General features: G+C 43.4%; 54 protein-coding genes and 1 tRNA gene (1 of these 55 cut by a window edge). 24 read left to right on the top strand and 31 right to left on the bottom strand.

Annotated elements, in window-relative coordinates:
- Positions 1-187: 187 nt before the first annotated feature.
- Positions 188-628, top strand: coding sequence for a hypothetical protein (locus ACHUET_RS07775; protein WP_201597993.1), 441 nt, complete (start codon positions 188-190; stop codon positions 626-628).
- Positions 629-735: 107 nt separating this feature from the next.
- Positions 736-1,182 carry a cell division protein ZapA gene (locus ACHUET_RS07770; protein ID WP_394211922.1) on the top strand — a complete coding sequence of 149 codons (447 nt, stop codon included), beginning with the start codon at positions 736-738 and terminating at the stop codon, positions 1,180-1,182.
- Between the two features lie 147 nt (positions 1,183-1,329).
- On the opposite strand, the gene ACHUET_RS07765 is transcribed toward ACHUET_RS07770, so the two are convergent.
- The 4 genes from ACHUET_RS07765 to ACHUET_RS07750 form a co-directional block, all read right to left on the bottom strand.
- The gene (locus tag ACHUET_RS07765; protein WP_394211920.1) at positions 1,330-1,626 is read right to left on the bottom strand and encodes a hypothetical protein; all 297 of its coding nucleotides are present in this window, start codon (positions 1,624-1,626) and stop codon (positions 1,330-1,332) included.
- A gap of 249 nt (positions 1,627-1,875) precedes the next feature.
- A complete protein-coding gene (gene glyS, locus ACHUET_RS07760) occupies positions 1,876-3,969 on the bottom strand; it encodes a glycine--tRNA ligase subunit beta (RefSeq protein ID WP_394211918.1) in 2,094 nt (697 codons plus the stop codon).
- A gap of 9 nt (positions 3,970-3,978) precedes the next feature.
- The gene (glyQ, locus tag ACHUET_RS07755) at positions 3,979-4,968 is read right to left on the bottom strand and encodes a glycine--tRNA ligase subunit alpha (RefSeq protein WP_394211949.1); all 990 of its coding nucleotides are present in this window, start codon (positions 4,966-4,968) and stop codon (positions 3,979-3,981) included.
- 451 nt (positions 4,969-5,419) lie between these two features.
- Positions 5,420-5,632, bottom strand: coding sequence for a PspC domain-containing protein (locus tag ACHUET_RS07750; protein ID WP_201597988.1), 213 nt, complete (start codon positions 5,630-5,632; stop codon positions 5,420-5,422).
- Between the two features lie 582 nt (positions 5,633-6,214).
- On the opposite strand from ACHUET_RS07750, the gene nadR reads away from it, so the two are divergent.
- From nadR to ACHUET_RS07735, 3 genes are all read left to right on the top strand, one after another.
- The gene (gene nadR / locus ACHUET_RS07745; protein WP_394211915.1) at positions 6,215-7,273 is read left to right on the top strand and encodes a multifunctional transcriptional regulator/nicotinamide-nucleotide adenylyltransferase/ribosylnicotinamide kinase NadR; all 1,059 of its coding nucleotides are present in this window, start codon (positions 6,215-6,217) and stop codon (positions 7,271-7,273) included.
- Positions 7,274-7,374: 101 nt separating this feature from the next.
- Positions 7,375-8,106, top strand: a complete 732-nt coding sequence (pnuC, locus tag ACHUET_RS07740) for a nicotinamide riboside transporter PnuC (RefSeq protein WP_394211914.1) — start codon at positions 7,375-7,377, stop codon at positions 8,104-8,106.
- Positions 8,107-8,318: 212 nt separating this feature from the next.
- Entirely contained in the window at positions 8,319-8,753 is a 435-nt protein-coding gene (locus tag ACHUET_RS07735; RefSeq protein WP_071003023.1) for an Mpo1 family 2-hydroxy fatty acid dioxygenase, read from the top strand.
- A gap of 162 nt (positions 8,754-8,915) precedes the next feature.
- On the opposite strand, the gene ACHUET_RS07730 is transcribed toward ACHUET_RS07735, so the two are convergent.
- The 3 genes from ACHUET_RS07730 to ACHUET_RS07720 all read right to left on the bottom strand — a co-directional run bounded on the left by ACHUET_RS07730 (position 8,916) and on the right by ACHUET_RS07720 (position 11,433).
- Positions 8,916-9,527: a nitroreductase family protein gene (locus tag ACHUET_RS07730; RefSeq protein ID WP_394211911.1), complete on the bottom strand. Its 612-nt coding sequence runs from the start codon at positions 9,525-9,527 to the stop codon at positions 8,916-8,918.
- A 208-nt stretch (positions 9,528-9,735) separates the two neighbouring features.
- Positions 9,736-10,689, bottom strand: a complete 954-nt coding sequence (locus tag ACHUET_RS07725; RefSeq protein ID WP_394211909.1) for a pirin family protein — start codon at positions 10,687-10,689, stop codon at positions 9,736-9,738.
- A 30-nt stretch (positions 10,690-10,719) separates the two neighbouring features.
- Positions 10,720-11,433: a pirin family protein gene (locus ACHUET_RS07720; RefSeq protein WP_394211947.1), complete on the bottom strand. Its 714-nt coding sequence runs from the start codon at positions 11,431-11,433 to the stop codon at positions 10,720-10,722.
- Positions 11,434-11,592: 159 nt separating this feature from the next.
- On the opposite strand from ACHUET_RS07720, the gene ACHUET_RS07715 reads away from it, so the two are divergent.
- Positions 11,593-12,498, top strand: a complete 906-nt coding sequence (locus ACHUET_RS07715) for a LysR family transcriptional regulator (RefSeq protein ID WP_238037848.1) — start codon at positions 11,593-11,595, stop codon at positions 12,496-12,498.
- Between the two features lie 86 nt (positions 12,499-12,584).
- On the opposite strand, the gene ACHUET_RS07710 is transcribed toward ACHUET_RS07715, so the two are convergent.
- From ACHUET_RS07710 to ACHUET_RS07695, 4 genes are all read right to left on the bottom strand, one after another.
- Positions 12,585-12,989, bottom strand: a complete 405-nt coding sequence (locus ACHUET_RS07710) for a roadblock/LC7 domain-containing protein (RefSeq protein ID WP_394211907.1) — start codon at positions 12,987-12,989, stop codon at positions 12,585-12,587.
- An 8-nt stretch (positions 12,990-12,997) separates the two neighbouring features.
- Complete coding sequence (locus ACHUET_RS07705) at positions 12,998-13,531, bottom strand: GTP-binding protein (RefSeq protein WP_201597974.1); 534 nt, start codon at positions 13,529-13,531, stop codon at positions 12,998-13,000.
- 4 nt (positions 13,532-13,535) lie between these two features.
- Positions 13,536-14,264 carry a BLUF domain-containing protein gene (locus tag ACHUET_RS07700; RefSeq protein WP_394211904.1) on the bottom strand — a complete coding sequence of 243 codons (729 nt, stop codon included), beginning with the start codon at positions 14,262-14,264 and terminating at the stop codon, positions 13,536-13,538.
- A 184-nt stretch (positions 14,265-14,448) separates the two neighbouring features.
- On the bottom strand, positions 14,449-14,808 hold the full coding sequence (locus tag ACHUET_RS07695; RefSeq protein ID WP_201597971.1) for a hypothetical protein: 360 nt from the start codon (positions 14,806-14,808) through the stop codon (positions 14,449-14,451).
- A gap of 426 nt (positions 14,809-15,234) precedes the next feature.
- Between ACHUET_RS07695 and ACHUET_RS07690 the strand changes: the two genes are divergently transcribed.
- Complete coding sequence (locus tag ACHUET_RS07690; protein WP_394211902.1) at positions 15,235-16,476, top strand: amidohydrolase family protein; 1,242 nt, start codon at positions 15,235-15,237, stop codon at positions 16,474-16,476.
- Between the two features lie 335 nt (positions 16,477-16,811).
- Here ACHUET_RS07690 and nhaC read toward each other — a convergent pair whose 3' ends face one another.
- Positions 16,812-18,200 (bottom strand): Na+/H+ antiporter NhaC, encoded by a 1,389-nt coding sequence (nhaC, locus tag ACHUET_RS07685; RefSeq protein ID WP_394211900.1) that lies wholly within the window; start codon positions 18,198-18,200, stop codon positions 16,812-16,814.
- A gap of 228 nt (positions 18,201-18,428) precedes the next feature.
- Positions 18,429-18,503, bottom strand: a tRNA-Gly gene (locus tag ACHUET_RS07680).
- Between the two features lie 584 nt (positions 18,504-19,087).
- On the opposite strand from ACHUET_RS07680, the gene ACHUET_RS07675 reads away from it, so the two are divergent.
- The 4 genes from ACHUET_RS07675 (at position 19,088) to ACHUET_RS07660 (ending at position 21,447) form a co-directional block, all read left to right on the top strand.
- Complete coding sequence (locus tag ACHUET_RS07675; RefSeq protein WP_201597965.1) at positions 19,088-19,900, top strand: M48 family metallopeptidase; 813 nt, start codon at positions 19,088-19,090, stop codon at positions 19,898-19,900.
- Between the two features lie 219 nt (positions 19,901-20,119).
- Positions 20,120-20,440: a BolA family protein gene (locus ACHUET_RS07670; protein WP_238038898.1), complete on the top strand. Its 321-nt coding sequence runs from the start codon at positions 20,120-20,122 to the stop codon at positions 20,438-20,440.
- A gap of 60 nt (positions 20,441-20,500) precedes the next feature.
- Complete coding sequence (locus ACHUET_RS07665; RefSeq protein ID WP_394211898.1) at positions 20,501-20,860, top strand: SirB2 family protein; 360 nt, start codon at positions 20,501-20,503, stop codon at positions 20,858-20,860.
- Between the two features lie 185 nt (positions 20,861-21,045).
- Positions 21,046-21,447, top strand: coding sequence for a hypothetical protein (locus ACHUET_RS07660; RefSeq protein ID WP_394211896.1), 402 nt, complete (start codon positions 21,046-21,048; stop codon positions 21,445-21,447).
- A 156-nt stretch (positions 21,448-21,603) separates the two neighbouring features.
- Here ACHUET_RS07660 and trxC read toward each other — a convergent pair whose 3' ends face one another.
- From trxC to ACHUET_RS07640, 4 genes are all read right to left on the bottom strand, one after another.
- Positions 21,604-22,041: a thioredoxin TrxC gene (trxC, locus tag ACHUET_RS07655; protein ID WP_394211945.1), complete on the bottom strand. Its 438-nt coding sequence runs from the start codon at positions 22,039-22,041 to the stop codon at positions 21,604-21,606.
- A gap of 131 nt (positions 22,042-22,172) precedes the next feature.
- The gene (locus ACHUET_RS07650; RefSeq protein WP_394211894.1) at positions 22,173-22,793 is read right to left on the bottom strand and encodes a class I SAM-dependent methyltransferase; all 621 of its coding nucleotides are present in this window, start codon (positions 22,791-22,793) and stop codon (positions 22,173-22,175) included.
- Between the two features lie 24 nt (positions 22,794-22,817).
- Positions 22,818-23,000 (bottom strand): YgaP family membrane protein, encoded by a 183-nt coding sequence (locus ACHUET_RS07645; protein WP_201597955.1) that lies wholly within the window; start codon positions 22,998-23,000, stop codon positions 22,818-22,820.
- Positions 23,001-23,060: 60 nt separating this feature from the next.
- On the bottom strand, positions 23,061-23,933 hold the full coding sequence (locus tag ACHUET_RS07640; protein ID WP_394211892.1) for an MBL fold metallo-hydrolase: 873 nt from the start codon (positions 23,931-23,933) through the stop codon (positions 23,061-23,063).
- Between the two features lie 295 nt (positions 23,934-24,228).
- Between ACHUET_RS07640 and ACHUET_RS07635 the strand changes: the two genes are divergently transcribed.
- The 5 genes from ACHUET_RS07635 to ACHUET_RS07615 all read left to right on the top strand — a co-directional run bounded on the left by ACHUET_RS07635 (position 24,229) and on the right by ACHUET_RS07615 (position 28,239).
- Positions 24,229-24,591 carry an ArsR/SmtB family transcription factor gene (locus ACHUET_RS07635; RefSeq protein WP_394211890.1) on the top strand — a complete coding sequence of 121 codons (363 nt, stop codon included), beginning with the start codon at positions 24,229-24,231 and terminating at the stop codon, positions 24,589-24,591.
- A gap of 54 nt (positions 24,592-24,645) precedes the next feature.
- Positions 24,646-26,355, top strand: a complete 1,710-nt coding sequence (locus ACHUET_RS07630) for a SulP family inorganic anion transporter (protein WP_394211888.1) — start codon at positions 24,646-24,648, stop codon at positions 26,353-26,355.
- 218 nt (positions 26,356-26,573) lie between these two features.
- Positions 26,574-26,900 (top strand): protein tyrosine phosphatase family protein, encoded by a 327-nt coding sequence (locus ACHUET_RS07625; RefSeq protein WP_394211886.1) that lies wholly within the window; start codon positions 26,574-26,576, stop codon positions 26,898-26,900.
- 73 nt (positions 26,901-26,973) lie between these two features.
- Positions 26,974-27,306 carry a protein tyrosine phosphatase family protein gene (locus ACHUET_RS07620; protein ID WP_071003008.1) on the top strand — a complete coding sequence of 111 codons (333 nt, stop codon included), beginning with the start codon at positions 26,974-26,976 and terminating at the stop codon, positions 27,304-27,306.
- Positions 27,307-27,486: 180 nt separating this feature from the next.
- The gene (locus ACHUET_RS07615; RefSeq protein ID WP_394211883.1) at positions 27,487-28,239 is read left to right on the top strand and encodes a glutathione S-transferase family protein; all 753 of its coding nucleotides are present in this window, start codon (positions 27,487-27,489) and stop codon (positions 28,237-28,239) included.
- A 66-nt stretch (positions 28,240-28,305) separates the two neighbouring features.
- Here ACHUET_RS07615 and ACHUET_RS07610 read toward each other — a convergent pair whose 3' ends face one another.
- Positions 28,306-29,754 carry an alanine/glycine:cation symporter family protein gene (locus ACHUET_RS07610; RefSeq protein ID WP_277077480.1) on the bottom strand — a complete coding sequence of 483 codons (1,449 nt, stop codon included), beginning with the start codon at positions 29,752-29,754 and terminating at the stop codon, positions 28,306-28,308.
- A gap of 264 nt (positions 29,755-30,018) precedes the next feature.
- Positions 30,019-31,596 carry an alkyl hydroperoxide reductase subunit F gene (gene ahpF / locus ACHUET_RS07605; RefSeq protein WP_394211881.1) on the bottom strand — a complete coding sequence of 526 codons (1,578 nt, stop codon included), beginning with the start codon at positions 31,594-31,596 and terminating at the stop codon, positions 30,019-30,021.
- Between the two features lie 362 nt (positions 31,597-31,958).
- On the opposite strand from ahpF, the gene ACHUET_RS07600 reads away from it, so the two are divergent.
- On the top strand, positions 31,959-32,207 hold the full coding sequence (locus ACHUET_RS07600) for a YdcH family protein (RefSeq protein ID WP_394211879.1): 249 nt from the start codon (positions 31,959-31,961) through the stop codon (positions 32,205-32,207).
- Positions 32,208-32,373: 166 nt separating this feature from the next.
- Here ACHUET_RS07600 and ahpC read toward each other — a convergent pair whose 3' ends face one another.
- Positions 32,374-32,940, bottom strand: a complete 567-nt coding sequence (ahpC, locus tag ACHUET_RS07595; protein WP_394211877.1) for an alkyl hydroperoxide reductase subunit C — start codon at positions 32,938-32,940, stop codon at positions 32,374-32,376.
- 266 nt (positions 32,941-33,206) lie between these two features.
- Between ahpC and ACHUET_RS07590 the strand changes: the two genes are divergently transcribed.
- Both ACHUET_RS07590 and ACHUET_RS07585 read left to right on the top strand, forming a co-directional pair.
- The gene (locus ACHUET_RS07590; RefSeq protein WP_394211875.1) at positions 33,207-34,115 is read left to right on the top strand and encodes a hydrogen peroxide-inducible genes activator; all 909 of its coding nucleotides are present in this window, start codon (positions 33,207-33,209) and stop codon (positions 34,113-34,115) included.
- Positions 34,116-34,138: 23 nt separating this feature from the next.
- On the top strand, positions 34,139-34,810 hold the full coding sequence (locus ACHUET_RS07585; protein WP_394211873.1) for an HD domain-containing protein: 672 nt from the start codon (positions 34,139-34,141) through the stop codon (positions 34,808-34,810).
- Here the strand turns inward: ACHUET_RS07585 and ACHUET_RS07580 are convergent.
- From ACHUET_RS07580 to ACHUET_RS07550, 7 genes are all read right to left on the bottom strand, one after another.
- Positions 34,788-35,390: a methyltransferase domain-containing protein gene (locus tag ACHUET_RS07580; RefSeq protein ID WP_394211872.1), complete on the bottom strand. Its 603-nt coding sequence runs from the start codon at positions 35,388-35,390 to the stop codon at positions 34,788-34,790. The two genes, ACHUET_RS07585 and ACHUET_RS07580, sit on opposite strands and share 23 nt — an antisense overlap.
- 106 nt (positions 35,391-35,496) lie before the next feature.
- Entirely contained in the window at positions 35,497-36,030 is a 534-nt protein-coding gene (locus ACHUET_RS07575) for a M48 family metallopeptidase (RefSeq protein WP_394211870.1), read from the bottom strand.
- 163 nt (positions 36,031-36,193) lie between these two features.
- On the bottom strand, positions 36,194-37,738 hold the full coding sequence (locus ACHUET_RS07570; protein WP_394211868.1) for a DUF1513 domain-containing protein: 1,545 nt from the start codon (positions 37,736-37,738) through the stop codon (positions 36,194-36,196).
- A 9-nt stretch (positions 37,739-37,747) separates the two neighbouring features.
- Positions 37,748-38,899 carry an imelysin family protein gene (locus tag ACHUET_RS07565; RefSeq protein WP_394211866.1) on the bottom strand — a complete coding sequence of 384 codons (1,152 nt, stop codon included), beginning with the start codon at positions 38,897-38,899 and terminating at the stop codon, positions 37,748-37,750.
- A gap of 69 nt (positions 38,900-38,968) precedes the next feature.
- The gene (locus tag ACHUET_RS07560) at positions 38,969-40,618 is read right to left on the bottom strand and encodes a di-heme oxidoreductase family protein (protein ID WP_394211864.1); all 1,650 of its coding nucleotides are present in this window, start codon (positions 40,616-40,618) and stop codon (positions 38,969-38,971) included.
- 255 nt (positions 40,619-40,873) lie between these two features.
- Complete coding sequence (locus ACHUET_RS07555; protein ID WP_394211862.1) at positions 40,874-42,331, bottom strand: imelysin family protein; 1,458 nt, start codon at positions 42,329-42,331, stop codon at positions 40,874-40,876.
- A 407-nt stretch (positions 42,332-42,738) separates the two neighbouring features.
- Positions 42,739-43,395 (bottom strand): YiaD family glycine zipper/OmpA-like lipoprotein, encoded by a 657-nt coding sequence (locus ACHUET_RS07550; RefSeq protein ID WP_201597918.1) that lies wholly within the window; start codon positions 43,393-43,395, stop codon positions 42,739-42,741.
- 450 nt (positions 43,396-43,845) lie between these two features.
- Between ACHUET_RS07550 and ACHUET_RS07545 the strand changes: the two genes are divergently transcribed.
- The 5 genes from ACHUET_RS07545 (at position 43,846) to minE (ending at position 48,667) form a co-directional block, all read left to right on the top strand.
- Complete coding sequence (locus tag ACHUET_RS07545; protein ID WP_394211860.1) at positions 43,846-44,820, top strand: acyltransferase; 975 nt, start codon at positions 43,846-43,848, stop codon at positions 44,818-44,820.
- A 332-nt stretch (positions 44,821-45,152) separates the two neighbouring features.
- Entirely contained in the window at positions 45,153-46,244 is a 1,092-nt protein-coding gene (locus ACHUET_RS07540; RefSeq protein WP_394211858.1) for a hypothetical protein, read from the top strand.
- A gap of 75 nt (positions 46,245-46,319) precedes the next feature.
- Positions 46,320-47,147 carry a septum site-determining protein MinC gene (gene minC / locus ACHUET_RS07535; RefSeq protein ID WP_201597910.1) on the top strand — a complete coding sequence of 276 codons (828 nt, stop codon included), beginning with the start codon at positions 46,320-46,322 and terminating at the stop codon, positions 47,145-47,147.
- Positions 47,148-47,561: 414 nt separating this feature from the next.
- Positions 47,562-48,374 (top strand): septum site-determining protein MinD, encoded by an 813-nt coding sequence (gene minD / locus ACHUET_RS07530; protein ID WP_058025481.1) that lies wholly within the window; start codon positions 47,562-47,564, stop codon positions 48,372-48,374.
- Between the two features lie 2 nt (positions 48,375-48,376).
- Positions 48,377-48,667: a cell division topological specificity factor MinE gene (gene minE / locus ACHUET_RS07525; protein ID WP_201597908.1), complete on the top strand. Its 291-nt coding sequence runs from the start codon at positions 48,377-48,379 to the stop codon at positions 48,665-48,667.
- Positions 48,668-48,810: 143 nt separating this feature from the next.
- On the opposite strand, the gene ACHUET_RS07520 is transcribed toward minE, so the two are convergent.
- From ACHUET_RS07520 to ACHUET_RS07505, 4 genes are all read right to left on the bottom strand, one after another.
- Positions 48,811-49,332 (bottom strand): cytochrome b, encoded by a 522-nt coding sequence (locus tag ACHUET_RS07520; protein WP_394211855.1) that lies wholly within the window; start codon positions 49,330-49,332, stop codon positions 48,811-48,813.
- Between the two features lie 141 nt (positions 49,333-49,473).
- Positions 49,474-49,971 (bottom strand): hypothetical protein, encoded by a 498-nt coding sequence (locus ACHUET_RS07515; protein ID WP_394211853.1) that lies wholly within the window; start codon positions 49,969-49,971, stop codon positions 49,474-49,476.
- A 17-nt stretch (positions 49,972-49,988) separates the two neighbouring features.
- The gene (locus ACHUET_RS07510; RefSeq protein WP_394211851.1) at positions 49,989-50,990 is read right to left on the bottom strand and encodes a chemotaxis protein CheB; all 1,002 of its coding nucleotides are present in this window, start codon (positions 50,988-50,990) and stop codon (positions 49,989-49,991) included.
- Positions 50,980-57,671 carry the 3' portion of an Hpt domain-containing protein gene (locus ACHUET_RS07505; protein WP_394211849.1) on the bottom strand. It continues 202 nt past the right edge of the window, so the window shows 6,692 of its 6,894 coding nt (coding positions 203-6,894); its start codon lies beyond the right edge, outside the window — the gene reads right to left on this strand; its stop codon occupies positions 50,980-50,982. The genes ACHUET_RS07510 and ACHUET_RS07505 overlap by 11 nt, the downstream gene beginning before the upstream one ends.

The following is a 57,671-nucleotide window of genomic DNA, read 5'->3' as shown; positions in this document are numbered from 1 at the left end:
TTACTTATAAAATAAAAAAATCGCGATAAAATGTCGGGGACAAATCATCGATAAATAAAAGTAAAAATACAAAGCCTTGTGCTTGTAATTACTTTGTTGATATAGATATTATGCGGTCACCTATGGCATTATTAAATGCAGCGAACAAAATTCATTCACGCTTACTTGTTAAGGATAAAAACTGACTATGTATGATCAACTTAGAATATTAGAAAAAATGGTACTCGACATCAAAAAACAGTATCAGCTTGTCAGTGCTGAACTTAGCAGCCTCAAACAACATCCTGTCACCGACTCTAAAGAATTTGCCGCTCTAAAGACCAAGCTCGATAATAGTCATAGCGAACGTGATGGTGCCAAAAAGCAACTGAACGATCTCGACAAGCGCTATCAGAGTCTCGCAGAAGCGCATCATATGATCGGTGAAGAACAAGACAAACTGCAAAAACAAATCAGCCAATTACAACAACAAAATAGCGAGCTGCAAAAGCACAATAATGAATTGAAGCAGCAATACAGCGATATCAAACAACAAAACAGTGAACTGCAAAAGAAAAACCAATTGGCAGCCGAGCGCACGCAAGTTGTATTGCAACGCCTGACCCTTATCGATCAAGCAGAAGGCTAGCGCGTCCCTGTAATAGATAGCAAAATATGCTACTTATTAAACCGCCCAACGCTATTTGTAAAACCTGATATCACTCATTTCACTGACCAGACATTGTAGGATGTATCATGAACGATGACCAAAGCAAATCGATAGATAAACAACCAAAAAACACTCAAGCGCCAAATGCACCATCAACAGCGCAAAAAACGACAGCCACAGGATCAAATATATCAAGCGCCATGGCACAATCTAATACCAAGACACCTAAAGCACCAGAACCACAAATCAAAAAAGTAGATATCGCGATTGCTGGTGTTACTTATCCAATTTTTTGTCCAGTACATGAGCAAGAAGAGCTACTATCGGCGGTCTCTTATATCAATAACTATGCGCTTGATTTAAAGCGAGATGCACCAAGCCTCAGTCAAGAAAGCATACTGGTGCTGTGTTGCTTAAATTTATACGAAAAAATCCATGCCAATCAAAGAAGTGATGAAGACCGTGTACAAAAAGATAAGCAATCACAGGCATTGTTAAATAAAATCATGAAAGACGCCCACTCTATTTTGTAATAGTCGCGGTGTTGTCTCAGCAGACAGATCGTTCAAAACATGCATGATCTAATAGTGTGCGATATGATGAAAAAGCATCAAATCTATTAGCGCTTAGCCTACTAAAGCTAAGCGCTTTTTTATGGTCAATCGTTTTTATCTATTTGCTTATGCATAAGGTTTGTAAGTCTTGCCTGCGTGAAAGTCTGCCTGATGCTCATAATTACAAAAGAATAATTCTTGATTGGCGTCGATAGCGTTATCACTATTGGCAGCGACATTCGGCCTGGTTTCAAGGACACCGCGATACTCCGCCAAACTGTTACCACAAAAATCACACTGACGCGGCGTGATGACATCACCCTCTTTTGGCATCATGCTTTTGGGTGGACGTGGGTACATAAACTTGTAGAACGCCCACATTGATGCCCAGATAATAAGAATTACAATAATAACGGCAAACACGGCAGTGCTCCTTCAATGACAGATAAACGTAATAAATAACAAGAGTGATGACGCTCACCATGATTCAATACGCTCTAATGCATAAATTTTACCGTCAATAATGGTAATGGCACAATGCCTTTACGGTTAATTGTTGATTGTGCTGGATTGTCATTAATGGTACTGACAAATACCCAAGTGCTATAGCAACAAAAAACTGGCTACATTGAGCCAGTTTTTATATCAAAACCTAAGATTAAAGGCTAGCAGTTATAGCTGTAGCTCGCTGATATCAGCCACAGTCAAGAACAAGGCGCGAACCTGCTTGAGCAATGCCAGGCGGTTGTTTTTCAAGGCCTCATCGTCGCTATTAACCATCACATTATCAAAGAACTGTGTCAATGGCTCATCTAAGCTCGCTAGTGTCTGCAATACTTGCGTATAGTCAGCTTGCTCAAGTAGCGGCGTCACCGCCATTTGTGCCTCGCGAACATGGTTATACAAGTTCTGTTCAGCAGGCTCAGACAGTAGCGTCTCATCAACCGTATCAGCAACGCTCACTTCTGACTTGGCTAATATATTAGCAACACGCTTGTTTGAATCAGCGAGCATTGACGCTTGTGACAGCTCACTAAATGCTTGTACGGCGCGAATACGCTGATCAAAATCAAGGGGCATATGCGGGTTAATCGCTTGTACGGCCTGAATCGTATCAACGCTAACGCCCTGCTCTGTATACATCGCACGATAGCGCGAGTTTAGGAACGCCATGACTTGAGTAAAGGTATCGCCCATTTTGGCAATTTTGCTGCCTTCAGCATCACTATATCCTTTAATCGCCTGCTCAACCAATGCCACCAGATTAATCGGTAACTGCTTTTCAATCAAAATACGCAAAATACCAATGGCAGAACGACGTAAGCTAAACGGATCTTTTGATCCCGTTGGCGCTTGGTCAATAGCAAAAATACCAACGAGCGTATCTAAGCGATCAGCCAGTGCTAGGCAAATACCAACTGGTGTCTGTGGTAAGACATCACCACTGAACTTGGGCAGATATTGCTCCTCTAAACTTGCCGCAACTGCTTCAGGCTCCTCATTTAAACGCGCATAATACGTACCTGCGATACCCTGCAATTCAGGATATTCACCAACGAGTGAGCTGGCCAAATCTGCTTTGGATAAAATACCCGCACGTACGGTGTCATCGACGTTGATATCGTGGCCTTGCTGCTGCATCAACGTGGCAATAAATGCTGCAAGCTTAGCAATACGCTCAGACTTCTCCCAAATCGTACCCAGTTTGTCTTGGAATACGCGAGTTTTTAAGCTCTCTGTGAGTGCAAACAAGGGCTGTTTCTGATCTTGTAAAAAGAAAAACTCGGCATCAGCCAAACGTGGACGCACGACTTTTTCGTTACCTTCGATAATCTGATTGGGGTCTTTAGACTCAATATTGGTGATAAAGATAAAGTACGGCTGCAATTTGCCCGTTTTATCGGTTAAGCAGAAATATTTCTGATCCGCTTGCATGGTCGAGATAAGCGCTTCTTGCGGCACTTGTAAAAAGCGCGCCTCAAAGCTTGCTCGTAGCGCAATGGGGAAATCAACCAATGCGGTGACTTCGTCCAACAACTCTTGCGGTACGATAGCATCAGAATTGACTTCATCTGCCAATGCTTTAACTTGGTTTTTGATCAGCATTTGACGCTTATCAAAATCTGCCACGACTTTTAGACCATCTAGTAGCTGCTCATAGTCATTGGCATGATTGATATTATGATAGTCAGGACTGTGGAAACGGTGGCCACGAGTTTGGGAGCCTGTTTGATGCCCTTGAATAGTCGCGTCAATGACAGTGTCATCCTGCATCAATACTACCCACTGGACTGGACGGACAAACTCATTACGACTGGCACCTGAACGCATACGTTTGGCAATTGGTAGGCTATCTAGCGCCGTTTGAAAAATAGCCGGCAGTAGCTCGGTAGTCGCTTGACCACTGATCGTTTGCTCATAGCCGACATAGTCACCTTTATCGGTGTTAATGGTCGTAAGCTCGCTCGCTTCAATGCCTAAACCTTTGGCAAAGCCCATCGCAGCACGCGTTGGATTGCCATCGCTATCAAATGCCGCTTTGATGGCTGGTCCACGTTTTTGCTCAGTGCGGTCAGGTTGCTTGTCGCTAATGCCTTCAATTTTAATCGCCAAACGGCGCGGTGCGGCGAAGGCTTTGATGCTATCAAAAGTGATATCAGCATCAGTCAGTTGCTCAGTGACACTGGCTTGCAGCGCATCGCGTAATGGTTTTAAACTCTTTGGAGGTAGTTCTTCACACCCCAGTTCAAATAGAATAGTACTCATGGGATGCTCCTATTGCTTGTTCGTCGGTTGGTTATTGTCAGTGCTTGGTTTGGCCAAGCTTTCTTCTGCTGGCGCATCTTCTTTTGGCAAATACTTCTCAAGAGCCTCGGCACGGTGTGCCTCATCAGCCAATGGGAAGCCTAACTTGGCACGAGCTTCAACATAACCAAACGCGACCTTACGCGCAAGTGTACGTACACGCAGGATAAAACGCTGACGCTCAGTGACCGAAATCGCACCGCGTGCGTCGAGTAAATTAAACGCATGAGAGGCTTTTAACACCATCTCATAGGCGGGCAATGGCAATCCTGCTTCCACTAACTTATCGGCCTGCTGCTCATAAAAATCGAACATCTCACCCATCATTGGCACATCAGCGTGCTCAAAGTTATAGGTCGACTGCTCGACTTCGTTTTGATGAAAGACATCGCCATACGTAACGCGGCCAAACTCACCGTCTGCCCAGACCAAATCATAAACGCTATCGACGCCCTGTACATACATGGCCAAGCGCTCAAGTCCGTAAGTAATTTCGCCAGTGACTGGGAAGCACTCGATACCGCCGACTTGCTGGAAGTAGGTGAACTGCGTGACTTCCATACCGTTTAACCAGATCTCCCAGCCAAGTCCCCACGCGCCCAGCGTTGGTGACTCCCAGTTGTCTTCGACAAAGCGCACATCATGCACCAATGGATCGATACCAATCGCGCGTAGTGAGTCCAAATACAGCTCTTGAATATTGGGTGGATTGGGCTTTAGCACCACTTGGAACTGGTAATAATGCTGCAAGCGGTTGGGGTTGTCACCGTAGCGACCATCGGTTGGACGGCGTGATGGCTGCACGTAGGCGGCGTTCCAACGCTCAGGCCCTAATGAGCGCAAAAAAGTGGCGGTATGAAACGTTCCCGCGCCGACTTCCATATCGTAAGGTTGCAATACCACGCAGCCCTTGTCAGCCCAATAATTCTGTAGGGTTAGGATTAAGTCCTGAAAAGTCATCGGTTGAGAGTCTTTGTCTTGTATCATCGGGGTTGTCGCTTCGGATGTCATAGTTTGGGTTTTCATAGTAAGTCACTGTGAAATGGGTATGATTAAATAAATCTCTGATAGCATTCGTCACCTATTTGGCAACGACGCTATTTGCCTGCTCACCTTACTAAAAATTGACTATTTTATCCATATTTACGTTAACTAAATTTGCATTGTCGATAAAAACACGCGGCTATATCCCTGATTTACGACCAAATCATCGTAAAAAACATATGACCAGCGACTAATCCTAAAAACAAAAAAATACCCAAATGCGTGAGCATTCGGGCAGGAGGAAAATTGTATCTTGGGCATCCTGATTATTCAGGCTTTTTATTTTTTGGGACTACTTTTTGGACAACTGCTTGTGGTACACACTTACTTCTTTTAACCGGTATTAATGTCTAAATATTAAACTTGGTTATTGATAGGAATCGCTATTGGCTTTTGGCATGATTATCCATAACACGATATAGATCAAAATACCCGGTACAGCAGCACTCAGTGATGAGACAATTACAAATAGTAATCTGACCCACGTAGGTGACCAACCGACATATTCTGCAATACCGCCCATCACGCCCGCTATCATGCGATTATTTTGTGAGCGATGTAATTTTGCTAACTTAGCCAAACTAAATACCTCTCTATTGTCTATTTTTATAATGTATTTTTTCTTCTTGTCTTACTTTTTTAGTCTCAAGGTTACCTTGCCTTGCCAACTTACAAATAAGTATATCAATTCTTGAAAATTTATCTGTTGAAGGTATAGACGTACTTTGTGAGTTTATGATACGTAAGCTTGCCCTAACCTGTCATACCACCACGCAAGCCCCTGATTTTAAATAGTTATTTCAAAATGTTTCAGAATCCACTTTGTTGCTAAAACCTTACTTCATCTACTTATATATCTTATTATTTTCTAAATGAATCAAAGAGATAAGCGGCGTTTTGCTAAATATTTGATAGTAATAATGACCACTCAAACCTTCAACTGTCAAAAAATCACCACTCGCTTTTTATTTTTAGATTCACACAAAAACCGATGATGAAAAAGTTAAGAATCTGCATAAGAGTCAAATATAAGTCAGATTTACAATAACCTACCTGTAAATCCTCCAAAACCTTTATACCATGCTGATAAGTAACTCAGGTTTTAAAGGATTTATCCTTAAATCTGAAACAAATATAAGCCTAAAACAAAATAAGGATGGCTATGTACGACAACGGATTGATGATTGGACACTTTGAGCCCTTACATTTGGGGCAAATGCGCAGCATATTAGAAGCAGCAGGACAAGCAAAGAACCTGCATATCGTCATTATGGCGCATCCATCACCGCATCCAGATTTTACGATCACCTTACAAGACAAAGCGCGTTGGCTACAGATGGCCTGTGCGGATTTGCCATTTGTTCATATTCATACCACTAATGAGATCGAGTTGCCGCTTCATGAGCATCTTTATGATAGCAGTGAGGATGTCAGGATCGATGTGGCGACTAGTAATGCTAAGTTGCAGCGCTTGATAGAGGCACTAGCACTCCCTGCAGAGACAGTATTGTTTATGGCGGAAAACCACCCACTGACGCAGAGTGATGTACAGGAGCAACTTATCCTACAAGTGGTCACAACAGCGCTACAGCCTGAGTTTGATTCGTACGCCATTGCTAGTAATCCAGTCGCCCATTGGTCAGCGATTCATCCAGAGGCCCGCGTTGATTATACTAAGACCGTAGCTATCGTCGGCGGTGAAAGCTCTGGCAAGACAACATTGGTGCATAAGCTTGCCAATTATTATGGCGCCAGCTTTGCGCTGGAGATGGGGCGTATATATGTGGGCACAGATTTGGGCGGTAGCGAGGTTGGACTACAGTACAGCGATTACGGCCCTATTTGCCTCAACCATGCGCAAGCGATACGCGATGCTAAAGCCAATGCAACTGCACCGATCACGATCGTTGATACGGATTTTGTGACCACGCAAGCATTTTGTGAAGAGTACGAAGGTCGCACCCATCCTTTTGTCGCTGCTTGCGTTGATGAGTTTCGCTTAGACCATACCATCATGCTAGATAACAATACGCCATGGGTTGATGACGGCATGCGCTCTTTAGGTACGCCTGAAGCACGTGGACGGTTTGAGCAGCGCCTACTAGACATTTTTGCGCGTCACGACATCATGCCGCATATGATTGACCAGCCGGATTACGATGCTCGCTATCAGCAAGCGTTGTTATTTATCGATCAGCACATCTATGGCAAAACATCATAAGCTATACCAATAAGCCCCCTATTTATAATAATAATTTATTCAGCTAACGCAGTGCCGTTAGCCTCATATTGAAATCAGTGTCAATTTTAGAGGAAAAAGTTATGCGTATTCAGCTATTGGACAACATCACCGGAAAATGGTCGATGCAATGGATTGTCATTTGGTTTATTTGCGGTGTGATTGCTCTGTCCGCCGGTTTTTGGCTCACTACAGATCACACTACGCTTGATTGGTTTTACTTGGCTGTCTCATTTATTGGCTTGGTTTGCGTCGTCTCGCTGTCATTTCGCAAAAACGTCATGGGCAATGGCTTTGGTATGGGCGCAACCGCAGGGGAGGTCATTGTACAAGCAACGTCTGGCGCAGTGGGTCTGATGCTCGCGCCTCTATTTAACTTTTTCACTCATGTGTATGGCATCTTTTACTGGTCAAAACACACCGACCCTGATGGCGACATGATACCAAAATCAGCGAGCAAAGCCGTTTGGTTAATCACTGCTGCATTTATCATCGTTGGTCTTGCCCTTTTCCCAACCGTCAATAATCTACTGGCAAGCTACGGTTATGCAGTCGTAGAAGATGATAATAGTCTGTTTTTGGGATTCATCTCTTTCTTTTGGATCAACGTCATTGCCTTTGTACTTTCTATTACCGCGCAAGCCGCCATGATTCTACGTTATTCCTTTAACTGGTGGTTATGGATTATCGTCAATTTTGTGTGGCTGATCGTCAATCTCATGTCTGGTAACTATATTTTTGCGATTCAAACCATGGTTTATCAAGTAAACGCCTTTGTCGGTCTCTATGAATGGCACCGCAGCGAACGAGGTTAATGGCAACATCTGTAGAAAAAAGCGTTTGAGATATTGAGATAAGTCTTACTAATATCGCGTTAGTAATACGAGCGAAATTGACTGTACCGTCTATCAGATAAAATGGTAGACACGCGCAATTAGTGCTACAACTGGTACTAATTGCGCGTGTTGATATTTAAATTGATAGTGCATGTCAGTGTCTTATTTCATTTACTAACAAGGAGGTTAGTATGTCTCGTCAACCCAAAATGTCCAAACGCACGCTTGAGCAGTGGCTCAGTGAGTACGCGGTCAGTCACCAAAACTTAATCAACAAAAAGATCCATTGGCTATGTGTCCCAACGATTTTTGTTAGCCTGCTGGGCATGGGAATGTCGCTGTCTGTGTGGTTTACTCTCGTACTGAGCGCGTTGGTATTACTGTTTTATATACGCTTATCTACGCCGCTATTTTTGGCAATGGGGCTGTTTATTCTGATTTGTCTGTCGGTTATGGCGGCTATGCCATGGGGATTCAAAGCGTGGGCGGCAGTATTTGTCGTTGCTTGGATTGGTCAGTTCATTGGTCATAAAATCGAAGGCAAAAAACCCTCGTTTTTTGAAGATTTACAGTTTTTGTTAATCGGTCCAGCGTGGGTCGCCAACAGTTTGATGCAACGTAAATAATCATTAAATTGTCGCATCAGTTCTGCAAACATTCAGTGTGGCTGTACTGTCTTTAATTTTTATTATTCATAAAAAAACGCCATCCAATGATTGGGTGGCGTTTTTTATGTGGCATATGTTTTATTTAGGATACTTCCTAAATAAAACAATAGGCTGCTTATCTTAAGCACCAAACACTTTCATACGCTCATCAAGTGGCTTGAATTCTTTGTCGCCTGCTGGCTGCTCAATCTTACCAAATACCATTTGCGCTTTTAGCTCCCAATCTGCATCGATGTTCCAAGTACTCGCGACTTTCTGATCGATTACTGGATTGTAGTGTTGCAAGTTTGCACCGACATCAATGCTTGCTAGTGCCGTCCAGATGACGTACTGATGCATTGCGTTGGTCTGAGTTGCCCAAATTGGGAAGTTGTCTGCATATAAAGGCGCCGCTTCTTGCATGCCTCTCACCACTGCTTTATCTTCAAAGAACAATACCGTACCAGCACCCGCTCTAAAACCAGCAATTTTGTCTTTAGTTGACTTAAATGCTTCTTCATCACCAACGATTGCACGTAGTGCGTCTTCAGTCATATCCCATAGTTTGTGATGATCATCACCGAATAACACAACGACACGCGTTGATTGCGAGTTAAACGATGATGGGGTATGCAAGACAGCATGCTCAACTACCTTTACGACTTCATCGTTAGATACTGGCAACTGGTCGCTTAGTGCATAAATAGTACGGCGTTTCTCTGCTAATTGCTGTAAGTCTTTTAGTTCTGACATGGTACTTCTCCATATTGTTGTAGGAATTATTTGCTCTGGGTTGATAGACATTGTCGATCTTGTGATCAACAAGTCGTTATAAAATAGTTTATTTATGTGGGCTATTATCGGAACAATTTACCTGAAACCCCATGTAATTTTTGTAAAAAAAACTTAACGATGATAATTATCTTTGAAAAATAGGTTAATAAATTTTGCGTATGAGTGGTTAACCTTTTAAACCTTTGGGTACTTCTGGCGCCACCAGACGCTGCATATTAGAATCCACTTCACCAAAACGCTCATGACCATTGTTCCAATCAATGACCGATTGCTTGAGCTCTTCTTTATTGTCAGCGACAAAATTCCACCACAGTAGTACTTGGTTGCTTAGAGGCTCACCACCAATGAACATCAAACGTGTACCCTTCTTGGCGACCAGCGTTATCGTTGTATCGTTAGTCACGTCAATACGATGAAAACGCAATAATTGGTCTTTTTTGTATACCTGACCTTCAGACTCCAGCTCTCCGGCGACGACCAAAATGCCATACTCAAAGCTTGACTCCAAATTTAGCGTGATATCTCCATCTTCTAAAAAATGCACATCAATTCCGACCAGCTTAGAGTATTGTAGCGTTGGTGCTTGATAAAGCTTGCCAGATACTGATTGATAACTGCCCGTGGTCAAAATCAGCTCAACATTGCCTTCAGTCCATGTTGGCAGCTCTGGGTAATGGTGAAAACTGCGTTCGACCTGCTGATTAGTGGGCAAAGCAATCCATAGCTGTATCATATTGATGTGGCGATGAGCAGCGCTTGAGTGAGCAGCATCTGAGTCAGCACTGTCCAAAAAAACGCTTTGCTCTGTATGGCTGATACCTTGTGTCAGCCCAGTACCTGCTGTCATGAGGTTGACTTGGTTTTTGGCAATGACTTGCGCGCTACCCAAGCTGTCTTTGTGTAAAATCTCACCATCAATCATCCAACTAAACGTCTGTAGATTGGTATGCGGATGGCGCCCAACTTGCACACCTAAATCATCTTGAGCAAACTCAGCTGGCCCTGCATGATCCAAAAAGCACCACGCGCCAATGGGCTGTTTGCCTTTGTTAGGCAATAATCGAGCAATAGGCACACCGCCAACCTCAGTCATTCGTGGCTCTAGAGTTCTAATTGTCATGTGACACCTCTTGGTATATGTCCTATTTATCTACAAAGAAAGCGGTACTTCCATCACCAATACTTTTGCAGCCTCTTCCGCTTCCATAGTGAAGTGCTTAGTATCCCAAACCCCAAGGCCATCTCGAGTAGCCAAAATGTTACCGTTTACAACGACTTTGCCACTGATAACAAAAATATAAGCACCATTATTAGGATTGTTTAGCTGATAGGTCTGCGTCACGCCTTCATCAAACTCTCCCATACTGAACCAAGCATCTTGATGAATCCAAACCCCTGCATCATCCGCATTTGGTGATAGCACCTGATTGAATTCATTGGGTGTCATGATGGTCCCCATGTGCACTTGCTGATAGCGAGGAGCAACGTTCATTTTATTTGGCATGACCCAGATTTGTAAAAACCTTACGGCTTCTTCACGACTGCCATTCATTTCACTATGAGTGATGCCTGTGCCCGCTGACATGACTTGGATCTCACCTGTCTCAATCATGCCCTCATTGCCGATGCTATCGCCATGCGCCAGTTTGCCAGCTAAAGGAATGCTGATAATTTCCATATCACGGTGCGAGTGGTTGCCAAACCCTTGACCACCAATGACAAAATCATCATTAATGACACGTAACACCCCAAAGCCCATACGCTCAGGATTATAGTAATTGGCAAAGCTAAAGGTATGACGGCTTTTGAGCCAGCCATGGTTGGCATTACCGCGGGAGTCTGCTGCATGATAGATCGTTTTCATCATTTATCCTTAATTATCAACACGTTTATCATCTATATATTTGTTATTAATTTACGTGATTGAACAATGTATCTATTATAATTGTTGACTATACAGAGATAAACAGACATAAATGCAAATAACTATTCTTTTTATAAGAACAATCATGAGGCATCGATAATGGGACAATTAGAAGACATGGCGATGTTTGTACGTATTGTCGAGGCAGGCAGTATCACTAAAGCTGCCGAGCAATTAAATATTGCAAAGTCAGCCGTCAGCCGCCGCCTAAAAGACTTGGAGACGCGCCTAGGCACTCAGCTGATCAGCCGTACGACGCGCCACTCTCACTTGACACAAGCAGGTGAGCAGTATTATCAGCAGGTCAACAGTATCTTAAACGCGGTTGATGCCTTGAACGAGACTACCAGTGACACGCCAACGCGCATTGGGGGTACGCTAAAGATGACAGCGCCATTGTCGTTTGGTCTTATGCATCTGACTGATGTGATTGATGAATACGCCAATCAGCACCCAAACCTAAAGTTTGAGTTGGATTTTTCTGATCGGCATGTTGATTTGATTGAAGAAGGATATGAGCTGGCTATTCGAATCAGAGAGCTACGAGATTCTAGTTATCAAGCAAAGCCGCTGGCACGGATTCGTTGCGTCATCTGCGCCAGCCCCGACTATTTAAAAAGAATGGGCACACCTGATACATTAGAAGATTTGGAGGGGCATGAGTTTTTGCAATACAGTCTTGGTCAAACAAACAGCATAGAACTGATTGATGCACAAGGAAAAAAGCATTATCACGCGATGAACGCCAAAATTAAAGCCACCAATGGTGAGTTTTTAACGGATTTGGCAGTAAAAGGACATGGCATTACCGTCATTCCAACTTTTATCGCTTATAAAAAACTGGCGCGTGGCGAGCTTGTACCGATTTTGCAGCAGTATCAATTGCCAATACTAAACGCGTATGCCGTCTATCCAAAAAATCGGTTTTTATCGCAGCGTTGTCGTTATTTGATTGACTTCATTGCCGAGCGCTTTGGTGATCATCCCTATTGGGATGATTTTTGATAGGATTTGTTTGAGCAAGGTTAATCTTTTACAAAGTATAGCGCCGTAGTTATTCTACGAAGCGCTCTACTATCAATAACTTCAATTTACTCAGTAATCGCTGAGATTTCACCAATCAGCTTCTTAGTCTTATATCTTGCTTCTGCTAATGCCATCTTGTCTTGTGCCACAACGGTCAATACACATGGCTTGCCGATATAGTCCGTTTTGACAAATAGCATGTTTCCAGACGTGGCTTCAACGATCGTGATATCGCACTTACCTTGTTTCATCTGGGTAGCTGATGAGTCGCTGAGCGCTGATAGCGTACTACTCATCGCCGCAAACTTATCGGATTGGTTGCTCAACTCTTTGATCGAAAAGCAGCTGATAGGAAAACCATCTGTGGTGCATAAGCTGACCAATATGATTTCTCTATTGGCTTCACACAAGGCTTTCATGTGACCCAAAAGTGCTATTTTCGCTGGTGATTTTTCGTTTTGTGTAGTCATATCTAACATTAACCTTGATTGTTCAGGGTATTAAATAATGATAATAGAGACACGGCGGACTCTTTATTTCTAGGATCTGTATTGATTACTGGAGCCACTATGTCGTGCTCCATCAGCATGACTCTGATTTCTTGTCCGAGCGCTGCCAAGCTTTGTTTATCAGCATCTTCGCAATGGGTAATACCAATAATACAAGTCGTCTGCTTTTCTGCTGGTGCAAAAAAATGTAGCAATTTATCTAAGTTAGCATAATCAGGCGTCTCGCCATGCTTGATCAAGATCAGCAAACCCCACAAGGAGTGATTGACGAATTCCCACAAAAACGAAAAACGCTCTTGACCTGGAACCCCATAGATACCTAATGCCATATCATCAGACAGGGTGATTCTTCCATAATCAATACCGACGGTGGTGTACTCTTTACCAATATCGATACTAGATTTTGCTTCTGTCTCGAAAGGACTTATCTCACTCAACGTCTTAACCATTCGAGTTTTTCCGGCGCCCACTTCACCAATGATAGCTAGCTTTTGATAATTCAATTTTTTACCTCATTCCTAAGAATTTTTTGATCGCACCGTAAAATTTGTTAGGCTTTTTTTCACTAACCTTTTGCTCATCTAATGGCTGTGCATCTGTCACATTTAGTATACCTGATTGCTCAAATCCTACTATCATTTTTGTGACTTGATCAAGTGAGCCAAACTCACCACTATCTACTAACGCATCAAATGGATACGGTTTCTTAGTCAATTTAACACACAAATCCATAATCATTTGAGGGTTACTTTCATGATTTAAGTCAGGCCAAGCCAATAACTTAAGACTTTTGCCTTTATAGTCCTTTTTTGACGCGTTATTAGATTTTTTTGTGTCAAAGAAAGGCTGAATACGCTTGGTTTGTAGTTCATCAAAACTATTTAAAACCGCACTATTTTTTTCAATAAAAGTATCAAAAAAAGTGCCTTTATCTACAAAGTCAAATACGCTGACGCCCCAATTATTAAAGCTACGCTCTGTCACATTTTTTTCGAGAAAAACCCAAATATCTTCATGTCTAGGATCAGATGCTATCTTGGCCATCAACTTATCTACTGCAGCATAAGGACCTTCAAGCACTTGAAGGTACTGCCCTTCGCGATAGGATATGATACCAGTGATTTGTAACTCTGGATTATGCTTGCTAGAGACTCTGACAATATCTGATAATCCAGCAGGCATACGAACACTGCGATCTTTGATAGGCGCTCTGCTGACATATGCAACACATTTCATTTTGTCACCATTTGATAGAACATCCAAAACTCAATGAATTCTTTATAACCATGTATAAAATAATAATTCGTTATACACCGTACGCATATAACGAATTTGGCTCTATTGCTGATAATGTTCAACACGCTATCAGCAATAAGCAGGACTCAACAAACCGACGACGGCTTGATTGATGTTAGCCAAATTATATTTCTAATTTGCTTTCAATTGATTGTACTTTACGGCGTGCCAATGCAAGGTTCGCTTTTGATTTATCAAGTACTAGGTAAATAAATAAATCTTCATGACTGGCTGTCGGGCGAATGATGTGCAGCTGAGACTCTAGTGTGATCAACATATCTTCGATTTCACCTTTGATGTCTAGTGATTTCATCGTTGCTACTTTTGCTTTTACGACTTGCGAGTTACCGGCAGCAGCCAGCTCTAAATCAACACCGCCACCAATCATGCCTAGTACCATACCTGACATGTAATCAACGATACAGGCACCCATAGCACCATCAAGATCCATTAATTCTTTCAAAGACTCATTAATATTTGACATACTTTTTTCCTATCCATTTGTTTGTGTGTAGATGAGATAATTTCTCTTGAAAACGCTTGTGCAATTCAATCGTAATAAACTGCATGATACTTATTCACTACTTACCTAATCATTAGCTAAACTTAAATTTTTTCATTTATATTGAAGAAGATGATGATAATTCAATACAGACATTTAAGTGTATTTTTAGGTACAGGAACTATAGCGTGCTCGTAAACAAAGCCGTCATCCCATATCAATTATTATATGCTATATCGCGACTCAGAGCACATTTGTACCTAACCACTCAAGAACAAATAACGACCGCTGAGTAGGAAAAACCATACCAATCAATAATCATTCTATTTTAAAGCGTAAAAATTACATCTTTAACTTTGAATTTAATAGATTTTTTCGCCGACCTCATCAAACAATAAGAGAAACATAATGTCAGATTTACTCATAAAAAATGCCCGATTGGCCAATCGAGAAAATTTGGTCAATATCAGTATAAATGGCTCTCATATTGAGAGTATTGACAACATCTCGGAGGCATCTAAAAATAATGACAATGAGCCAACCGCTATTTTTGATGCTAAAGGCAATTTTGTCTGCTCAGGATTTTTTGAGAGTCACATTCATCTTGATAAAGCCTGCATCCTAAATCGTTGCACGATAGAGCAAGGCGATTTAGACGAAGCCGTTGAAGAAACCAGCAAGGCAAAAGCAGATTTTACGGAAGCAGATGTGTTTGAGCGCGCATCAAAAGTTATTGAAATGGCCATCAAAAAAGGCACGGTTGGTCTACGTAGTTTTGTCGAAACCGATTCAAAGACAGAAATGCGGGCGTTTAATGCAATAAAAAAAGCGCAGGATAAGTACGCATTTGCCATCGATATAGAGATTTGTGCTTTTGCCCAATCAGGATTAACCAATGCGCCACATACCTATGAGCTATTAAAACTCGCATTGTCGCAAGGCGCTGATTTAGTTGGCGGTTGTCCTTATAAAGATGATAACCCTGACAAACATATCGAGATGGTGTTTGATTTGGCAGAACAATTTGACGTCGATGTTGATTTTCATCTCGATTTTGATTTGGATCCAAAAAACTCCAGTATTCCAAAACTGGTTGAAGAAACCATCAAGCGCCATTACCAAGGCCGTGTGTCTATCGGCCATGTGACCAAACTGTCTGCAATGGACAAAGACAAGCGCACAGAGATGGCAGCGTTATTGAAACTCGCTGATATTACTTTGACTGTTTTACCTTCTACCGATATATTTTTGAATGGGCGGGATTATGATTTGCTAATTCCTAGAGGCATGGTGAATGCTAATGAGATTTTAGAGATGGGTATCAATACGACCCTCTCTAGTAATAATATTTTGAATGCTTTCACACCTTATGGCGATGCCTCATTGGTCAGAATGGCGAATATGTACGCCAATATCGCACAGTTGGCAAAAGATAAGCAGATAGCAGATGTGTTCAACATGATTACCAAGAATGCAGCTCAGCTACTCTCAAAGCAGACAGAGATAGCAGTAGGAGCACCAGCGACGTTCGTGATACTAGAAGCAAAAGATGCGGTAGAGACCATTAGAACCAACGCTCAAGCATTGGCAGGCTTTAAAAATGGTAAGCAAACATTCTGTAATGACGCCGCTCGCATTTGTTTTGAATGATATAAACGATATCACTTGGGGATATTCAATTAATTGAACGACTGAATCTATCAAAGCGCCACATGTCTAAAAATTTTTATTAATTTAAAAGTTTTTATTAAAAAGTGTCATGACTAAAATCATAAAAGCATCATCCGACTACTCATTTGATGATGCTTTTTGCGGCTTATATACGTCTACTCTACTATCACGCTCAGATATCTACACTCTCAAATGAAGCAATACGTGTCTCACCACAAATAACTGCACTCATATAATGCTTCGGATCTTAAGATAAGAAATAAGTTAACTATTATAGAAATAGCACTATCTATAAACTGTCCTTATTAAAATCACTACCTGCTTACCCTCTTACTAATCGTCACCCCCGTAAAGCCGAATAGCAGTGTTAATAGCAGTGACAAATAACAGAAGAACGCATACGGCAAATACTCTAATACCGGCACCCCTAATGCCTGACTGATAAACACCCCGCACACACTCCAAGGCACCAGCGGATTAATCACCGTTCCTGCATCCTCAATCGTCCGAGACAAATTCTTCGGATGTAAGTTCAAACGCTCAAACGTTGAACGAAATGCCGTACCGGATAATAGAATACTCAAATACTGCTCACCGATCAGCACGTTAATGCTCAGTGCCGACATCGCTGCCGCAAAGATCGCTCGTCCTGATGTCGTCAATGTGTCCTTAATACCAGACAGCAGTGCTGGCAGAATACCTAGTGCTGTTAATAACCCACCTAAGCTTAATGCCAGTATCACAATTGCCTGTGTAAAGAACATACTCTGTACACCGCCGCGTGACAGCATACCGCCCACCTCACCCAGCTCTAATGACTCAGCAGGCGCATAACCGGCAAACAGATAACCGCCCAACTGACCAAAGCTTGGTGAACTGTGTACATAAGTAATGATGAGTGCTGCTGCAATCGTACAAATAATCGTATAAATCGCATTGACCCGAAACAGAGCTAACCCCACCAATATCACAAAAGGCAGTACCGAATACCCATGAACCAGGCCACTGTCTATCAGCTGTCCTTGTAGTATGGTCACTTGACTCAAATCAGCGCTGGTCGTCTGCCCTGAGAACATCCAGAACAGAATTACCGTGAGTATCCACGCAGGCACTGTCGTATACATCATGTTGCGAATGTGCTCAAACAGATCAATACCCACCACAGAGGACGCAATGGTACAGGTATCAGACAAAGGCGACATCTTATCACCAAAGAACGCACCTGATACCACCGCACCAGCCGCTATCGCCACATTGGCATCAAAGGCATTACTCATGCCGATGAAGGCCACCCCCAGTGTGGCAGCCGTGGTCAAACTACTACCTAAAGCGATACCAATAATGGAGGTCAAGATAAAAGCGGAGATGTAGTAGTACTCAGGTGAGATGAGCTGAAAACCAAAATACATGAGTGTGGGAATGGCCCCTGACATCATGAGAGCCGCAACCATCAGACCAATAAAGAAGAACAAATAGATGGCACCAATACCGCGCATGACGCCTGAGGCCATTTGTGCTTGCATGTCATCAAAGCTCAGACCTTTGGTCATACCGATAGCGAGCAGGACGCAGATGACCAAGATAAGAGACAAATGCGGTACCCAGCCAAAGCCAATCATGGTAATACCCATAATGGCGATGACGATGGCTGAGATAATAAAGGCAAGCTTGGCGCTGATCTGGGTGAGCGGTTTTGGTGGCATGACGTGCCCTTATATTGCTTATAGATTGAAAATACTCAAGTATTTAGGTTGATACGTCTAGTGCATAGCACCCATGACAGCCATTGCTACTTTGTCTTCTTTCCATAGAGCGTCGATCTGTCCTTCATCTTCCATTATTCATTTAAAAAGTAGCGCTAAGTTGGATTTTACGCATAAAAAAAAGCCTCACTATGAAGTGAGGCTTTTTGCGCTTTTTCAAGCCATATTTGGAGCGGGAAAAGAGATTCGAACTCTCGACCCCAACCTTGGCAAGGTTATGCTCTACCACTGAGCTATTCCCGCTTATTATCGAATCATCGTGTTGTTAACAACTACTCCGTCTCGATAGGCTGGCTATTTTAGCAAATATTCTGTGGGTGTCAACACCTTTTTTAAAAATTATGGCTAATATTTTTAGTCCAGACCTTCGTTTTTGAGGAAATGCAACATAAGCAATTGATTTAAAAACAGGAATTACTTTTAGAGAAATATAAATTATTTTATATTAATAATAGCACTTTGAGGTTTATCCTCTGTCATTGATACCTATTACTTCGGTTAAACCTTATCAGTCTACAATTTACCTTATGTCACATTTGTAAATGACTATAATTTTTTTTGCTATCACTAAAAGCAAAACGTTACTTCGTTATGAGCAATGTCTGTTTCACTTACAATCATACGCTCTATTGTTACTTTTCCTATCTTGGTTTTACTTGGTTAACATTATTATACTTATCTACAATGACAGCTCGAACAGGCTTTTACTGTCTTAGTAGATGATTGGGCGTCAATAAAGAGCCATAAAAAATAGCGCAATCACCTACTGCAACGCGATTTACTTTGTTTGATTTTGCTTTTTATCATTTATCGAGAGGATGCTTTTCATGAAAAAACTATTGACCACTAGTGTGATGGCGGCTTCATTGTCCGCGCTGACATTGACTGGTTGTACCAGTACGACCAATACTGGTGCCATCGGCGTCGATCGTCAGCAGTTATTGTTGGTCTCTAGCGAGCAAGTACTGCAGCTATCTGCACAGAGCTACGCTAAGACATTGCAAGATGCAAGATCCAAAGGTGTATTGGATACCAATACCGCCCAATTAAATCGCTTGAAAAATATTGCTAATCGTTTGGTTGGTCAAGTGGGTGTTTATCGTGCAGATGCAGCAAAATGGAAATGGGAAGTACACACGATCAAATCTGACCAGTTAAATGCTTTTGTTATGCCAGGTGGTAAGGTTATGTTTTACTCAGGCATCATTGATCGTCTGAACTTAACTGATGATGAGATTGCTGCAATCATGGGTCATGAAATCTCTCACGCATTACGTGAGCACTCACGTGAACGTATCTCACGCGAGTACGCGACCCAAACAGGCATCGGTGTTGCTGCCAGTATCTTTGGTCTATCACAAGGTCAAGCACAGCTAGCAAGCGTTGCTGGCGATCTAGGCTTGAGCCGTCCGCACAGTCGTACCCAAGAGAGCGAAGCTGATCAAATTGGTCTTGAGTTAATGGCACGTGCAGGTTACAACCCGCAAGCCGCTATTACTTTATGGCAAAAAATGCAGCGTGCGAGCCAAGGCGAGCCGCCTCAATTCCTAAGCACTCACCCAACAAGTAGCAGCCGTATCGCGGAGCTACAATCGTTGATGCCAAAAGTAATGCCACTGTATCAAAGGTCACGTCGTTAATACGTCGCCCTCCACTTCGATGTTTGATTTATCAAGTATGTAAATACAAAAAGCAAAGTACAACCAACGTGTTGTGCTTTGCTTTTTTATTGGGGTTTGCTTAGACAGTAAAGGCTTTTTAATCACGTACTATATCGATTGCTCTGTCTGCTATAATGTCGATAGATATCATTTGCAGATTGCCTAATAGAATTGCGCAATATACATTGAAGGATTGTTATGAGCACTACACCTACCGCCGATGCACTTCATGCCAAGCTACAGGCTCTAGACCCGCAGCACATCGAGCTGATCAATGAGTCAATGGCCCATGCTGGCTACTTCGAAGGCAAAGAAAGCCACTTTAAGCTCACTATTGTCAGTGAGGCATTCGAGGGCAAGCGATTGGTCGGGCGTCATCAGCTAATATATGGATTGGTTACGTCTTTATTGACGTCACAAGGCGGTCAAGTACATGCCTTAGCCATTCATGCCTACACGCCGACAGAATGGCAAGGTCAAAGCCCTGACAGTCCATTATGCGCGGGTCAAAATAAGTAGCTGAAAATAAAATGTTTTAAATAAGCCCATATAATGCAGTTCTAGCAGGAGCAATATTCGATGAAACACCTACATATGCTGATGGCGGTACTGACCATTGTGCTGTTCTTATATCAAAGCTACTTAGTGCTCAGCGCAAATAGACGCGCGCCACGTGTGGTCAAAATCGCCACTCATATTATCTACGCACTACTGATCCTGTCAGGTGCGATCATGCTCATGCAACTGATGAGTGTTAATGCCCCTGTACAGTGGGTATTTGCCAAAATTATCTTACTTATCGCGGCGATTAGCTCAAGCATCAAAGCCTTTAATGCCCATGCGACACCCACTCAGAGCAAAACAGGTATCCTGATTGCAGCTGTCGCGTATGTTGGCATTGTGATACTTGCCTTTGCCAAACCCGCCAACCTATTTTGATAAGTAATTGTTGTTGTAGCAGAGCTTCAATATTTTGAGTAAATATCGTACTGCTATCGCACAAGCGGCAGTATTGATAAGACAATAAAATATTTAACCATTTATATTTTTTCAATATCTTAATCATGCTATTTTTGCTATCTTAAATAGATATAAATACAATCACTTAGCCTAATGGAGCCACTATGAAAACGTTTACCACAGCGACACTACTGGCAACAGTTGGCGTTTTTGCGCTCTCAGGCTGTGCCTCTACTGGCAATGTCACGCCGCAATATGTGCCGCCAAGTACTTATCAAAACTATGATTGCCAAGCATTGAGCCAAGAATACAATCGCGTCAACCGTTATGTCGAAGCGGCGCGCAATGAGCAATCTACCTTGTCGGCCTCGGGTGTTGGGGTTGGCGTCTCTGCAGGACGTTGGGGTATCTCTCCCAATATTAGCTTTGGGGTTGGCAAAAGCAATAATACCAAAGCGCGTGATGCAAAGTTATCGCGGCTCTATGGTGAGCGTGATGCCATTGTCCAATCTGCCCGTATTCAACGCTGTAGTTTTGCCAATGGCATCAAAATTTATGGTGAATAAGATTTAGGCCAAGAAAAATCTAGCGGTAATACAGTACTGTTAAATTATTATCATGACACAAGAAAAAAGCCAATACGCGATAAACGTACTGGCTTTTTTCTGGCTATAACTTTGATAAGTCATAATCTGATCTGAGTAATACTACTTTACTAAGCTCTATGCCTGCAAGCTTTGCACCCACTGAACAATTTGGTTGCTTGGTAGTGCGCCTGACTGACGCGCGACTTCCTTACCATTTCTAAAAGCAACCATCGTCGGTAAGCTTCGGATATTATAAGGGGCTGCCGCTTGCTCGTATTTATCTGTTTGTACTTTGGCAAACACCACCTGCGGCAATTGATCAGCAGCCGTCTTGAACTCTGGCGCCATCATAATACACGGCTGACACCAGCTCGCCCAAAAATCCACGATGGTCAATACGTCGTTTTTTTGGATAACCTTATTTGCCGTTTGTGCATTCAGCTCATGCGGGCTTGCGGTCAATAATGGTTGACTACATTTGCCGCATTTTGGTGCCGCGCTCAGCCGTGCAGCAGGCACGCGATTGGTTGCTTGGCAATGTGGGCATACTAAATGAAAACTGTGTTCGCTCATCATTTGACTCCTATTTTAATTATTCTAATCGCTTTGCTTCTTAAAGATTTGTTATTGGTATCTGCGAATAAAAGCTGTCTGCACAAAATACTTACATAAATCATTTTAACATAGTTGCTGATACTCGTTCTTTATACCACTTGCTGTGCCACACCACTATACACATAGCTCATCGGTCGTGGACCGGGTAAGTACGCTTCGCTCAACTCATCGATGAAAAAACCACCTGCTCTAATTAACGCTGGAATATCACGATCTAAATGACAACCGCCTGCCATCGGTTTCCAAAAAGGCGTCAATCGATGCTGCCAGCGCTCGACAGAAATGTCTGGCGCCAAGCCATGCTCACAGAATAACAAGCGACCGTCAGGTTTCAGCACACGCGTCATTTCTTGTAATGCTGAGATCGGATCGTCGATACTGCATAGGGTAAAGGTCATAACAATAGTATCAAATCGATCCGTATCAGCATGAATACCCTGCACATCCACCGCTACCACATCAACTGGAATGCTAATGTCAGCGGCTCGCTGCCGTGCTAGCGTCTGCATCTGAGCCGCTGGGTCAATACCGATAATAGCAGAGACTTTTTTGGAATCATAAAACTGCAAATTTAGACCGCTACCAATGCCAACCTCTAATACCTCACCGAGCGCCTGAGGAACAATTTTGGACCGAGCTTTCATTACATTGCCTGTGCTACAAGCGACATCTATCAGCTTTGGCAATACATAACGCTCGTATGGATTCACTGTCTTCTCCCTTTATTGAACCACTTAGCGCTTGCAGGTATTCATACCAAGCATGCTATACAGAGGGCAAAAACGCGATAATCCTGTTAGTAAAGGAACTAAGCCGATTACGCCCCACCAACTGCCATAATATATACCTAATGCGATAATCACCACGCCAACAATAATACGTAGTAACCGTTCAGTACTGCCGATATTTATTTTCATGGCTGTGCCTTTTATATGTCATTTATTAAGTAGTAACGATCGTCAATGGCGCAACTTGGTTTATTCACCGAGTACATTGATGGGTACTTTCAGATAACGCGTACCGTTGTCTTCTGGCTCTGGAAAATGCCCCGCATCAATATTCACTTGTACCGCTGGGATAATCAGACGCGGCATGTCCAAGGTCGCATCGCGGCGCTCACGCATTTGCACAAACTCTGCTTCGTTGATACTGTCTTTGACATGGATATTTTCTAATTTTTGCGCCGCAACCGTGGTCGTTGGGCAATGCTGGCGACCCTTACTAGGATAATCATGACACAAGTACATCACAGTATCTTCAGGGAGTGCGAGCAGTTTTTGAATAGAGCGATAAAGCGTCTTTGCGTCACCACCTGGGAAATCACAGCGAGCGGTACCCACGTCAGGCGCAAACAATGTATCGCCGACGAACACCACTGTTTTCTCATTATCAGCAGCCATATAAGCCATATCAGCACGGGTATGTCCTGGCACATACATCGCAGTGATAGTGATACTACCAAGCGCTAGCGTCTCACCATCGTCCGTCAAAATATCAAACTGACTGGCATCAGTGCGGAAACTGGTATCAAAGTTAAAGATTTGCTTAAATATTTTTTGTACTTCAGTGATGTGCTGCCCAATGACCAATTGCCCACCAAGGCTTTCTTTGACGTGGATAGCTGCCGATAAATGATCAGCATGCGCATGAGTTTCAATAATGTATTCGAGCGTCCAATCATTCTCACGTACGAACTCAATGACCTCGTCAACGCTGCTCGTGCTCGTCCTGCCTGATTTTGCATCAAAATTTAATACGGGATCGACAATCGCACACACTTGCTGCTCGACATCGGCAAGTACATGAGTGTAGGTTTCTGTGTCTCTATCTAAGAAAGAATGAACTTGCATGGTTGCCTCTTTACTTATCTATGAATGTTTTTGCTATAGGGCTTTTTTTATCTCTAATTAACCCTTAAGTATGATATTGAGTCGTATATAATGTTTGCTTATATTTACGACTTTTTGTTATCACCAATATAGCAACTGCAATACATTTTATCAATTTATATAATGTAAATAATGATATCTTGCTATGTGGCGCGATATCATTGATAATCAACCATATATTATTAAAAATAATATGGCAGTGACTGCCTTATTATATAAGGAGCTTATTCTGGCTACTTCTAATTCAGCAATGAGTATGTCTACTCATAGCGCTAACGATGATGTGTCATCTGATAGCGCAGACTTTTCATCTATCGATCTTGCTAAACAAATGCAACAAGCCTCGATGCAAGCCAGCCAGCTACTAAAGTCGCTCTCGCATCCTGATCGCCTACTTCTACTCTGCCAGTTGACACAAGGTGAATATTGCGTCGGTGAGCTTGAAGGACTGGTCGGTGTTGGACAACCAAGTTTGTCGCAGCAGCTGGGTATCTTGCGTAAAGACGAGCTGGTTGCGACACGCCGTGAAGGCAAGCAAATCTACTATAGCATCGCAAGTGATGATGCCTTGGCCGTACTAGAGCTGCTTTATCAGAGATTTTGTGCCAAAACCGAATAATGCCGTATTCGCCTGACTGTTTTATACTGCTTTCTATCTTGGTGATGTATTGATATGTCTTCTCTCGCTGCTCGTCTGATTCCTACTTGGCTGCGCCAATACCAGCTCACAGCGTTACCGACCGATCTCGTCGCAGGACTGGTGGTGGGCGTACTGGTGATACCGCAAAGCCTAGGCTATGCAGTCCTTGCTGGTCTACCGCCCGTGTATGGTCTATATTCTGCGATCGTGCCTGTGCTCGTCTATGCTTGGCTGGGTTCTAGCAACGTACAAGCGGTTGGGCCCGTCGCGATCACCGCTATTATGACGGCCAGTGGTTTGCTACCTTATGCTGAGCAAGGCACAGAGCAGTATGCTCTGATGGCGAGTTTGCTGGCACTCATGGTAGGGGCGCTGCTGTGGATTGCAGGGCGGCTGAAGCTTGGCTGGATCATGCAGTTTATCAGTCGCGGCGTCTCAGCAGGGTTTGTGAGCGGGGCTGCAGTGCTTATCTTTGTCAGTCAGCTAAAGTATCTGATGGCGATACCCATCGCTGGTAGCAGCTTGGTTGGCTATTTATCTACCATGCAGCGCTATGCCAGTCAGGTGCATCCGCTAACCTTAGTGATTGGTATTACCGCGTTTGCGCTCTTGGTCGCTAACCGCTATGCGAGTCAATGGGTATGGCGAACGTGGCTGTCGTCATCGTATGCCAAATGGGCCGAACGCTTATTTCCACTGGTTTTAATAGGTATTGCCATTGTTCTGAGCATGCTATTACACTGGAATTCGCTAGGGGTTGCGACTATTGGTAGTATTCCACAAGGTTTACCCAGCTTTACGCTACCGCATATGACCGACCTGCAAGAAGCGCTCAAGCTCTTGCCGACCGCAGGGTTGATGGCACTGATCGTCTTTGTCTCTAGCAGTTCTGTTGCAAGTACTTATGCACGATTGCGCGGTGAGAGCTTCGATGCCAACCATGAGCTGACTGGTCTTGGTCTTGCCAATCTATCTGGCGGGCTGTTTCAAAGCTTTGCGGTCGCAGGTGGCTTTTCGCGCACGGCGATCAATGCTGACTCAGGAGCAAAGACACCCCTTGCCAGCCTTGTGACGGTGCTGGTAATGATTGCCGCGCTGATTGCCTTTAGTAATGCACTCGCACCCTTGCCTTATGCGCTACTCGGTGCAACCATCATGGCTTCTATCATTGGCCTGATAGATATTGCGACCTTAAAGTCTGCTTGGCAACGCGATCGCTTGGATGGGTCTAGCTTCTTGGCAGCGTTCGTCGGTGTGCTTATATTTGGGCTCAATACAGGTTTGGTCATTGGCCTAATGGTGTCATTCGCCAGCCTGATTTGGCAATCAAGTAAGCCACATGTCGCCATCGTGGGACAGCTAGGCGGTACAGGACACTTTCGCAATATCAATCGTCACGATGTGGTGACTTTTAACAATTTACTGATGCTGCGTATCGATGAGAGTCTGTTTTTTGGTAATAGTGAATCGGTACACCGCCGTATTCTAAATGCCATGCAGCAATATCCAGCAGCGCAGGAAATTATTTTGATCATGGCCGCGGTCAATCATATTGATCTGACAGCACAAGAGATGCTCAGTACCTTAAATAAAGAGCTTGCGCTGCAAGACAAGCGCTTACATTTTAGCTTTATTAAGGGCCCTGTCATGGATATCATCGGCCAGACCCCGCTCATTAGCGAGCTGTCAGGGCAGGTCTATCTCAGTACGTTAGATGCGGTTGATGCGTTAACACCCCACTAGTTGCTACCGCGGCGTATATCAGACTCGCAGTCTGCTATCGTGGTCTATCACCACATATCGCTATCATAGCGCCTGTGTTATGCTAGAGCGGCTGAGCATAGGCTAATGGAGCGTGAACGCCTATCACTTTGGTCTCAATAATACTTGATCACCCGATGATAATTTTTGCCAAAACCTCAATGATAAACGCCTATTAATAACGATAATAGACCCTATTTATGACTGATGATCTAACGATTTATAAGCAAATCTATCCAAGCCAATGTATCAAAATTGCCGAGCTTGGCTATCGCTCAGTACTTAATATACGTCCAGACGCTGAGATCGAGACACAGCCTAATAGCTGCGATTTTGCAAATGCTACTAAGGACGCAAATCTAACCTACCATCATTTGCCATTTGATGATGAGCGCTTGAGTATGCTGACCGTAGAGCAGTTTGCTGAGTTTTACCATGCAATGCCAAAACCTATATTGATGTTTTGCGGTACGGGCGCACGCGCCAAACTGCTGTATCAGAGCGCGTTGATGCAAGGCCTGCTATAGCTACATTTATCGCTTTAGTTGAATGACCAATTATTTTATAACACCCACCGAACCAATAAAAAAAGGAGCTCCTATGAGCCATGAAGTTAGCTTTACCGGACAGATTACCCCTGACCAAGTCCCTATGATTGCCGAAAACGGCTTTAAAACCATCATCAACAATCGTCCTGATGGTGAAGAGCCAAATCAGCCAACCAGTGCAGAGATTGAAGCCGCTGCTAAAGAAGCAGGACTTGCTTATAAAGAGATTTCATTCTCAGGTAATGGCTTGACGCAGCAGCATGTCGAAGCATTTGCAGATTTCTTTAATCAAGCTGAGCAACCAATGCTTATCTTTTGCCGTACGGGCAATCGCTCAAACGGTATCTATGAAGCCGCCAAGCAAATGGATTTGTTAGATGACTAGTCTTTCATCAAATTAATAAAATTTGCTACCGCTGAAAATAAAAATGCCCGTCCACATATTGGATGGGCTTTTTTTTGGGATATCATTTAAATGATAGAGATATCACGCAAATTATAGATTGGTTAATTCTCAATATTGAGTACATAATAAAATTTTATAGACATGGATTGATAGGACTGTATGATGCAAAAACCACTACTGATCATCGGCAATAAAAACTACTCATCTTGGTCGCTGCGCGCTTGGCTATTGCTAAAAGCGTTCAATGTTGACTTTGACGAGCAGCTGATTGAATTGTTTGATGCCTCAGCCCGCCCAATACTTGAGGCGCATTCGCCAACGGGAAAAGTCCCTGTATTGGTCTACGGTGAAGGTGATGAAAAAGTCACTGTCTGGGATACGCTCGCCATTGCGATGCATGTTAATGAGTATTTTACGGATATCAATATTTGGACAGGCATCAAAAAATCTGTCACTAACGCTCAAACTGACCATCAAAACAGAATCAACAGCGCTTATTGCCAAAGCATCATTGCTGAGATGCATTCAGGATTATCAGGTATTCGTAATGAGATGCCGATGAATATCAGAGCAACTGCTAAAATACATCCAAGTGAGGTGTGCTTATCTGATATTGCTCGTATTGAGGCTATTTTTGCCGATTGCTTAAAGGGACGTTCAGAAGACAGTTATTTGTTTGGACATTTCACAGCAGCTGATGTCTTTTTTGCCCCAGTAGTGCTGCGATTACAGACCTACGCCGATGCGTCCAATATCACTTTGCAACCGCTTACCAAGCAGTATTGCCAGACCATGCTGAATAATCCGCATATCAAGACTTGGATTCAAGCAGCACTACAAGAGACACGGATTATCGAAGAAGATGAAGCGGGTGAGATTGTCTCGTTATCGGGTGTTTTGTCAGCTAAATAATACTTTCCACAAAAAAACCACTTCAGCTGAGCCAAAGTGGTTTTTTTTAATAAGACGTTAAGCGTATTACTGTTTTTGCTCTAACGCCTCTTTTACTGCTTTTTTGCCCCATGCACTCAGATCGAGATCTAATTTCTCATACTCTTGCGCATCGAATAATGGCTCTTTGACGCCTGATTTTAATTGACGGGCAAAGTCGTCAAGTAAGCGCTTGGCACGTGGGAACAGCATAATTAATGCGAGTAAGTTGGCTAGTGCGAGTACGCCCATCAATGGATCAGCGAAGAAGAAGACAGTGGTTGCCGCAGGTGCTACCGCGCCCAAGAACAAGATCGCAATCACCACAATGCGTAATACCAAGGTCGCTGCTTTGATATTCTTCTTGACCAAGAAGTTAATCGCATTTTCGCCCATATAGTAGTTATACATGATAGAGCTTAGTGCAAACAGCAATAGCGAGATGGTTAATACATACTGTGACCAGTCGCCCAGCTGAGCGGTGAGCGCTTGCTGCGCCAGTACAATACCATCGACTTCGGCACCTGGCTGATAAACGCCGCTGAGCAAAATCATGAATGCCGTAGCACTACACACAACAATCGTATCAATAAATACCGATAGGGACTGCGAGATACCTTGGCTCACAGGATGCGTGGCATAAGCGGTCGCCGCGATGTTAGGCGCAGAACCCAAACCTGCCTCATTAGAGAACAGACCGCGCTTCATGCCTTGCTCAATCGCCACACCGATACCACCGCCAACGACGGATTCAATACCAAATGCATTTTTAACAATCATCGCCATCAATGCAGGCAGATCGGCGATATTCAACACGATGATAATTAGTGCCATCCCAATGTAAATCAGCGCCATTACAGGAATCACAACGTCAGCGACTTTTGCAATACGCTGGATACCACCAAAGACGATAAATCCACCCGCAACCACCAGTACCGCACCTGATATCCAGCGATCAATCCCGAAGCTCTCAAGCGCGGAACCTGCTACCGTATTACCTTGGAATGCGATAAATCCAATGGAGAAAGATAGGAGTAAAGCAATAGCATAAATGACAGCGAGCCAACGATAATCTTTACCTAAACCGTGTAAAATATAAGTTGCAGGGCCGCCGCGAAAGTTACCATCATTGTCTCTGCGCTTGTAAAGCTGAGCCAAGCTACACTCAACAATACTGGTCATCATGCCGATGAGGGCCACAACCCACATCCAAAAAACCGCACCGGGACCACCCAAAGAGATTGCAACGGCAACACCAGCAATGTTACCACCACCAACACGTCCACCGATCGACACGAGCAACGCCTGACGGGCAGAAATCCCATCGTCTCCTACTTCGTCCGTTTTAAACACACGGAACATACGTTTAAAATATGTAAACTGAGCGAACCTGCCCACAATGGTAAATAATAGACCAAAAATAATTAACATAGGCACGAGTGCCCAGCCCCACGTTAGATCCCCGACTAGGGCAAAAAAAGATTCTATATATTCCATGCCTATTTTCCTTATAGTTCATGATGCTATGATAGGTTTTATTGGGCTTATTATCGCATCTAAGACCCGTATTTGTAACGCAAATGGCGCATTTGTAACGTAAATGATGACATTTTTCGAGAGAAATTGCTTTATTCACTCATCAAAATGACTGGTTTTTAAACTTTAGGCGCTATTCTATAGAAAAATTCCTATAAAAACGCAAAAAAAAGCCACCTCAATTGAGATGGCTTTTTCTTCTGAGACTAATTCTGATACTGAAGCTTACTGCATAACCAAATATTCAAACGCTGACAATGCTGCTTTACTACCCTCGCCCATTGCAATATTAATCTGCTTGAATGGTACGGTAGTTACATCACCACAGGCAAAGATACCTTTGCGATCTGTACGGCAGCGCTCATCGATCTCAATCTCACCAAAGCGGTTTAAATCGACAAAGCCTTTGATAAATTCAGTGTTTGGCACGAGACCAATCTGTACAAACACACCTGATAAATCACGCTCATGCGTCTCACCTGTGCTGCGATCTTGATAGACGATAGATGATACCTTACCATCAGTCGCCTTAATCTCTTGCGTCGCCGCACCAGTAATGAATTCAATATTGGATTTTTCTTTGGCCTTATTGATCAATACCTGGTCTGCTTTTAACTCATCAGCGAACTCTAATACAGTGACGTGCTTAACAATACCTGCCAAATCTAACGCAGCCTCGACGCCTGAGTTGCCACCGCCGATCACTGAGATGTCTTTACCTTTGAAGAATGGACCGTCACAGTGGGCACAAAACGCCACGCCTTTACCGATGTTTTCTTCTTCGCCTGGTACGCCAAGCTTACGCCACTGGGCACCTGTCGCCAAGATAATACTGCGAGTCTCAAACGTCTCACCGGTATTTAGGTTGATGCTGTAGTTTTCTTCTTCTGTCTCGCTGATGTCTTTTACACTTACATGCTCTTTTAGCGTGATGTTGTATTCAGCCAAGTGCTTGACGAAATTAGTCGATAAATCAGTACCATTCGTTAAAGGCACAGATATTAAGTTTTCGATATCTTGCGTGTCTTTGACCTGTCCACCGATACGGTCAGCAACCATGGTCACTTTCAGACCTTTACGCGCGGTATAAATAGCTGCTGCAACGCCTGCAGGACCCGCACCGATGATAGTGACATCTTGCTGCTCTAATTGCTCAGCGTCATCTTCCACATCTGCCAGCAAATCTGGAAACTGCTCTTGTAATTTTCCAATCAGTTTGGCAGTGTCAATCAGACCATTGGCAAACGGTTTGCCGTTCAAGAATACTGCTGGTACACCTTGGATTTTGTTTGCTTCTACTTGCTCTTGGAATAGCGCGCCATCGATCATCTCATTGCTTATGCCATCGTTTAACAGCGCAAATTGGTTTAGCGCCTGAACCACTTCTGGGCAGCTATGGCACGATAATGATACGTAGGTCTGAAACTGTAACGGCTTATTAAAGCGCTTGACCAGCTTTTGAATACCTTCATCCAATTTCAGCGTATGACCACCCGCTTGTAGGATTGCCAAAATCAATGACGTGAATTCATGCCCACCAGGAATACCACTAAATATGATGCCTGTGTCAGCAATCTCTCCATCAACATGACTGACTACTTTAAAACTAATCGCGCTTGGTAAGCTGTCATCATTCGCTTCTGCATCGAAGTTAATTTTGTCCGTTGTACCCGCAATCTTGGTCAAAAAATCAACCAGTTCAGCACGCTTATTATGCTCACCGCTACCCAATACAAAAGTAATCGGGCGCGTCATGTTTTCGCTATATGTCTTAACCGCATCTAATAAATTCTGATCTATCATGTTTGTTCCTCATTATGACTGAATATGTAACGGCAACTGTCATGCTGCACGCTTAAATATGAAATTCTTACACTTAATAATTTTATAAAAAATATTGTATATATCGAGCTTTCGCTCTTGAATGACCCTATTATCAGGTGTTCGCAGCATTTGGGCAAGCTGAGAAACTCAAACCTTATGTTTTATAAAACTAATCATTAATAGGTTTGATTAATTAAATACAAATACACTGGTGGATAATAGCCATAGTATCTAGGCTATTTTTTCGCTACAATCGAGAATAGTTCTTAAGTTAAGCCGTTTTTTTAACACCATACGCGATTGCTTGTGACAAGCTTGCGTTTAATGACAAGGATGAACACATGAGAAAAACAGATACTTTCCACGATAATAGAGATACTATTACCGAACTGAAGCTCAAAGACAGTCATTTTGCGAGTATTTTTGATGAGCATACCGAGCTTGACCAAAAGATCAATTACCTCGAAAAAGATCTAGTCAAGCATGCCAGCCGTGAAGAAGAAATAGAACAAATGAAACGGCGTAAATTGCATCTCAAAGACGAGATTTATAAGATTATTGATAAAAATAAAGAACAATCTCGCGCCTAATACTACGCCTACTACGCTTATGATCAACAAATAAGACTCATAAGATTGTAGCTAGCGCCATAAAAAGACCCCATCAACATCAGTTAATGGGGTCTTTATTTATAGAGCTGATTCCAATAAAAGTATGAAATTCAGCACTACCTTATCTAAGGGATGAAATAGCTACTTAGATTTTACCAACTAGGTCAAGACTTGGCTTAAGTGTATCGCCGCCTTGTTCCCAAGCTGCTGGACAAACTTCGCCGTCGTTTTCACGAACGTACTGAGCTGCTTTTACTTTACGTAGCATGTCTTTTGCGCTACGGCCAATACCGCCAGCGTGGATTTCTGCTACTTGAATCAAGCCATCAGGATCTACTAAGAACGTACCGCGCTCAGCCAAACCTGCTTCTTCAATCATGACGTTGAAGCCACGAGTGATTTTACCAGTAGGATCGCCGATCATTGGATACTGTACTTTGCCGATTGCTTCTGAAGAATCATGCCATGCTTTGTGCGTGAAATGCGTGTCGGTTGATACTGAGTATACTTCAACACCCAAACCTTTTAGCTCGTCGTAATGAGCAGCCATGTCTTCTAGCTCAGTTGGGCAAACAAAGGTAAAATCAGCTGGGTAAAATAGGAAAATCGCCCAGTTGCCTCTTACGTCTTCTGACGTGATGGTTTTGAACTCACCGTTTACATACGCATCAGCTGAAAATTCTGGGATTTCTTGATTGATAATAGACGCCATGATTGGCTCCTTTATAGTGAATTAAATTAAAAATTATTTGTATGGTTTTTTAACTAGCCCTTTAGCTTTCTGGGCTACCCGACAAACTATACGCGAATCCTATGGTTAATCCAGTTAAAAGTTTTTAATGTGATGTTTTGTTTTATTAAACTTGTTAAACTATTCTCTCTATATCCTATCATTAGTACACAACTGGTCATTTGCTGCCTTATAAAGGTTGGCTGACATGATAAATTACATTAAAAACCCATTAAAAGAGAGGTTTTATGATTACTTTACGACAACTTGAGTTTGCGCTCGCCGTCGCCAAACATCGTCACTTCAAACGTGCTGCCGAAGATTGCAATATTTCGCAGTCTGCTCTGAGCTTGGGTATCGCAGAATTAGAAAAACAGTTAGATACGCAGATTTTTGAGCGTAATAACAAGCAAGTACTGATTACCCCTATCGGTCAAGAAATCCTCACAAGGGCGCAACGAGTGTTCTCTGAAGTGAGTGATTTGACCACGCGCGCGCATAGCCATCAGACACCGCTGGCGTACCCGATGACCGTTGGTATCATTCCCACGATTGCCCCTTACTTGCTACCAAAGGTGCTGCCTGCGCTGCGTGCTCAGTATCCAGAGTTCCGCATGACTATCGTTGAGCAACAAACCGAGCGGTTGCTCGAACAAGTGCGCTATGGTCATATCGATACCGCTATCATTGCGCTGCCGTATGCTGTAGATGGCCTGCACAGTTTTGAGTTTTGGAGTGAAGACTTCTTTGCCGTGTTCCCAAAAGACGATGTACATGCCAAGCTTGATACCATCAATGCTGACGAGTTGGCCACTGCCAATCTCATGCTATTAGGCGAAGGGCACTGCCTAACTGATCAGACGCTATCTGTCTGTCATTTTGACCGTGCACAGATGAAGTCAAGCTTCTCGGATGCCAGTCTAAACACTTTGATTCAAATGGCACTTGCCAATATGGGTACGACGCTAGTGCCTGAAATGGCTCTCGATCAGTTGCACCTGCAAAACCAAAATGCCGTCGCTGTACCACTGGCTGAAGAAGGACCACACCGCCATATTGCCTTTGTCACCCGCTTAAACTATGCGCGTGTCGATGATGTTAGCTTGCTTGGTGATGTATTTAACAAAGCGTTTAAAGATGCGGCCAATACAAAATAATTGGCAGGCGAAAAAGGTTAACTATGAATGAATTGCCACTCATAAATATGGATCTAGGCAATCGTTTTTACTTATTCTTGTCTGCTCTCAATAGTGATGTAATGCCAGAAAATGCACAAGCGCTCTGGCAAGATATCTCTGTGCGTTATGGCGAATCACAACGTGCTTATCATACCCTGAGTCATATTGAGCAGTTACTAGTACAATTCGACAATATTAAACACTATTTGGCTGAGCCGCATATCGTGGCGTTGGCACTGTATTATCATGATGTAATATACGACCCAACACGCGCAGATAATGAGCAAAAAAGCGCTGAATATGCAGTAGACGCACTGAGTTCTTATCTAAGCCCAGAACAGTGCCAATATATCTACGCACTCATCATGATGACAGCCAATCATCAAATAGACGAGTCGACAGATAGTGTTAAATACAGTGATGCGGCATACTTATTGGATATGGATTTGAGTATTTTGGGTGCGCCTTGGTCTACCTATGAGCAGTATGCAAACGCAATACGTCAAGAATATGCACACGTCGCAGATGATAACTACCGTGATGGGCGCACTGCGTTATTACAAGGATTATTAGCGCATCCCAAACTCTATCTGACTGATTATTACTATAATCAATTAGAAGCGCAAGCTCGGGACAATATCAACCGCGAGCTTACTTCGCTCGCAGCTTTATAAATAACTCACTACCGTGCCTTGCTGGATGTGAATTATAGCTCGTCTCCATAATATCGATATCAAAATGGCTTTGAAAACGCTGCTGGTACTCTTCCTTAGTGCCACCAAATGGTGGCTCCTCTCGTCCAAAGTCGGTATCAAATAACAAACCAACCAGTTTGCCTTGTGGTTTTAGTAACTTTGCCATCTGCTGCACATACTCATCACGGCGCGCTGGATTAATCGCACAAAAAAACGTCTGCTCCAGTACCCAATCAAATTGATATTGCTCAACTGATAAACTAAAAAAGTCCGCACAGACTAAATGCTCAGATGGAAAATCAGGATAGCGCCGAGCAAAGGCTTCAATCGGGGCTGGCGCAAAATCAACCAACGTGACATTGGTAAATCCTTGCTCATATAGATAGCCTACCTCGTAAGCATTACCAGCACCTGGTACGAGTATCGCCTCATCCTTGGCACTTTCGGGTAGCTGGTCAATGTAAGCTTTGAGCGGTGGTGATACTTGTCCCATATCCCAGCCAGTACTGTTTTTCTCATAGCGCTCCTGCCAAAAAGCGGCTTGATTGACATTTTCCATCTGACATCCCTGTATATAAAACTATTATTTAAACGAAACAATTTGTATCGTTATTTCTTATCATATCAGGCTTGTTGAAATTATCTACATTATTTAGATAGTATATTTAATCCAACTGCCCTGTCTTGCCCGCTAATATATTATGCCATTGCTGATAATCTGGCATTGCAGTTGCCACTGTTTGCCAGAATGCTGGGCTATGATTGGCATGATGCAAATGACACAGTTCATGGACGATCACATATTCGGTGCATTCAATAGGATAAGCAGGGAGATAAACGGACAACCAAATTCGCTTCGCGCGCGTGTTGCAGCTGCCCCAGCGCGTGTACATTTTTTTTACTCGTATCTCATTGGCGTAGGCACCAACGATTGGCTGCCATTTCTCAAATAGCGACGGCATGATACCGGAGAGCTGTCGGCGATAGTATGCTATTTTTTCATCATGACTTAATGTAAGTGGCTGTACTTTACCCCATAGATAAACAGGGTTCTTAGCAGTTGCAGGATGTGGTGACGCGCTTTGTTTACGCTGGTGTTGTTCTAATACTTGCGGGTGATGCGCAATAGCCCAAGGCACGCGCTTGGCAACAGCATGAACTGTTTGTGACGCGCTGATATGGATTGGTACAGAGACCATCAATGTATGAGGCTTTAAGCGAAAATTGATATTTTTGACACGCTTTTTGCTGATATGCAGCTCAATACTTGCCTGTGCGAGCTGCTCTCTAACAGTGTCTAAACAGATCTCTAGGCTGATGCTTCATCTCCTCAACGACGGTGACTGTACCGATGGCTACGTACTATAACGCTTGCAAATGGTTGTCAAAGGACATCATATGCAACTTACTATCCTTTATAATACGAGCATGTTGTTCAGCATCGTTTGCGTCTAATTTGACTTCTGACGAAACACTTACTCTTAGCGCTGTTAACTGCCCTTGCCCATCACTGATGATAAATCCTGACGGTTTAATGTCATCTACGTTATTGGTGATTGCACTATTACTGGATAGGACGGATGCCCCTGCACAATCTGGCAAACTTACCTCATCAATCAACTCTCGAGTATATAAGTCATAAATTGCCGCACAGCCACCAATCGGAGTGGTCACACAAAGCAAATTACGGTCGCTATCGACGGCTACGCTTGCGATATATTGGTGAAAACGTTGCCATTGATTGTTTGGCATAGTCAGTGGTGTAAAATTAGCATCACCGCGCTGGTGAGTCAGTACCAATGGCACATTGATATGTTTCTCACCTTGGAACTGAATACCGATCATCACTGTGCCATTATCATGCATGGCTAAGTGGCGTATGCTCATCTGATTATGCTCGGGAGTCACTTGCTCAAGCAGTGTGCCATCATAACGATTCAGGTAGACCAGCGATGGTCGCATAGTATCTAAATTTAACTCTTCACGTGAGGCCTGCTCGGTTTTGATGCCCCCATTTGCAATGACTAGCGTTTCGCTATCAGGATGCATAATCAGTTCATGCGGGCCGATACCATAGGAGTCAAACTCTGCTACTTTTTTATAAGCATCATTGGCATCATAGATACCGATTTTACCTGCCAGACTCACTGTGTCATTCTCAGTTACGTAGAGCAAATTTCCATCTAAGCTATAACAAGCATGGCCGTAGAAATGACGATGTAGATCCGCTTTGATCGCATGTTGTACTTGTCCATTTGAGGTATCAAGCACCCAGAATTTTTCGCTTGGACGACGACCCATGACGACGACATCACGGCTGTGATAGGCATTGCTATGCTGAGCTTGAGCGTCCGTTACATTAATAGATACAGGCTGAACAACGATGTCGTGGACACGTTCAGGCATAGTCGTCTGCCAAACGATCTGTCTATCGGCATCAATACCTACCACGCCAAAGTCATGCTCATTTTGATTCAATGACGCGTTATTTTTTGGCATAGATGCAACACCGCTGACCCAGCGAACAGGCCGTGCGAGCATCGTCGTCGTATGCATAGCAGTAAGATCAAGCACGCCATTCTCATTATCATCTATAACATGATGGTAAGCTTGCTGCCACGTCACCGCTGCTTGCTGACAAGCATAGCGAAAACGTTTGAGGTTTGGCGTTGACCCAGCGCCCGACTGCAATGCTTGCAACTGCGCTCGAATACCTGTCACATAATCTTGCAGACTGGCATCTGGATGCTGCTGCTTACGATAACGATGGTGAATACCAACCAGCGCTGCTGTGCCGACTGCCGTGAGCATGGATGTCGTCAAAAGCTCACGGCTTACTGAACTGGCTTCTGGCTCATCTGATCTGTCATGACGCTCATCTTCTGACATCGTATGGCTTTTAGTCATAAACATCACTTAATCGCCATCGGTGCTATTAAAGCCCACACGAATACCCAGTGCTGGGATTAGCTCACGTTTAATCAAGCGAGTGACGGTAGTGAGATGGTCATATAGGGCCTGCTGATCATCTTTATTTGCAGTTGATAAATCTTCTGGCATTTGTGCCAAGAGGGTCGTTGTGTCAGCCAGTGCCGTCGATAGATTGTTAGCCACTGTGCTCTCATCATTGCTATTAAGTATCGCCGTCAATACGGGATCTGTCATGGCTTTATTGATGGCGTCTAGTTTCGCATTGATAATAGCGCGGCTTTGACCAGCAGTCGCCGCTGGTAAATGACCTTTTGCTTTACCCGTCAGACCGAGTGGCTGGTCAATGGCGTTAGATTTCATGGTCTCAACCAGTGACAGTAGAGAGTTGATCCACTGATTTAAACCTCTATCGCTCTCTGCTGTTTGATCTATCGCCAATAGCTCAGTCGCGTTTTGCTGCCAGTTTTTCTCGATGTCCTTTAGGCGTGTGCTCAAGGCACTACTCGCACTAATCACGTAAGCACATTGTCCAGCATTCAAGCTCTCATTGGCAAACAAGGCTTCTTCCAATCCTGGTACGCCTTGCACGATAGCGCTCTCGCCCGCGAGCTGCTCTGGCGTGAGTGTTGGATTGGCAGCAATCAAATCAGCCACGCCGCTATGTACGAGTCCGCGTTCATCAGGATAATAGTTGATGTACAAATTGCTCATACTGGCAGTCGCAGGACCAAAATTAATCATCTCAGCACTTGACCATGCTTGTGCCAATACTAGCCACTGCGCGCGTAATGCTTGTAGCTCAGCGCCGCTGACTGGTGCTTGCTGACAATGTTTTTGCGCCAATTCATTTAATAGATCACTTTGCTTTGCGGCATCAGCATATGCAGGAATCACAATGTCCTCTGCCACATGCGTCAAATACGTTTTTTGGGTCTCAGGACTGATATCTACCGCAACGATCTGCTCAGTGCTTTCCTTACTGCTTTCTGCTGTGCTGTCAGTAGCCATATTGTCTTTTGCAACTTCTTGACTATTCACTTCTGCAGATTTGTTGTCGTCGGCAGGTTTAACACAACTGATCAGCAGCCCGGCACTCAATGCAGATAGCGCCATCGCCAAAGCGTGATTTATTTTCATAGATTTCTCGGTAATGTTATAGGTAGTAATTTATAGCGTTTTTATGCTGACTTTATGATAGTGACTGTATTATAGCGACTTCAAGAACGCATTTAGCTCGGCGCGACCTTGCTTGTCTAATTTCAATACTTGTTGCTGTTGCTTTTCGGCTTCTCCGCCGTGCCAAAGAACCGCTTCCATCAGCGTACGAGCGCGTCCATCATGTAAAAACGTCGCTTGTGGATCAACCGTTTGCGCAAGTCCCACGCCCCAAAGTGCGGGCGTGCGCCATTCATAAGAATTGGCTAAAAACTCAACTTGAGCGTCTTTTGGTGGTAGCTTACCCGCGATGGTACGATCAGCGAGAGCATCACCCATGTCGTGCAGCAATAAATCGGTATAAGGATAAATCACTTGTCCATGCTGCTCAAGATGGTCATCGTCAGTTTTTGGCAACTGATATCTTGGTGTATGGCAGCTTTGACAACCCATGTCATAAAATCGTTTTTTGCCCGCCAGCACAAGCTTATCATCGGTATTGCGGCGATGCGGTACCGCTAAATTACGGGTATAAAACTCCACAAACTTGGCAACATCATCATTCACTTCCACAGGCGGTTTACCCTTGCCTTGCTCATCAGCGCCTGTTGTCGCATTTAAGCATGCGGTCTGTGTCGGCATACAGGATTCATGGGGACGAATGTTTGACGTCAAACCCATGTCTTCGTTAAAGGCACTTTGATTTTGAGTAATCAGTTTGGTTTGACCGGCTTTCCAGCCAAAACGTCCAAGCGCACGTTTGCCAGTCTGTGGATCCATCACCCAATTGAACTTACCACTAATGTCGCTATTACTCTTATTGCCTGCCTGTTTCTTAATATCATCATCAGGTATTTGCTCTAGTAGCCCAAGCCCAATCATAGGCAGTGCAACTCGCGGTGATACCATCATCGCGTCGTCAAAAGCGCCATAGCCAGGATTGGTCAAATTAAAGGTTGGCGCACGCAGTGTCTCAATATGCCCATCAGCAAAGGTGACTGGCTTATCTGTCCACTGCACCGCAATTCTGGCTTCAGCAGGTACGCCCTGAATACCGCGGTCTTGCAATTGTCCACCATACATAGGGTGAACAACCTTTTCAATGAGCGAGTCCTGTAACTGCTGACGTTGCTCATCCGTCGTTGCTGGCATCGATAGACGAAGCAATAAACTGTCCGCATCATCATCGGCGCTCATGGGCGCATGACCGCGTCCATCTTTGATATGGCAAGACTGACAAGCGGCAACGTTGAATAGCGCACCAAGCCCATCTCGACTGTCGGTACTGGCAGGAGCGACGACCCAAGGCTGCTTAAAGAATGCATTACCAATGAAAAACGAGCCCTTACGCGACGCTGTCAGGTTCGATGACGGCTTAGAGTAGCTTTCAGCACTGGTAATACTGATACCAGAGTCGCCACCTTGCTTGATCTCTTGCGGATCAAAGCTGACCAGTTGCTGCATCGGCACGCCAGCCAATGCTTCGATATTTTCGGCACGTTCAGAGGTTAGCGGTTGAGCTTTTCCACTGGTGCTTGCGCTGCTCTCATTATCCGAGGTCTCATTCGACACGCTATCAGCCGGTTGACATGCGCTCAGTGCCACCGTACCCATCATCATAAGTGCAAGTTTGGATGGCAAATTTTGTATTATGCTAGAGGAGAAAGGAAAAGCAGAGGATTTGGTATAAATGGCTTTCATAAAAATTAAATGCCTTGGTTTTAGAGTAGAACCATAAGAGTCGATAACGATTACATATCTAATAATCGACATGCTGGTTTGGAACACCGACCTATCAGTCTATTTTGATACTTGCAAAAATACGTTGCCGACCGTAATCGACAACGTATATATGAGATCCAATCTATATTTTTATAAAAGTGAGCCTTGTTACTTGATAACAGTTGGCTCAGCATGATGAATATAATAAAAAGCCTTTAATCATCAAAAATGCGCTTAAAACTGTGACCCTGCATCGGCATCAAGATTATCAATACCAACGGCTTTTGCCGCGTTTTCGATACCAGCGGTCAGTTCTTGCAAGCTATTAATACCCGCCTCTACCCAGCCGCGACGGATATTTTGTTCTTCAGCAGAGATGCCTTCTTGACTCGCTTGACCAACCGTTGCAATCATTTGGTCAATTTTGATGCCTTCTTTCTCACCTTTTTGGGTGATAACGTTGAAGGCACCTTCGACTTTACTAAAGTCAGCAGCCAATTTATCAGCTTCCTCTACATGACCGCTGTCAACGAGATAGTCTTTAATGCCATAGCCACCGACTGTTTTACCAGCGACTGTCTGGTAGCTACCATTAAAGACATTTTGGATACCGCGGGCATTATTGGCATAGCTCAGATGCGTCAAGTCACTAAAGCATTCATGCTCATCTTCGGTAGACCCTGTAACAAAAGCAACCTGCATACGCTCAGAAGCCAACTCACCCAATGCTAAACTACCCATTTGGTACATAATCTGACGCAGGCCATTGTCATATTTACGCGCCATCAAATCACTGCGTAAAGTATTTTCGGTATCAGGCTGCCACTGAGCTTCCATTGCGGTCAAATCATCCACCAGTAGTTGAGTGGCGGCTTTTAAGAACTCACCGCGGCGCTCACAAATACTGACATCTTCATTGACCGTATCACCGCTGGTACATTGTCCAGCTTCCGTCATATAGTCGGTGACTGGGCGATTACCCGCGCCTTCTTTTACGCCATTGGTGTCTTGACCCCATAGCATAAACTCAATCGCATGGTAGCCAGTCGTTACATTGGCTTCGCTACCACCGATCTCGTTCATTTCTGCAAGCAGCTCAGGTGTAATTGTACTGGTATCTTGCTTGGTACTACCGACCGTAATGCTGTCGCTATTGATGATGTTTTCTTGACTGTTGTACTCACCTTGATAGTCATCACTGACATAATCAATCAGCGCTTCATCCAGTGGCCAAGCATTGATCTGACCTTCCCAGCTATCGATGCTATTAATCGCGCGCTTATCATTTGCAGTCACAAACCCTTCATCAAAACGGAAAATTTCCGTCTGTGAGTACGGCTGGCGCGCAGCTTTATAGGCAGCTTTTGCCGCATCAAGGTTGGCTTGAGTTGGCGTTGCGACATAGGTATCTACCGCTACTTGTAATGCCTTAGCAGTATCTAGCGAGTCTTCATAGGCGGCGTGTGCCATGTTTGCATAGCTGATAACCAGTCTATCAATATGTGCTTTTTCGGCAGCTGATATCTCTGTATTGTCGCCTGTTTCTGTGCTTACAACCTCTGTCTGCGTCTCAGTAGCAGCAGTGTCTTCTTCGGTTTTTTTGGTACAGCCCGATACCATTAACAATCCTGCAAGTGCAACAGCTAAAGTAGTTGGTAAAATCTTACGGCGTGTTTCTGTGGTAATCGTCATACAAATCCTCAAAGAGATAGCAAAATTCGTTTTGGTTAAATGGCTTCCATCATATCGATTATCAAATCACGCCTTAATCAGCTGATTTGATCGCATATTATCAAGCTTGTAACTATTCAGTAATAAAACACTAACAAATTATAGTGTTATTGATAATCATTATCAATACTTAATTTTATATTAATAATCATTAATCTTTATGATGATTTTATAAAATGTTATCAAACGCTAAACGAGCACTATTTAGTTTTAAAGAGCAGACATTATACTCGCACTATTCTGACTATCGAGTTTGATGAATCAAAATTTAGCGCACAAAAAAAGAGCCAGCATATTGCTGACTCTTTTTGCTAGATAAGTGCGTGAAAATCATTCGCACCTACCAAATAGCTATATAAAATTGTCGATTAGTTGACGCTTTGTGGTGCATTAACCGTTAGCTCAACACGGCGGTTTTGCTGACGACCAGATTCAGTGTTATTAGTAGCAACTGGACGTGACTCGCCATAAGCAACTACGTTGATACGGTTAGAAGCAACACCGCGAGCAGTTAGGTAGTTAGCAACTGAGTAAGCACGGTCACGTGACAGACCCATGTTGTAAGATGCTGAACCTTGGCTATCAGTGTGACCAGCAATCGTGATTGTGTTCTGGTTATACTGATTCATGGTTGAAGCAAGCTTGTCTAGCGTTGGCTTGAATGATGAGTTAAGTGTTGCATCATCAAACGAGAAAGTGATGCTACCTGGCATAACAAGATCAATGTTACCAGTGGTTGGGTTTTGGTTAACAGTCACGCCTGTACCAGCCATTTGCTGCTCAAGCTGACGAGCTTGACGCTCCATGTAGTAACCAACGCCAGCACCCAATGCAGCACCGATAGCAGCATCACGACCAGTTTTGTCGCCACCTGTTGCTTTTGAGATAGTTGCACCACCTGCTGCACCAACCAAACCACCTAGAGCCGCTTTGTTCAAACGTTGCTGTCCAGTGTTTGGATCAGTCGTACAACCGCTAAGTGCTAGACCTGATGCTACTGCTGCAATTAATAATGTATTACGCATGATATTTCCTCTATAAGTTTAAAAATATTATAAATCGTGCTTTATCAAGATTGTCCGTTAATCTTATTAAGTACTTATTTACTTTCGTCATTATTATGGCAATTACAATCTAACTCTGTGTAATATTTTGTCACACCTATGTATGAGAAGTGCAGATTAACTTTGCGGTATTTCTTAGCATCTAAACTATCTAATACCTGTTCCTTGTTATCACTAGTCACGTTTACACTCGTACACTGCGAAACGTTTCTGCTAAAATTATGTAGCCAAGTTTCTCATCGTCAAATGACCGCTGTATCAGGGATTAACCAGCAACGCTTCTATGATTAGCGCTTAGTCCACTAGATTATTGGTCATCAATCATATGAGCAGTTTTGGCAATATTTGAACACATCGACTTGTGAAATATATGGCTTACTTATTAATTAAACTGAACCAAGAGGATCAAGCATGCGACTGACATCCACCATTCGAAACCTGCATAAACGCACGCCTAAACTGGGCAAAGCTGTTTCTCTAGCCACGGCAACAGGCGTCATTGCAGCAAATAGCTTCGGTGGTAGTATTCCTTTGTGGTTAATGGGTGTCGGCAAGGTCATCACGGGTGCGCCTATCGCAGATAAAGCGGTCATCAAAATCGCGACTTATTGGATCAGCAGCAACAGCGCCCTAATCGATGACATGCTGCCTCGTAAAGACTGGCGTATTAGCTTACCGGATGATATCCGTATCGATGGTAAATACCTTCTGGTCAGCAACCATCAATCTTGGGTCGATACCAGCATCGTGCAATACATTGGCGAAAAGCGCCTGCCATTGACGCGTTTTTTTACTAAGTTTGAGCTGATCTATATTCCTATCGTTGGGCAAGCTTTTTACTTTTTAGATTTCCCCATGATGCGCAGGCACTCCAAAGAAGCCATCGCCAAAAACCCTGCACTCAAAGGCAAAGATATCGAAGAGGCCAAGCGTGCCTGTGCCCTTCTAAAAGATAAGCCATTTACCTTGCTAAACTATCTAGAAGGCACCCGCTTTACTAAGGCCAAACATGCCAAACAGCAGTCTCCTTATACGCACTTGCTAAAACCACGAGCTGGCGGCTTATCCCTTGCGATCAATGCACTGGGTGAAGATATCGATGGCATACTGGATGTGACCATCGTCTATCCTGACGGTGTGCCAAGCTATAGTGATCTGTGGAAAGGCAATATCAAACGCTTGGGTGTGGATCTAAGATATATCGATATACCAGATGCGTTGTTTAAGGGAATTAAGCAAGGCGGCTATGAAAATGATGAAGAAATAAAAGCGCAGATGTTTGATTGGGTTGAACACATCTGGCGTCAAAAAGATCAGCGTATCACCGATATGCTGGCTGATTTTGAGACAAGCCCTGAAACCAGTCCTAACACTCAAGATATTTGATAAAGCATGCCCTTTAATATAAAGCATTAAATACGTTATATACAGGCACAATAATTCATAGCAAAATAAGTCATAAAGGCGAGTAGTATTCGCAATGAGTTATGGAGTAATCGACCAAAATAATGCTGATAATAATAAGCGAGCATTTTATTTGCGATGCTCGCTTTATAGGTTATAAACTATTATGCGTAAATTTTAATCGCAGATGGGTTGTTTTTTAGCCTTATTCATTGATAATGTGACTAATCATGAACTCATAAATTTTTGATGGTTATTTTTGAATCCTCATTAAAAATTTACTCATTTTTTGTACCATTTATCACTTATAAGGTATGACTGTGCCCGCCTCTCCTCCTCCTAGCCCGCCTCTTACGACCGCACCGGTGTCGCCTCATCTTGCAACCAGTGAGCCGCCAAGACCGGATCGCCCGCAGCCAAGTCGCCTAAAGCTCACTTACGACATCGTAATGATCATCGCCATCAGTATTGATTTATTACTGATCAGTATTGACGCGGTACTGATGAGCGATTTTAGTAGTAATGCTGCACAATGGCTGTCAGTCAGCGAGGGGCTCAACTGGTATCAGGCTACCTTGCATGAGCCGTTACGTACCGCGGGTGGGTTTTTTACTATATTTTTGGTTGGTGAGCTGCTGTTACGCTGGGCGATTGCAATCAAAGAAAAAGTCTACTATCGCTGGTTTTTCTTTCCTTTTGTCCATTGGTATGAAGTCTTGGGCTGTTTTCCGCAACTGCGTTTGTTACGGTTATTTAGAGCAGTCGTTATCGGGCGTCGGTTGTACCAGCTAGGCTATCAAGTACTACCGCAGCCATGGATCAACCGTATCAAGTTCTATATTGATCTACTACTAGAAGAGCTATCGGATCGTGTGATTTTGACGACTATCCAAAACTTTAGACAGGAATTGACCAATCCTGAAACGCATAAATCATTCATTGAATCAGCCATCACACGTAACCGTGCTGAGATTGAAGCGGCCGTATTATCTATCCTTCGCTCCGAGCTTGCGCCAAAATTGCAGGAGCTGACTGCCTCATCAGGTGGCGGCAGCATGTTGGCTAGCGACATGGGCAACGCCATTGAAGAAGGCTTAGCCAATACCCCTGAACTACGACGCTATTTGCGTATGATACCTATTGCTGGTCATTTGATTGAATCACAGCTACAGCATGTCGGACATAACATTGGTGAAAATGTTGTTTATGCGTTAAATAAGCGCCTGCTTGATCCTGAGCGCCTCGACTCATTGATGGTCGCTATTGCCAGTGGTATCGCCCAAATAGATACCGATAATACTGCGCTTGATACATTGATTTCGAGTATCATTGATGACAGTTTGACTGCATTTGAAGCGCAAGTGAAAGTACAGCAATGGAAACACCAAGACATGCTAAATCTATAGTATGTCTACTAACATGACACGATAATAAAAATGACACCGTGAATACAGTGATAGAATTATTTTAAGGGTTTATATATGACAGTTTCAGACAATAATAATCAGACTGCAAGCGCAGCACCAGCCTTGGCCCTATATGGCAAGATGCTGACTTTTTCACGTTTACAGTTCAATACCAGTGATCTAGGCGCTATTGAAGCCCAGCTTGCTGAAACGCTGAGCAACAAATCCAGTAATATCCCAATCCTTATCGATAGCGCGGTCGAGCAAGATTTGTCTGCTTTAGTAGAGTTGCTATGGTCATGGGGGCTGCAACCTATCGGTGTGGTGACAGGCCTACTTGATGATCAAGCGCGCGAGCAACGTTTGGCCATATTTCCAGCAGATGGTAAACGTATCGAACGTATCGTACCTAGCAAAACAGCCCCTACACCGTCCAATAAACCCAAAGAAGATAATGGCACAGAATCAGCCAACGCTACTAGCACCGAGAGTGCGGCAAATATACCTGCCACTGAAACCACCATCTCTAGTCTTCCAGATGAGACATTATTAAGTGCTCAGCATATAACCAGTCTAATCTATGACCAAATGCTGCGCTCAGGACAAAGCTTAAACCATGTTGGCGGCGATTTGATTTTGACCAACAGTGTCAACAATGGTGCTGAGGCAATCACTGACAATAGCCTGCATGTCTATGGGCGTGCGCAAGGTCGCTTGGTTGCAGGTGCAACGGGCGACAAAGATGCCCGCATTTTTTGCCAAGTTTTCAATCCTTCATTGGTTTCTGTTGCTGGGACATATTGCTTACGAGACAATCTGCCAGATCACGTGATAGACAAACCGGTGCAAGTCAAGTTTGTGGAAGGTGAAGGGCTAGTATTTATCGTGATGGATGAAGCTTAACGATTACTCGGTTAAAAATAATAAACGGTTAGGTGATTGTCTAGTAAAGTAAAATGGGTAAGGTAAGCCGTAATTATATAAGCTGCTGTGTCAGATAAATAAAACAAGATATATCAAATTAATCGTTACAATTGAGCTATTATTAAGTGTTGGCTCTAACGTTATTTGCCGTATATTTAAATAGCTATCAAACGGCTAAAAATTATCGCTGTTAACTGTGAAATTTATAAGCAAAAGCCCTTTATAGCTGATATCTCAGTTGTTTTTTTGCTTTAATATAGACTTGCTATAAATCCTTGTATATTTATGCTAGGCTAGCTTCGCAGATAGTACATATATAGTTAGTAGATAAATACCATGCAATTGTGCTATTTATATAAAAGATATCCCATTGATTCATAGGAGTGTGCCATTGTGGCGAAGATAGTTGTAATCACTTCAGGTAAAGGCGGTGTGGGCAAAACCACGACAAGTGCCTCTTTTGCCGCTGGTTTAGCATTGCGTGGCTATAAAACGGTTGTAATTGATTTTGATGTAGGTCTACGTAATCTAGACTTGATCATGGGTTGTGAAAACCGAATTGTTTATGATTTCGTTGATGTCATCACCGGTAGCGCACGCTTGTCGCAAGCACTTGTCAAAGACAAACAGCTTGAAAACCTGTATATCCTTCCTGCTAGTCAGACGCGTGATAAAGACGCATTGACGGATGAAGGTGTCGCAGAGGTCATGACTGAGCTGTCTAAACAGTTTGACTATATCATCTGTGACTCACCTGCTGGTATCGAGCGCGGTGCACAGTTGGCCATGTATCACGCTGATGAAGCCATCATTGTTACCAACCCTGAGATCTCTTCAGTACGTGACTCGGATCGCATCATCGGCATCTTGCAAAGCCAAACGAAAAAGGTCGAAGAAAACCTAGGCTCTGTACGTGAGCACTTGGTCATCACTCGTTACAATGCAGAACGTGCTGCTGCGAACGAGATGATGGACATTGATACTATCTCTAATGATATTCTAAAAGTACCATTACTCGGCGTTGTGCCTGAGAGCCATTCTGTGCTCGAAGCATCGAACCACGGCGAGCCTGTTATTCATTATACCGACTCTGTTGCTGGTCAATGTTATGATGATATCGTCGCCCGTTTCTTAGGCGAAGAGCGTCCACTACGTCATATTGATGTGAAGAAAAAGAGTTTACTACAGCGCTGGTTTGGGGGTTAATGATGACTAAGAAAAAAGGATTTTGGAGTAGCCTATTTGGTACTGACGATAGCAGTAGCGCAGGCAGTGCCAATCTAGCTACCGAACGTCTTAAGGTTATCGTAGCTAGCGAAAATCGTCTAAATAACCGCCTAACGGTTGATCGTATCGAAAAAATGAAACGTGAAATCTTAGAAGTGGTCAACAAATATGTGAATGGCGTGCAGATTGATGATGTCAATATCAATCATCGCTCGGAAGATAGCTTGGATGTATTAGAGATGAACATCAATTTACCTGAACACAAAAAGTAAATTTGTAATCAGACCTTTAGACAGCAAGCACTTTCATTTATCACTTAAAAAGCCCTAAGTAATGTACTTAGGGCTTTTTTGCATCTTTAAGTTTATTGGTACGGCGTGATGTATACATCGTCCGAACATTGATCAATGGCAGATCATTTCATACGTGATATTAAATTATCTTTTTTGATAAACTGATGATACAAGGCAGCACCAATATGGAGCGCTGTAAAGCCAATAATCATCGGCCAAATAATATCGGTATGTAAATCATTATAAAAGCGTGCCAAACTCCTATCAGGAGTCACAAACACGGGTATTTGGAATAAACCAAAGATATCGACAGGACGACCACCATATACCGTCATCAATAAACCAGCAAGTGGCATAGCGATCAGAATGGCATAGAGAGCAAAATGCGATAACTTAGAGACCAACGATTGCCATTTTGGCATTGGTATTGATGGTGGCGCTTTGGTAAAGACGCGGTTGATAACTCGCGCAATCATCCAAAACAACAAGCTTATCCCAAACGCTTTGTGAAATCCGATATATAGATTGCTATCGAGATTTTCATACAGCAATATCATTACCCATGTGATCAACAATAAAACTGCACTGATCCAATGAAATATACGACTGCTGAGCGACCATTTTGATACATTAGAATTATTCATGAGCGGCTCTATAGTTTTTATTAAGCATTATTTATAATTGATATTATATATAGGACAGCAACTCATTCAATAACAAACAGTAATCAGCATTGCTCGGGTACTACCTATGAGGTGAAGCATAACTGAAACTTAGACGAGAATCTAGTTATCTAAATTAACCAAATGATGCGCAATTTTGTCTAAGTCTGGCACCAAATAAACATTGTCGTCAATCATAACAGTCTGATACAGATAAGAGAGCACAACGTTTTCGTCAGACTGACCTTCTGTTTTATCAACACCAGTATCCGCAAACTGCTCAGGAAGCTCTGTATCTTTGACGTCAGAAATACGGGCTTGTAATTGGCGCAGTTCACCTACCGTTTGCAAAGCAAATCGATGCTCGGTGGTATTGCCCTCTAGTACGATAGTTTTCTCTGGTGTTCTATCTTGCGGTAACAAGTGAAAGACAGCAAGATTTTGCTCTTGCCACTGATACGTAGATATACGCTCTTGATAATCCTCTATGCTCAAAATCAAACTGCTCGGAATGATCCAATCAGGTTGGTTAGATGCTGGCACGATAGTCACATCAAGCATACCATTATTCGTGGTCAGTAAGCTTACCGCTTCAAATGAGTGTTTCAAAATTTGTTTCATACGTCGCTCACAATCAGTTAGCGTGAATGGCTTGCTGCCCTTTCACCAATATAATCAGTCAGTTTTTTTGCCAAATCTGTCGGACTACCAACGAAACCACAATACCCTGAATCAATAATAGCCTGAGGTTGACTCGGACATGCACTCAGACTAGGGTCTTGCGCCCACAACTGGCTGTTGTTGTCTTGAACCATGTCTAAATACTGAGAGCCATCATTACCCATGCCCGAAAATATAATATTGATTAGATCGCTACCATAAACATCGCTGGTATTTTTAAGAAGCTGACCAATAGCAGGCTTATACTCACCGCTCCACGCTTGCTCCAACAGTATCACCCGACCTGCCGAATCACAGACAATCTGCTTATCGATCGGTGCTATGAGACATTGCCCTGCTCGCAAACGCTGCGAGGAAGCGATAACTTCACAGCGCCAATCATTATGGCGATTGAGTATCCTTGGTAACGTACCAATCATAGTCTGATTGAAGTGATGCGCCAATAAAATGCATACTGGCAGTGTCGCTGGCACATTATCTAAAAACTCTTTTATCGCACTAGGACCACCCATAGACGCACCCAAAAACACGACATATTGCCAACTTCTTTCAGCATCATCACTCTTATGAGCAGCAGTATCCAGTAAGGTTGGTAACGCCAGCAGTTTCGCCAGTTTACGTTTTAACTTACGCTGCCATTTGGCATATTGCTGTGCTTCGTTAAGATAGGGTGCCTGACTAAAACCCACCAAGACAGCAGCAGATTTGGAAGCTGTCGTTGCGGTTGCAATACTGTCATCATAATCACTGTCTATGAGCCAAATATCGATATCTACATTAGACAGCTCACTTTTTTCTTGCCACTGAGCCCATGACACACAGCCGACAAGCGTGAAACCGCAGCTACGTACGGTGTCCGAAAAAGCTACACGCTGGCGATGATCTTCTGCCACCACCAGCACTTTAATCTCATTATTATTTTTTTGTCGCAGTGCTAAAACACGTGCATTATCCTTCATTAGTTAGGCTGACCTCTTCACCAAGTAGTCTTTGGATTTTTTCAAGCAACTCTTTTTCTTGGAATGGCTTACCCATGTAGTCGTTTACCCCAATCTCTAGAGCACGCTCACGATGCTTTTCGCCAGTACGTGAGGTAATCATAATAATTGGAATATGCTGTAATCGACTATTGAATCTGACCTGAGTCGCCACCTCAAAGCCATCCATACGCGGCATCTCAATATCCAGCAAGATCATATCTGGCGTCGTGTCTTGTAATATCTCGAGCGCATCGATCCCGTCTTTTGCAACGGCCACATTAAACCCTTGACGCTCCAAGAAACGAGAGGTCACTTTACGTACGGTCACGGAGTCATCGACTACTAACACCGTCGATTTGGACTCTATACGTCCTCGATTAGCGCTGGCAGATTTCGAGCTGTTCTTCACTAACTGCGCATTTCGCATTAACGCAATCAAATCCAAAATGAGCATTACCGAACCATCGCCCATAATAGTAGCAGCTGAAATACCTGGTATATTCGATAATTGCTGGCCTAGAGGTTTCACAACCACTTCAATACGTGATCCTGCAATCTGATCAACTTGTAGTGCGATGTTTTGTCCCGTACGGTTTTTAATAATAATCAGCGGCAAACTGGTGTTGGTATTGACGACCAGCTCATTCAGTTTATTACCTGATAGAATCTCATTTAGATAGCGAACTCGGTATTCGGTATCTTCAAAGTTCAGGGTGGCAGCGTCTGACTGATAGTAATCATATAGCTTTTCTGGGTTGACGCGCACCACGCGCTCAATCTGCACCAATGGTATGGCGTAGTAGCGATCTGCTGCGCGCACGACCAAAGCGTCAGACACAGCGACGGTCAATGGCAAACGCATCGTGAAATTAGAGCCTTTGCCAAGCTCTGAAACAACCGAGACGGAACCACCTAATTGACGGATTTCACTGATCACAACGTCCATGCCAACGCCGCGGCCAGAGATCTGTGTCACTTGCTTACTGGTACTCAGCCCAGCATTGAAGATGTATTGCATGATATCAAGATCAGATAGACTGTCATCGTTTGCATCAATCAGACCTTGAGAGATAGCTTTATTGCGTACTGCCTCTACATCGATACCACGGCCATCATCTGATAGTTGGATGACAATCTCGCTACCTTCTCGATGGACCTCCAGCGTAATATGTCCACTACGTTCTTTGCCTGCTTTGAGACGCGTCGAGGTCGCTTCGATACCGTGATCGACAGCGTTTCTTAGCATATGCTCAAGCGGTGAAGTAATACGTTCTAGAATGGTTCTATCCATCTCATCATCAGCATTAATGATGGTCAACTCAACGGATTTGTTCAACTCATTAGCGGTCTGACGAACAATACGCTCAAGACGAGGTGTCAGACGCGTGAATGGCACCATACGCGAGTTCATCAGCCCATCTTGCAACTCAGTCTGTGTTCGCGATAGCTGTAGCAGCAGGCTTTCACTATCACGTGTCTTTTCTAATAAAGTATGGTTGATATCAACCAAATCCGAGGCAGATTCTGTCAATGATTTTGATAATTGATTCAGTGAAGAATACTGATCCATTTCTAGTGGATCGAAATCCTCATTATCAATGAGCTCATCATCTATCTGTGACAAAATCTGAGCTTCAAGCTCAATCTCCATACGGCGTAACTGATCTGCCAGTCGCTGTACCGTAGTACCCATCTCTTCAATACTGTTAGTCAAGCTACTAATACCCATATCAATACGGGCGCGGTTAATCGCTGACTCACCAGATAAGTTAATCATATGCTCAATCAGACCACCTGAGATACGAATCATTTCATTACTACTAGTACTGTCGTCGTCCTCATTAGTGTTACTGAACATAGATGGCATCTCGCTAATATCTTTTTCAAGATAGTGAGAGTCTTGATTTTCTTTAGCAATCAAAATTGCTTCGCGCTGAGACTGTAGAGATTCTTTAGGAACTTGTTTGAGACTATCAGGATTTCTCCCAAACTGCTCTAACGCCTCGATTAATAGTGCAGGCGTTGGTGGATTCACATTTTGTTGAAGAATAAATACGGCATCAGCAAGCCAATCATGACTGGCAACTAGCAACTCTAATACTTTCTGAGTAGGCGGGCGACGGTTACTCACAAAGTCTGTATAAACCGACTCCATCTCATGAGCCAAATCAGCAATACCGGACGCAGTCACCATTCGGGCACCGCCCTTAATGGTATGCAGATCTCGCTGAAGCGCTTGTAGTGCTGTGGTATTGTTTGTGTCGTTTAAGAACAAGTGCAGGTATTTATTGCGATTGGTAAGCTCTTCTGCCTCTTCTAAGAACACCGATAATATGTCTGGATCAGGCAACCCATTAGCCCACGACTGCTTAATCATGGTATCTAGGCTGAGCAATTCTGATATTTCGGTACTGTTATCGGCCTCATCAGCCACTACGTTTTGAATGTCTGGTTCAAAATAGTTTTTCGGTGCTGGTATGATCAGCTCTACCGTTTCTGGTAAGGTTTTTGCCTTTTCAAGTACTTTTAACTGCTCAATAAGCTCTGAGGTAAAAAAGGATTTTTTATGATTCACGATATGCATTACTTGTTGCGACATCGTGTCTTGCACCATTTGCATAATCTCGAGCCACTGTGTCGTCGGCTCTCGTCTATTTTCTACAAAAGACTCATAAACACTTTCTGCTTCGTGAGTTAGATCACCAATACTACGAATGCCAGCCATCCGTGCGCCACCTTTAATGGTGTGCAAATGACGCTGTAATACTTTTAGCGAGTTGATATTAGTAATATCGTCACGCCATTTATTGAAACTTTCATCTAGCGCGTTATCAAGCTCTTGAGCTTCTTCTAAGAAAATCTCTAATAGCTCAATATCCGTATCAATCGTTTCAAATTGGATTTCAGGTGCCGAAATAGCTCGAACGACAAAGCCTTCGTCGTTATCGTCAAGGTTATCATTTTGATAGATACCTTGTAGCTCACTCATTACCTGCTGGTCTATTTTCAGTGACGTACTACCAGCTAGCGCATCGAATAGACCAATCAACTGGGCATGGCCCGACAGTAGAATAGATTGGATATCTCTATCTCTCGCTTTATCGATATTATCACTCAGGTAGCTATAGGCATTACCAAGCTCATTTAGAACGGTAATGAATTTTGGAAATGCTTGAGCTTTATCTGTTAAGCAGGTGATTTGTGCAATTTGCTGCGCGATATAGTCTTGACTGTGTTCTGTTTCAGCATGACCAAGCGCTTCTTCTAACTCCCACTCAGCATCTAATAACGTATCGATATTATTATCTAATAGCTCTTCTATCGTTGGTTTGCTATCAGTAACAACGCTCGCATCAGCATCACTAATGACATACTGCTCAGCCAGCATTGCTTGCAATGACACTATGTCTTGCTCTTGCTGACTGTATGAATCTTCTACTATGACACTACGCTGCTGAATATTTTGTTTGTAGCTACGTAAATAACCATTTATCAGCTTGGCAGACTGCGCTAAAGCCTCTAGATGTTGGGCACTCATCGCTGTATCTTGCTGCTGCAATAGCTCCAAACTATGCTCTATCGTTGCGCTAACTTCGCTGATAGCAGCCAAAGCCCTGGAGCCAGATGCAGCTCGTAATGTGTGGAATGCACGTACTATTTCATCCGTTATCTCAATAAGCTGCTGATCTTGATTGTCGCTGACAAATTGATCAATGTGATGAAGTAACTCTTCTGCTTCATCAATAAATATCTTACAAAATGCTTTTTCTTCTTCGCTTTGGGATGTTAGAACGACGGTTGCCTCTGCCATTTTTTCGTTGACAGAATGAAAGGTCTGTAACGTCATGTCTATCGCTTCATTAGTCTCATCATAGGTAGGATTGGCTTCGTCTATGCTAGTCGCCAATACGGGCTCTTGCGCTGCGTCATCTTCAGAATGGCTTGTTGCTTGCTCATATAAACGAGAGTAACTAAACGCATCACCCTGTTGCTTACTATAGGCATTGGCGCAGGCAATCCATAAAGGCACTAAAGCTGGATAATCTTGGCTATTATTTTCAAATGCTACTAACATTTTAGGATAAGCGGCCAATACGTCTGACATTAGTTGACCCATATCGCTTGAGACAACAACACTATGATCCAATACGCGATTAAGCATATTCTCTATCGCCCATGCTAGCTCGGCGGTGTAGTTAGCGCCCACCATGCGACCAGAGCCTTTTAGGGTATGAAAACCGCGACGGATATCTTTTAAGGCGTCTAGGTCAGTCGATGCTAGCTGCCAACCTTCATATAAAGGTACGATTTCGGCAAGTACTTCCTCGGCCTCTTCTATAAATATCTCTTTAATATCAGGATCTGCATCATTTGCATCGGCTGCTAATTGCTCGGTTTCTTGCATAAACGGAACAAGTACTGCTGGAATCTCTAAACCAGATAGCGATGCTGGTACATTTGTATTATTGCTTTCAGAATCTGTTCCTGCAGCATCATCAACGCTCGAAAGTAATGTTTCTAACGATAAATCATCCATTGAATCAGAGTCATTGATACCTAACGCTACTTCAGCTGATGTTTCAGTGATTCCAGTCTCATATAGATCTAAACCAGCATTGACAGGCTGCTGCGCCATTAGGTTACTACTTTGTAGAATAGTAATAGCAGGATCAGAGCTCGGTGATTGTTGTGCGGCAAAATCTGTCAGTAGCACTGGCAAACGTTCCGCTGTCTCTATCACCAGACGTACGACATCGTCTGTTACAGGGAGTGTCTTATCCAACAGACGGTTAAGTAGGTTTTCTATTGACCATGCCATCTCACTGATACTAAAAGCACCAACCATACGGCCTGAGCCTTTTAGCGTATGAAAACTTCTACGCACCTCAGTCAATGGTGTTAAATCTTGTGCATCCTGCTGCCAAATAGGCAGAAAATCCTCCAGATCGTCAATGACTTCAGTGACTTCTTCGATAAAAATATCACGAATCTCTTCATCAACTTCAAAGTTGTCAGGCTTGACTTGTTCACGAGCACGCAGCAACGCGTCACTCTCTACATTAGGACTCGTATCAGTGGTATCTTGCGCTGCTATCACCGTTTCATCATCTGAACTGATCACAGGTGCGATCTCACCACTATCATCATAACGAAGCACATTCATCGCGACTGGCTTTTGCGTCAGCCATGTCTCGTTAATCGTTTCTGGTGATGTCACATACGCATGAAGAAGCTGTGATGCTTTCGCTGCATACTCATTTGCCTGCGTCAGTAAGTTTTGATCAAAGACTTGCTGCGCAAGATAGTCAAGTAACAATTCAATCGAGGTCAGACTCTCTGCCAAGGCTTGGGTCACATCCCAGCTAAGTACAGCAATCTCATGAGTGAGCAGTTGCGTGAATATACTACCTATATTTTCTATCGTCTCTCTAATGACTGGCAGTCCCATATCATCAAAAGCATGGGCAATTTTGTCAAAGTCAGCAATGGCTGTTAAAGACTGGATATCTTGACGTTGTATATACTCGTTAAAGCTTTCCTTGATTTCTTCAACGGCAATACGTAGCTCACGTAAATCACTGTCAGTAGAAACTGACTCATGTCTACCTTCACCCTTTACATCACTGATATCGAACGCTTCAGGTACAATAGCAAAAGAAGCAGCAGCGCCGATTTTGAGTGATATTGCCTGTTCGGTATCATAAATAGCACTATATAGCTCTTGTAGCTTGCGCTCGATGTGCCATTGCTGCTGCGTAAACTCTGTCTCTGATAAACGTGCTTGTTCTAAATCTGCAAGGATTGATTCAACTTGCGACGCATATTGTACCCAACCTCGACTCTTAAGCTGGCTCTTTATATGTCGTAGAGGATTTGCTAGCGTGTCTGGCTTATCTAGATTAAAGATAAAGGTCTCAATCTCGCTGAGTAGTCGCGTTAAAAAACGTGAGGTCGCAGGCCCGTGCTGTGATATGTCATTAAGGATAGATTGAGTTCGCTCACTACTACTCTCTAAATAGCTGAGCTGGACATAGACACTGGTGATTAAGCTTTTGACAAGGCTCGAAGATAACTGGGCTGGCTGAGTAGCAGATTCTATGACGCAATCAAGCTGACCTAATAGTGGCGCATAATATTCAGGTAACGGCGCTTCATTATGAGCAAGATCACTCAGCCACAATTGAGTCAAGTACCATAGGCGCTGTAACTCATGGTCTTGAGTGGTCTGCCATAGATATTGGCTAACTTTTTCTAAAATTTGTAGAACGGGTGCCTGATTGATATTGGCAACCAGCAATTTTTGTACTTGCTGTCGCCACACCAGTAACATCTGCTGATAGTGCTGATCTTCCAAATTGGTCGTGACATTACTCGTGGGTACTGCGATATGAATGCTGTTGACAATATCTTCGTGAATATCATCGTTATTTCGATGATCGTGCTGGGTATCAGTAGCATCTATAAACGCGTCTGCTTCCACACCTCGTTGCGACAGTATCTGAGCAAGCTCATTAGTCGCTTTATTTATTAGAGCACGGTTGTATTTGCCTACACGCGCATATTGGTTAAGCGCATGTTGTAACAACTTATGAGAAAACTTGCCTATTTGACAGTCTCTAGTAGACAGATCATCACTCTCTCCCAAGCTCGCCATAAGGC

Source organism: Psychrobacter piscatorii (genome assembly GCF_043641605.1).
GTDB lineage: Bacteria > Pseudomonadota > Gammaproteobacteria > Pseudomonadales > Moraxellaceae > Psychrobacter > Psychrobacter piscatorii_C.
The sequence above is the reverse complement of the archived record's forward strand: the minus strand, read 5'-3'. Positions and strand labels throughout refer to the sequence as shown.

Excerpts from the sequence above, each read along its gene's own strand:
- ACHUET_RS07590 (WP_394211875.1), top strand. The coding sequence starts at position 33,207 with ATGATTACTTTACGACAACTTGAGTTTGCGCTCGCCGTCGCCAAACAT.
- ACHUET_RS07510 (WP_394211851.1), bottom strand. The coding sequence starts at position 50,990 with ATGAAGGATAATGCACGTGTTTTAGCACTGCGACAAAAAAATAATAAT.
- ACHUET_RS07710 (WP_394211907.1), bottom strand. The coding sequence starts at position 12,989 with ATGACTACACAAAACGAAAAATCACCAGCGAAAATAGCACTTTTGGGT.
- ACHUET_RS07625 (WP_394211886.1), top strand. The coding sequence starts at position 26,574 with ATGACTGATGATCTAACGATTTATAAGCAAATCTATCCAAGCCAATGT.
- ACHUET_RS07665 (WP_394211898.1), top strand. The coding sequence starts at position 20,501 with ATGAAACACCTACATATGCTGATGGCGGTACTGACCATTGTGCTGTTC.
- ACHUET_RS07580 (WP_394211872.1), bottom strand. The coding sequence starts at position 35,390 with ATGGAAAATGTCAATCAAGCCGCTTTTTGGCAGGAGCGCTATGAGAAA.
- ACHUET_RS07540 (WP_394211858.1), top strand. The coding sequence starts at position 45,153 with ATGACTGTGCCCGCCTCTCCTCCTCCTAGCCCGCCTCTTACGACCGCA.
- ACHUET_RS07545 (WP_394211860.1), top strand. The coding sequence starts at position 43,846 with ATGCGACTGACATCCACCATTCGAAACCTGCATAAACGCACGCCTAAA.
- ACHUET_RS07565 (WP_394211866.1), bottom strand. The coding sequence starts at position 38,899 with ATGAAAATAAATCACGCTTTGGCGATGGCGCTATCTGCATTGAGTGCC.
- ACHUET_RS07670 (WP_238038898.1), top strand. The coding sequence starts at position 20,120 with ATGAGCACTACACCTACCGCCGATGCACTTCATGCCAAGCTACAGGCT.
- ACHUET_RS07575 (WP_394211870.1), bottom strand. The coding sequence starts at position 36,030 with ATGGTCTCTGTACCAATCCATATCAGCGCGTCACAAACAGTTCATGCT.
- ACHUET_RS07720 (WP_394211947.1), bottom strand. The coding sequence starts at position 11,433 with ATGAAAACGATCTATCATGCAGCAGACTCCCGCGGTAATGCCAACCAT.
- ACHUET_RS07570 (WP_394211868.1), bottom strand. The coding sequence starts at position 37,738 with ATGACTAAAAGCCATACGATGTCAGAAGATGAGCGTCATGACAGATCA.
- ACHUET_RS07550 (WP_201597918.1), bottom strand. The coding sequence starts at position 43,395 with ATGCGTAATACATTATTAATTGCAGCAGTAGCATCAGGTCTAGCACTT.
- ACHUET_RS07555 (WP_394211862.1), bottom strand. The coding sequence starts at position 42,331 with ATGACGATTACCACAGAAACACGCCGTAAGATTTTACCAACTACTTTA.
- glyS (WP_394211918.1), bottom strand. The coding sequence starts at position 3,969 with ATGAGTACTATTCTATTTGAACTGGGGTGTGAAGAACTACCTCCAAAG.
- nhaC (WP_394211900.1), bottom strand. The coding sequence starts at position 18,200 with ATGCCACCAAAACCGCTCACCCAGATCAGCGCCAAGCTTGCCTTTATT.
- ahpC (WP_394211877.1), bottom strand. The coding sequence starts at position 32,940 with ATGGCGTCTATTATCAATCAAGAAATCCCAGAATTTTCAGCTGATGCG.
- ACHUET_RS07730 (WP_394211911.1), bottom strand. The coding sequence starts at position 9,527 with ATGTCAGAACTAAAAGACTTACAGCAATTAGCAGAGAAACGCCGTACT.
- glyQ (WP_394211949.1), bottom strand. The coding sequence starts at position 4,968 with ATGACTTTTCAGGACTTAATCCTAACCCTACAGAATTATTGGGCTGAC.
- ACHUET_RS07615 (WP_394211883.1), top strand. The coding sequence starts at position 27,487 with ATGATGCAAAAACCACTACTGATCATCGGCAATAAAAACTACTCATCT.
- ACHUET_RS07775 (WP_201597993.1), top strand. The coding sequence starts at position 188 with ATGTATGATCAACTTAGAATATTAGAAAAAATGGTACTCGACATCAAA.
- ACHUET_RS07725 (WP_394211909.1), bottom strand. The coding sequence starts at position 10,689 with ATGACAATTAGAACTCTAGAGCCACGAATGACTGAGGTTGGCGGTGTG.
- ACHUET_RS07560 (WP_394211864.1), bottom strand. The coding sequence starts at position 40,618 with ATGAAAGCCATTTATACCAAATCCTCTGCTTTTCCTTTCTCCTCTAGC.
- ACHUET_RS07585 (WP_394211873.1), top strand. The coding sequence starts at position 34,139 with ATGAATGAATTGCCACTCATAAATATGGATCTAGGCAATCGTTTTTAC.
- ACHUET_RS07640 (WP_394211892.1), bottom strand. The coding sequence starts at position 23,933 with ATGCAAGTTCATTCTTTCTTAGATAGAGACACAGAAACCTACACTCAT.
- ACHUET_RS07660 (WP_394211896.1), top strand. The coding sequence starts at position 21,046 with ATGAAAACGTTTACCACAGCGACACTACTGGCAACAGTTGGCGTTTTT.
- ACHUET_RS07700 (WP_394211904.1), bottom strand. The coding sequence starts at position 14,264 with ATGAAATGTGTTGCATATGTCAGCAGAGCGCCTATCAAAGATCGCAGT.
- ACHUET_RS07610 (WP_277077480.1), bottom strand. The coding sequence starts at position 29,754 with ATGGAATATATAGAATCTTTTTTTGCCCTAGTCGGGGATCTAACGTGG.
- minE (WP_201597908.1), top strand. The coding sequence starts at position 48,377 with ATGACTAAGAAAAAAGGATTTTGGAGTAGCCTATTTGGTACTGACGAT.
- ACHUET_RS07695 (WP_201597971.1), bottom strand. The coding sequence starts at position 14,808 with ATGTCAAATATTAATGAGTCTTTGAAAGAATTAATGGATCTTGATGGT.
- ACHUET_RS07520 (WP_394211855.1), bottom strand. The coding sequence starts at position 49,332 with ATGAATAATTCTAATGTATCAAAATGGTCGCTCAGCAGTCGTATATTT.
- ACHUET_RS07645 (WP_201597955.1), bottom strand. The coding sequence starts at position 23,000 with ATGAAAATAAATATCGGCAGTACTGAACGGTTACTACGTATTATTGTT.
- ACHUET_RS07515 (WP_394211853.1), bottom strand. The coding sequence starts at position 49,971 with ATGAAACAAATTTTGAAACACTCATTTGAAGCGGTAAGCTTACTGACC.
- trxC (WP_394211945.1), bottom strand. The coding sequence starts at position 22,041 with ATGAGCGAACACAGTTTTCATTTAGTATGCCCACATTGCCAAGCAACC.
- nadR (WP_394211915.1), top strand. The coding sequence starts at position 6,215 with ATGTACGACAACGGATTGATGATTGGACACTTTGAGCCCTTACATTTG.
- ACHUET_RS07635 (WP_394211890.1), top strand. The coding sequence starts at position 24,229 with ATGTCTACTCATAGCGCTAACGATGATGTGTCATCTGATAGCGCAGAC.
- minC (WP_201597910.1), top strand. The coding sequence starts at position 46,320 with ATGACAGTTTCAGACAATAATAATCAGACTGCAAGCGCAGCACCAGCC.
- pnuC (WP_394211914.1), top strand. The coding sequence starts at position 7,375 with ATGCGTATTCAGCTATTGGACAACATCACCGGAAAATGGTCGATGCAA.
- ACHUET_RS07675 (WP_201597965.1), top strand. The coding sequence starts at position 19,088 with ATGAAAAAACTATTGACCACTAGTGTGATGGCGGCTTCATTGTCCGCG.
- ACHUET_RS07690 (WP_394211902.1), top strand. The coding sequence starts at position 15,235 with ATGTCAGATTTACTCATAAAAAATGCCCGATTGGCCAATCGAGAAAAT.
- ACHUET_RS07630 (WP_394211888.1), top strand. The coding sequence starts at position 24,646 with ATGTCTTCTCTCGCTGCTCGTCTGATTCCTACTTGGCTGCGCCAATAC.
- ahpF (WP_394211881.1), bottom strand. The coding sequence starts at position 31,596 with ATGATAGATCAGAATTTATTAGATGCGGTTAAGACATATAGCGAAAAC.
- ACHUET_RS07600 (WP_394211879.1), top strand. The coding sequence starts at position 31,959 with ATGAGAAAAACAGATACTTTCCACGATAATAGAGATACTATTACCGAA.
- ACHUET_RS07770 (WP_394211922.1), top strand. The coding sequence starts at position 736 with ATGAACGATGACCAAAGCAAATCGATAGATAAACAACCAAAAAACACT.
- ACHUET_RS07735 (WP_071003023.1), top strand. The coding sequence starts at position 8,319 with ATGTCTCGTCAACCCAAAATGTCCAAACGCACGCTTGAGCAGTGGCTC.
- ACHUET_RS07715 (WP_238037848.1), top strand. The coding sequence starts at position 11,593 with ATGGGACAATTAGAAGACATGGCGATGTTTGTACGTATTGTCGAGGCA.
- ACHUET_RS07620 (WP_071003008.1), top strand. The coding sequence starts at position 26,974 with ATGAGCCATGAAGTTAGCTTTACCGGACAGATTACCCCTGACCAAGTC.